Origin of the sequence: Acinetobacter sp. YH12233, assembly GCF_013417725.1 — a bacterium.
GTDB lineage: Bacteria > Pseudomonadota > Gammaproteobacteria > Pseudomonadales > Moraxellaceae > Acinetobacter.
Genome location: NZ_VPDK01000003.1, coordinates 1 through 57,671, shown reverse-complemented (window position 1 = coordinate 57,671; position 57,671 = coordinate 1). Strand labels below are relative to the sequence as shown.

The window sequence follows — 57,671 nt, the reverse complement described above, 5'->3', positions numbered from 1 at the left end:
GGCTGGCAACAAGTTTGGTGATGCCGGCTCTCGTGTGGTGATTGAAGAATTCCTTGCTGGTGAAGAAGCATCTTTCATTTGCATGATCGATGGTGACAACATCCTGCCAATGGCGACTTCTCAAGATCATAAACGTATTTTTGAAGGCGACCAAGGTCCGAACACTGGCGGTATGGGAGCATACTCTCCTGCTCCTGTTGTGACTGCTGACGTATTCGAAAAAGCCATGAATGAAGTGATGCGTCCGACTGTTGAAGGCATGAAAAAAGATGGTCACGTATACACAGGTTTCTTATACGCAGGCTTGATGATTGACGACAAAGGCCAACCAAAAGTGATTGAGTTCAACTGTCGTTTTGGCGATCCAGAAACTCAACCAATCATGATGCGTTTAAAATCATCTTTGGTTGATTTAGTCCAAGCAGGTCTTGAAGGTAATTTACCTGCAGAAGCTGAATGGGATGAGCGTAAAACTGTCGGGATCGTACTGGCATCTAAAGGCTATCCTGAAACGTCTAGCAATGGTGATGTGATTTCAGGTTTAGATACAGAAATGACTGATGTGAAAGTATTCCATGCGGGTACGAAAGCCAATGAAAATGGTGACATCGTGACTGCGGGTGGTCGTGTACTTTGTGTGACTGCATTGGGTAATACCATTGGTGAAGCACAAGCGAAAGCATTAGAACTTTGTGAGAAAGTGACTTTTGACGGCGTTCAATATCGTAAAGATATTGGTTACCGCGCGATTGCACGTGAAAATGCTTAATTCTTTCTCGTAAAAAATTAAGTAAAAACCCCGCTGAGTGCGGGGTTTTTAAATGCTCTCATTTTAAACAATAGGCTCTAATCCATTGCCAGAGCATCTTGGACATCTACCATTCAGCCCCATCACCACCACATTGTTTACAAAAAATTGTATCTACAGTATTAAATGTTTGTTTGTAAATATCTCTTAAATCTTTTTCTTCTAATTGGTTAGGATTTTTTGTATCTAATAAAATTGATGTATCTTTGTTTGCATTTATAAATCCCTTAATCTATTCCAGACTAACAGAACGTCCTTTATATTTTCTAGTTAAAACTTCAGTTCTATGCTTATATAATTTTAAGCCATTATTTAATTCAATCTCCAACAGCACACACTTTTTATCATTCATACGTGATAATTTCAGAAGTCTTCCATCATCGATACAATAACGATGACTAGAATTTTCTAAAAATATTTTACTTTTCTTGCCAAAAATATAAGCATATAAATTTTTTTCTTGTGCTAAATCCTTTATATTTTCTAATGTTTTTTCTAATAGATCCATTTTTCTACTCTTAATTTGATCTCATACAATTATTACTTCAAATTTACAAATTTCAAGATAAACATGATTGCAATTATAAAAACCCCTCGCCTCATCCTCCGCCAATGGCAAGACGCTGACACTGCCCCATTTATCCAAATGTGTGCAGATAATGAGGTCATGCGTTATTTTCCCGCTCCACTGACATCTAAACAAAGCCTACAGTTTATTGAAAAAGTGACTCGACAGATTGATCAGCATGGTTGGGGTTTATGGGCAGTTGAGCTAAAAGAGACTAAAGAATTTATTGGCTTCATTGGTCTGCAACCACAACCTGATCTGTTTGAGTTTTCGCCCTGTGTTGAAATTGGCTGGCGTCTGGCGAAAAAGTATTGGCATCGAGGTTATGCGACTGAAGGTGCACGTGCAGTCCTAGATTATGCCTTTAATACTTTAAACCTAGATAAAGTTGTGTCGTTTACTGCCAAATCAAATACCCCATCTGAGGCTGTGATGAAAAAGATAGGCATGATAAAGACTCAAGAATTTCAGCATCCAAAGCTGCCGGAAGATCACCCTTTATGTTGGCATGTATTGTATGAAATCAATCAAATTAATTACTCAGCCAAATAAGACACGGCTCAAATCCTCCCTAAACATTTATTAAAAAAGATCTTTCAGTAGCTTAATGAGCTGATGTATTTATCATGTTTATTCATTTTTATGATTTCTATTGGATAAAATCTTATAAAGATCAATCTTTAAACGATATGAAATTCCGCCTTATCTTCAATAAAAATAATATATTGTATTCATTGATATTTTGATCATTTTCATTCAATTTATATTCTATTAAAAAGATAAGTAAATAGTTTTTATCCACTATATTGAATAAATAATAATTGCTATGATTGCGCCCATTCAGAGCACCAAATTTGACTATATCTTTTATAAAACCTCTATTTACTCTCTCCAAATAGGGAATCTCTATAGTGGTTTGGTGAACTCTGACCCGATCGAATTAACGTGAACTGTTGCAGTACATTTGCATTTTCCCTGCCGGAGCCACATGCGACTCGATCTAAGGTCAGCTGAAAGTGTAATAAAACTCCACTTTAACATGACCTTAAAATGCATATACTTTAGGCAACACGAAAATTAGGACATCTTTATGAAAAAGCTACTTGGCGTTTTACTCAGTGCATCTGTACTGACTTTAACTGCATGCGGAAAACAAGAAGCGCCTGCAACGGATGCAGCACAAAACAAAGACTCAGGTGAACTGCAAACTGTTACTATGGCATCGACTGGTTCAGATGCTGACGTATGGCGCTACATTTCAACTTTGCCTGAAACTAAACAAGCCGGCATCAAACTTGATGTGAAAAACTTCACTGACTATGTGGCGATGAATACTGCTGTTGCCAACAAAGAAATTGATGTCAACGCATTCCAGTCTTATGCCTATATGGTGGCTTATAACGACGCCAATACTCAAAAGATCGCTCCGCTTTCTACGACTTATCTTGAGCCAATGGGGATCTACTCAAGCAAAGTAAAAAAAGTAGAAGAGTTTAAAACAGGCGCTACAATTGCGATTCCGAACGACGGCGCAAATGAATCACGTGCATTGTTATTATTACAATCTGCAGGTCTGGTAAAACTTAAACCAAACTTTGACCTAGTAAAAGGTACGCCTGCTGACATTACTGAAAATGCGAAAAAGATTGTGATTAAGCCAATTCAAATGGCGACTGCAGTTCGTGTGAAAGATGAAGTTGATGCGATTGTTCTAGGTAATACTTTGGCAATGGAAGGTGGTCTGAACGTATTGAAAGATGCGATCTATTACGAAGCGATTGATCAAAGTACTAAAATGAATGTTAACATTTTAGCTGTCGCTGCTGACCGTCAAAATGATCCTGTACTTCAAAAAGTTGGCCAGTTGTATCATACTCCTGCTGTGAAAGCCTATGTTGATGAACACTTCGGTGGTACTAAAGTTGCTGTCAATAAACCAGTGACTTATTTAACCGAAGAAAAGTAATACAATAATCAATATTCAGAACAGGCAAGATTTCTTGCCTGTTTTTTTATTCGTGATGCAGTATTTGACACTATGATTGAATTTAAAGACATCTCCAAACAGTATGAGCTCAAGGGTCAAACCTTACGTGCCTTGAATCGGATCAATTTACAGATTCCAACCGGCAGTATCTTTGGCATTATTGGCTATAGTGGTGCTGGTAAAAGTACCCTGATCCGCCTGATTAATCTGCTTGAACGCCCAACGTCTGGTCAGGTGATTATCAATGGCACGAACTTTACTGCTTTGGATGCCAAATCATTGCGTCAGGAACGTACCCAGATCGGCATGATTTTTCAGCATTTTAACTTGATGCAGACTAAAACAGTGGCTGCCAATATTGAAATGCCAATGAAGTTGCTTGGCTGGAGTAAGGCTGAACGGGAAAAACGTCTCGGAGAACTGCTGGATTTTATTGACCTAAAACATAAGCGTCATGCTTTTCCGGACGAGTTATCAGGCGGTCAAAAGCAGCGTGTCGGTATTGCGCGTGCCCTCGCGAATCATCCCAAAATTCTGCTGTGTGATGAAGCAACTTCTGCTTTAGATCCGCAAACCACCAAATCTGTACTGCAATTGCTGAAACGCATTAATCAGGAACAAGGCATTACCATTGTTATGGTCACCCATGAAATGGATGTCATTGAGACCGTATGTGATTATGTGGCTGTCATGGAAAAAGGTGATGTGATTGAAACCGGTTCTACCCTGCAGATCTTTAGTCAACCTCAGCATCCAACAACCAAGAATTTCATTCAAACTGTACTCCAGCAAAACTTGCCAGTGAATATTCTGGCGAATCTGGAAAACCAGAATCATCACAGTATTTATTGTTTAAAATTCCTGGGCAGCTCAGCGCAGGAAACCGTGATTCAAGGTGTGATCAAACAGTTTGATGTCAGTTTAAATATCCTGTTTGCCAATATGACAGAAATTAATGGTTCAGTGATTGGCCAGATGTTTATCCAACTTTTAGGCGATCCAGCGCAAATCACAGCGGCAATGCAATATCTGAGAGATAACGGCGTACAAGTAGATCAAGCAGGAGTACAAGAATGAGAGACTTAATTGTACAGTGGTTGACCACCATTACTGCGCCATTCTGGAAAAGTTCACTATCGATGGATCAGTTTGTTACTGCACTGCAAGAAACCTTTCACATGGTGTTCTTCGCAATGCTGTTTGGCTGTATCTGGGGCTTTATTCAGGCGATCATTTTACTTGTCACTCGCCCAAACGGGATTCTGCCAAACCGTGTGATTTATCATGCTCTAAACCCGATTGTGAATGCACTGCGTTCCCTACCCTTTATTATTCTGCTGATTGCAGTGATTCCACTAACCAAGTTTTTGGTCGGAACATCAATTGGTACTTGGGCAGCGATTGTGCCTCTGACTATTTATGTCGGTCCTTATATTGGTCGTCTAGTCGAGACTTCTCTGCTAGAAGTGAATGAGGGGATTATCGAATCTGCACAAGCCATGGGTGCAACACCAATGCAGATCATCTTTAAGTTTATTCTGCCGGAAGCGCGTAGCTCACTCATTCTTAACCTGACGACTGCAACCATCAGTCTAATTGGTGCAACGGCGATGGCTGGAGCAGTTGGTGCCGGCGGCATTGGTGATCTGGCAATTTCTTATGGTTATCAGCGTTTTGATACCTCTGTGGTGATCATGACTGTGATTGTTTTATTGATCCTGGTACAGATTGTACAAAGTGTCGGTGACTGGTTATCGCGACTTCGTTAAGCTAAATTCCTAAGTAAATAAAGCCCTCTTTTTGAGGGTTTTATTTTCTACCCATAAAAATATCTGCATCTTAAACATCGAAGCGAACATTTGATACATGACTTAGCAGCATGGATGCTGCCGTTGATCTGTGGCACATGGAAGTGCCATCAGATCAACGAGGGGTTTTGTTACTTTTGGCCCGTCAAAAGTAAGGCATAACTACTCAAAATTTAAATTAAAGTAAAAATAATGAAATTCTAATTTTCAAATAACTTTATGAATAAACTTACTGACACTTGAAATTCTTCTTTTACTTTTGAAAGATGAATAGCACTGCTATGCAAGGTAACAAAAATCTTCTGTTAGCTTGATGATACGTCCCTGTATCACAAGCCAACGGCGACATCCATGTCGCCTAATACAAATTCAATTTGGATACGTAGTTCTATTCCGATAAAATGATAAACATGACTTTAAGTCAATTCTAATTCACAATCTAAAAGTTCAGCATTTCCCCTCAATTTCAAACTGAAACAATAAATCCCGTGCTAAACTATCGAGTGGTTTTTGCAGGGACTCATTTATGCACTTTGTTCATCTTGGTATTCATACAGAATTTTCGATTACTGAATCCATCGTACGTATACCTGACTTGGTCAAAGCTGCTGCGAATGACGAGATGCCAGCACTCGCGCTGACTGATTTATCCAATCTACATGCTGCTGTTAAATTCTATAAAAAATGTTTGGATAAAGGCATCAAACCGATTCTTGGCTCTGAAATTCGTCTGAATGATGCTGAGCATCGGGTTACCCTGCTTTCCATGACCAACAAAGGCTGGCGCAACCTGACCGAACTGGTGTCTGAAGGTTATATCAGCGGCCAGCAACTGGATATTCCTTGCGTACAAAAAGATTGGATCTTGAATCAGCACGATGACATGATCGTATTGCTCGGTATGCAGTCCGATGTCGGCAAAATGCTGATTACTTCAAATCCCGATAAAGCTGAACCGCTACTGCAAGAATGGGTAGAGAAATTTGGAAATCGTGTTTATCTCGCCCTCACCCGCACTGGCCGTGCTAATGAAGATACTTTCATTGAAGAAGCGGTAAAGCTCGCAAAGAAATATAATATTGGTGTAGTTGCACATAATGATGTGCATTTTATTGCACGCGAAGACTTTGAAGCACATGAAGCGCGTGTCTGTATCGCAGATGGTTATGTGCTTGGTGATAATCGCCGTCCTAAAACCTATAGCCCTGAGCAATATTTTAAAAGCTCAACAGAAATGGCGGAACTGTTTAGCGATATTCCAACCGCGATTGAAAACACCTTCCATATCGCAAAACGTTGTAATGTCACCCTACGTTTAGGTTTCAACGATCTACCAGATTATCCAATTCCTGAAGGCCATACTATTGACACCTACTTCGCACATTTATGTGAAGAAGGTTTAGAAGAACGCCTGAACTTCCTGTATCCACCAGAAAAACGTGAAGAAGACTGGCCTATAATCCGTCAGCCTTATGATGAACGTCTGGCCTTTGAGATCAAGATTATTCTGGATATGGGCTTCCCAGGGTACTTCTTGATCGTCATGGACTTCATTCAATGGTCCAAAGGAAATGGCGTACCGGTAGGTCCGGGCCGTGGTTCAGGTGCGGGTTCCCTCGTAGCCTATAGTTTGAAAATTACCGATCTTGATCCTCTGCGCTATGACCTGCTGTTCGAACGTTTCTTGAACCCGGAACGTGTTTCGATGCCCGACTTTGACGTCGATTTCTGTATCGCTGGTCGTGACCGCGTAATTGACTATGTGGCACGGACTTATGGTCGTGATGCGGTATCGCAAATTGCGACTTTCGGTACCATGGCAGCGAAAGGTGCGATTCGAGATGTAGCCCGTGTCTTGGGTAAATCTTATGGTCTGGCTGATCGTATTTCCAAACTGATTCCAACCAAGCCTCTGGGTTTAAGCCTTGAAGAATCATTGGAAGCTGAACCTCAACTGAAAGATATCGTCACCAATCCATCAAATCCCGATTATGACGATGCCTCAGAAATCTGGGAAATGGCACTCAAGCTTGAAGGCATTACCCGTAATACCGGTAAACATGCCGGTGGTGTAGTGATTGCACCGACCAAACTGACCGACTATTCAGCCGTGATGTGTGATGCGGATGGTACTGCACGTGTTGCTCAATTCGATAAGGATGATGTCGAAGCTGCTGGCTTGGTCAAATTCGACTTCTTGGGTCTACGTAACCTGACCGTGATTGAAGATGCGATCAAGCATATCAATGCCCGCCCAGACGTGACCGAACCGGTGAATATTTCCTATATTCCGCTGGATGACAAGCCAGCCTATAACATCTTCGCGACGGCGAATACCACCGCGGTATTCCAGTTTGAATCCGTCGGCATGAAGAAAATGCTCAAGGAAGCACGTCCAAGCAAGTTCGAAGAAATTATCGCCTTCGTATCGCTATACCGTCCGGGTCCAATGGACCTGATTCCTGACTTTATCCATCGTATGCATGGTGGCGAGTTTGAATACCTGCATCCATTACTGGAAAAGGTATTAGAGCCGACTTACGGGATCATGGTATACCAAGAACAGGTAATGCAGTCGGCACAGTTCTGTGCCGGCTATAGCTTGGGTGGTGCGGACTTACTTCGTCGTGCGATGGGTAAGAAAAAACCTGAAGAAATGGTCAAGCAGCGTAAGATCTTCATTGAAGGTGCTGCGAAAAAAGATATCGATGAAGCAACGGCGAACCATATCTTCGACTATATGGAAAAATTCGCAGGCTATGGCTTTAACAAATCGCATGCTGCAGCCTATGCACTTGTCGCCTATCAAACAGCTTGGTTGAAAGCGCATTATCCTGCTGAATTCATGTCAGCGGTGATGACCTCGGAAATGCAGAACACTGATAACGTGGTGTTCCTGATTGATGATTGCCGTCATAACGGACTGGAAGTATTACCACCATCGGTGAATATGTCGATTTACCAGTTCCATGCCAGTGATCCAAAAACCATTGTTTATGGTTTAGGTGCGATTAAAGGCGTGGGTGAAGCGGCAATGCAGTCCGTGATTGAATCACGTCAGAAAGAAGGTCCTTATAAAGACCTGTTTGACTTCTGTCACCGTATCGACCTGAAAAAAATCAATAAACGTACGCTCGAAGCCTTGATCCGTGCGGGTGCACTAGATTGTCTAGGCATTGAACGTGCTGACCTAATGGCACAATTGCCTGAAGCGGTACAAGCTGCGGATCAGGCGCGTCAGAACCGTGAAACCGGGATCATGGATCTGTTCGGGGAAGTTGAAGAAGTCCAACGTAAACCTGCCAAACCGGTGAAACCTTGGTCAGATGAAGTTCGTCTGAAAGGTGAAAAAGATACCTTAGGTCTATACCTGACTGGTCACCCAATTGATGTATATCGTAATGAACTAAAAGCTTTTGTACCTTGTCAGATCAATGAATTAACCCCAACCCGTCGTGGTGTAACGACTGTGTTTGCCGGTCTGGTAGTCGATGTCGCTAACTTCCCGAACCGGATGATGGTGACATTAGATGATGGTACGGCACGTATCGAAATTTCCACCAACCATGAACGCTTCCAGCGCTTTAAAGACATCGTTCAGGTCGATAAAGTGGTAGTGATTGAAGGTGAAATCTACGAACGTGAAGGTTTTGACCGTCCACTCGGTCGTTTAACTAAGGCCTTTAGCCTGAATGAAATCCGTCAGAAACGTGCTAACAGCATCAAGATTACCTTGCAAGCTGAACATTACAGCAAAACCCTCAGCCGTGACTTGCAGCAGATTCTAGTGCCATATACCAATGTGGACATGAGCACGCATATTCCAGTGATTCTATATCTGGATTATGGCTATGCCACGGCCGAACTGCATCTGGGTTTAAGCTGGAAAGTTGCGCCGCTGGATGATCTTCTCGCCAAGCTACGTGATTATTTTGGCAAGACTGCGCTCTATATCGAGTATCAGGTGAAGTCTAAAGCTGCACGTGCCGTATCTTATGAAGAAGCTAAGCCAGTTGAGGTTCCACCTCCACCTGCTGACATGAGTATGGACGATGCGCTGGCACAATATGAAGCTGAATCTCAGCCGCAGTATTCATAAATCTCCCATTTTAATATATCCAAACTGGAATCATCATGAGTCAAATTGACAATGCTGCTGTTTCAGCACATCTCTCCCATGTGCGTATTATCATGGTTAATACTACCCTGCCTGCCAATATTGGTAGTGCCTTACGTGCCATGAAAACCATGGGCCTGTGCAAGCTGGTTCTGGTTGCGCCTAAAACCTATCCTCATCCGGATATTGATGCACTTGCTGCAGGTGCAACCGATCTGATCGAGCAGATTGAAATCGTAGAAACGCTAGAAGAAGCCATTAAAGATTGCCAGATCGTCTTTGGTACCAGCGCACGTAGCCGCACTATTCCATGGCCTTTACTAGATGTTCGCCCTGCTGCTGAAAAAGCACTTTCAGCTGTAGTTGAAGATAAACAGGAAATTGCGATTCTGTTTGGCCGTGAAGACCGCGGTCTGACCAATGAAGAACTGGCGATGGCGAATTATCACTTAACCATTCCTGTGAATACTGACTATGGCGTACTCAATGTTGCTCAAGCCATTCAGGTGATCTGCTATGAACTGCGTATGGCAGCACTGGATCAGGTTGAACACCCACGTGATCCCAAAGCCAACATGCAAGTCATTGATGGCATTGAAATGGAGTGGGATGAACCGCTGGTGACCCATGAACAGATGGAACAGTTCTACCCGCATCTGGAAAAAATGCTGGCAGAAATTGAATTTATGGATCCAAAAAACCCACGATTACTTCCTTTACGCTTGCGTCGCCTTTTCGGACGTATACAATTAGATCGTATGGAATATCACTTACTTCGTGGTATTTTCACTCGTGTTCAGGCACTGAATAACGGCACCTGGAAAAAATCTTCCCATACATCACAACAGGATGAGGATCAAAACTAATGCTAAAACAGCTCAAAGAAGATATCCAAGCTGTCTTTGCGCGCGATCCTGCAGCACGCAATACCTTAGAAGTCTTAACCACCTACCCTGGCATCCATGCACTGATTATGCATCGCATGGCACATGAGCTATGGAAAAAAGACTGTAAAGGTTCAGCGCGTGTTTTGTCCTCTTTTAGCCGTTTTGCAACAGGTATCGAAATTCATCCGGGCGCCAAGATTGGTAAACGTTTTTTCATTGATCATGGCATGGGCGTTGTGATTGGCGAAACTGCGGAAATTGGCGATGATGTCACCCTGTATCATGGCGTCACTTTAGGTGGTACCACCTGGAATAAAGGCAAGCGTCACCCGACTCTGGAAGATGGTGTTGTTGTTGGTGCAGGTGCCAAAATTCTGGGCCCATTTACTGTAGGTAAGAATGCCAAGGTTGGTTCCAATGCTGTGGTTACCAAAGCAGTTCCGCCGAATACCACAGCGGTCGGCAATCCTGCCCGATTTATTACCAAAGACCAGCCAAAAGAGGATGCTGAAGCACGTCGTCGTGATTATGCGGAAAGCATTGGTTTCCAGCCTTATGCAACTACACAGGATCAGACCGACCCGATTCTGGAAGGTATGCGTGTTCTACTTGACCGTATTCAACAAAATGAAAAACGCATGAATACACTGTGCAACCGCCTGTCTCTGCTTGACCCGACTTTTAAGAAAAACCAGTTAAATGAACAGCCGTTTAGCAAGGAAGAACTTAAAATTCTGGAAGATGCGCGCCGTGAGTGCGAAGCACAAACCAGTCAGTCCAAGGCCTGACTATAAATCGTAATTCTTTTGTAACACGCATTTGCTTGCATGATCGCAGCACTTTTCATAGACTGACGATCATGCATTTTTTGAATAGATGTTTTAAAAAATAACATGAATGGACGGATATTATGACCTTGAAGCCCTTAGCAATTGCTTGCTTAGCTTTTACCATGACGGCGTGCTCTATGGCACCGACCTCAAGCAAACAAGAACAGAAACCAGCTGATCAGGTAGTTTTTGTTGAACCTGAACTTACTCCGCCATTTTATGCTTTAAATCCATTTAACTATAACGAACCACCTCCATTTGAAGTTCATTTGCAAAAAGCCGCTGCGCAGCCAGTGACGAAAATGGTGGTCACTGATCCTAAAGATCCGTCTAAACAGTTAACCCTAGATGTGAACAAGCTGATCATCCCGATGGTGGATAGCAATACACGCAGTATGCGTTATGCAGCACTTGCCAATGAAAATGAAATCGACATTACCGAAATCGATGATTTCTTGCAGATGGTAGAAGGTAAAGCGCGTCATTATCCACCCCGCTTTAGCGACCGTCAGGAACGCCGTGGTTTTGAAGCAAAACTTCGCGAAGTTTCTCAACAGCTGGATACCTTGGCTTCACGTCCGAATGCTTCCTTTGATGTCTTAATGCGTGCATTTAAGGCCAGCGTGATGGCACGTAATCTTGATTTGGGTTCTATCTATACCACCAAATCAATGACCTATGCACAGCGCATTCTTCGTATTAACCAGGATGATGCTGAAGCAAACTTCTGGTTCGGTTTTGGTCTGTCTGAAGGTGGTGGTCACCGCGAAGCAATTCAGTATCTGGACAAGGCAATGCAGGCAGGTGTTCAAGAAGCTTATTTATCTGCGGCAAATAACTACATTGCCATGGAGAATAAAAAGAACGCTGTTCAGGTTCTGAATAATTACAAAATTAAATATCCGCAAGAAGCTGAAGTCGCTGATCGTCTGATTCAGGAAATTGAAAAACAGGGTCGCTGGAACGTATGGCAAGTCATGCAAACAGCCGCTCCTGCACCAACAACCCCTGCACCTACACCAGCACAATAAGCTATATTTCAGATTCATAATATTACAAATAGACCGCTCCGGCGGTCTATTTTTATGGGAAAAAATTAGTAAAATACAAAGCATTATCAAGCTTTATAATTTTAAATGAGTGTTCAAAGTCTTTATGCACGAGAAAATAAATAAGATAGCATTACTTTGCACTGTACTCATGACAGCTGTACTGAGTGGCTGTCAGGTGGTGAGTGTTAAAGAGCAGGCTATTAATGTCACCATCAATAATGAACGCGATAGCATTCTTACACGCGATAAGTTGAGTGAAGCCAGTCTGAATGTCCTATCCATGACCGGACGTGAAGCACAAGTCTGTGAAAATAATCCAGAAGAATGTGTGAAAGAGCTACAAGAAATTCCACAGATTCTGGATGAGCAATTACTTTCAACATCGAGTGAATTATATCTAGCTAAATCACTCCAGCTTGGTAAATCGGCTGAATGTAAAACCAGTGCTCTGGCTAAGACCCGATCTGAAGAAAAACAGCAACTGCAAACCCAGAACCTGCAAAAATGTCAGGAACAGCAGTTACAAATGCTGGATAAAAGTATCCGCTACAGTTATGCCTATCTGTTTCAGACTGAACGTGCACCACAGGACCGGATCTTCGACAACCGACAAGTTCAGATTCGTGACTTTTATAACCTGGCAATTGCTCATTTAATCCAGATCTACGCAGAACGTTATAAAACCAAAGAAGCCGGTCAACGTCTGCAGGTTGGAAACAGTATCTATACCATTAATCTGGACAATTTCCCCCAGCTCAAGAATCAGCCAATTGAACAGTTAATGTCGACCTATAACATGAACTTCTCTGGTCTGCGCTCGATTACCCGTCGTGACGGTTTCGGCTCTGAGTTTCTGGTGGTCTTGCCAGAAGAAGAAATTTCCAAAAAAGATAAAAAATATCTGGTCGATCCACTAAATCACCAATATCAAAATGGCATAAATCCTTTTATTCATTCAGCACGTTATCTGGCAACCACGATTACCGCCATTCCAGAATCAGCAAACTCTGTAGAACAGATCCTGAATAACAGCAACTTCCATTTAAAACTTTATGACCCGTATAAATATGACAAGATTAAAGTTGCCAATAAGGAATATGCTTTAGCGGCAAACTTTTCAGCGCCTTATGGGCTATGGCTGGCAGAAAACAATCTGGGACGCGCAGCTTATCTGACACTGATCAATCGTGACGATAATCTGGTCATGCCGCATCTGTTTATGCTGGAACCTTACAATCCAAATAAGAAGGTTTTATTGCTGATTCATGGTTTGGCCAGCAGCCCGGAAGCCTGGATTCGTTTAACGAATGATATTATGGGTGATCCGGTCTTAAGAGAAAATTTCCAGGTGTGGCAGGTCTTCTACTCAACCAACATGCCTATTCTGGAAAGCCGTTTCCAGATTAATGCGCTGCTTCAACAAGGTTTCGCGCGTATTAGCAATAATGCACCAGCCAAAAAAGAAGCTGTACTGGTCGGACACAGTATGGGTGGTGTCATTGCCCGTCTATTGGTGAGTGATGCAGATATTACCGAGCCCGCTTTTAATATTGTAAAAGATTCAAAGCTGACCAAGTTCCGGGACAATCCACTCTTTAAAGCGCGTTTCAAAATGCAGCCTGTTCCGAATTTCAGTCGTGCTATTTTCCTGGCAGCACCGCATAAAGGGACCGATTATGCAGATCGCTGGCATACCAAACTGGCACGTAAAATTATTCGTGTGCCAAGTGCCTTTTTGGGTGCATTTGCTGACACTGTCCAAGGTGAAATTGGCTTAAGTGATTTTCTGCATGAAGTTGGTCATGATCTGATTCAGAATGGGCCGAGTGATCTTAGTAAGAAATCAAAATTCACGGCACTGACTAAAGATATTAATCCGGCACCAGGTTTCAAATTTCACTCGATTATTGGCAATAATACAGATAGTGATGATGAAAACATCATGACTGATGATGTCGTTGCTTATCAGAGTGCATATCTTGAAGGAGCGGCTTCCAATAAAATTATCAAAGGTGGACATTCCGTTCAGGAAACGCCTGAGGCTGTACTGGAACTCCGCCGCCTTCTCAGATTACATCTGGTCGACCTGGGATTGTATGACCCTGATTAAATTTTGATGAAAGATATAAAAAAGCTGCCTCTGGGTGGCTTTTTTTATGGGCAACCCATGTATCAATACCCTTTTATGCTTTATATCGACTAAGTCCGTCCAAATACAGATTCCTGCGGATTTATGTTTCTTTCTAAAAATTAAATTTGTTAGACTTGAGACAATTATTTTTGACATTCAAACCAGTCTTTACAGGATTTTAGCTTAGGCTATTTTCCAGGTTTTCCGAGGATAGTGTTTCGGAAAAAGATTCAGGTTTTGCTTTATATATTTAAAGGATTTTTTCTTAATGACCAGTTCAGAACTTGTGGCTGATCTCTCTAGCTTAACGCCCATGATGCAGCAGTACATGTCGGTCAAAATGCAGCATCCACACTCATTGATGTTTTATCGCATGGGTGATTTCTATGAACTGTTCTTTGAAGATGCCCATAAGGCCGCCAAAATTTTAGGCATTACCCTGACCCATCGCGGTAAAGCCAATGGCCAGCCAATTCCCATGGCCGGTGTACCTTTCCATGCTGCTGAAGGCTATCTGGCTCGTCTGGTGAAAAAAGGCGAAACGGTGGTGATCTGCGAGCAGATCGGTGAAGTGACTGGTAAAGGTCCAGTTGAACGTGGGGTCGTCCGGATTATCACTCCCGGGACTTTAACTGATGATGCCTTATTAGGTGCGCATCAAACCTCCAACCTGGTGGCTCTGTGTGTTCACCAGCAACAAATCGGAATTGCACTTCTCGACCTGAGTGCGGGTTTATTTAAAGTCCAGCAAATCGATTATGACTTAAGTCAGTTAGCCATTGAATTGGCACGCCTCATGCCTAGCGAAATTGTGATTGATGAAAATCTGCAAGATCAAGCACTGGTAGAACACTTAAAACAACAGCTAGATGTTCCAATCAGTAAACGTCCGAATGTCGACTTCAACCAGAACAATGCCCAGAAGACCTTATGCGACCAGTTTGCAGTAAGTACACTTTCAGGTTTCGGAATTGATCATCTGCCTTTGGCCAAAGCTGCTGCGGCTGCATTGATTCACTATGCCAAAGAAACCCAGAAAACGGCTTTACCGCATATCCGAACCATTCAACTGGAACAAAGTTCAGACTTTATTGCACTGGATCCAGTCACCCGTCGCAACCTCGAATTGATTGAGCCTTTATTTGAACATGGCACTTCATTGTTTCAGCTGATCAATGACTGTCAGACCGCTATGGGTGGCCGTCTGCTTAGCCGCACCCTGATGCAACCGCTTCGTGATACTGCGATACTGGATGAGCGACTGGATGCGACACAGGCATTGCTTGAAGGTTTCCATGAATCGCCAGTCCGTCTGGTCTTAAAAGAAATCAGTGATATTGAACGTGTACTCAGCCGTATCGCTTTAGGTAGTGCTCGTCCACGCGATCTGGTTCAATTACGTCAAGCCTGTGCACAGATTCCATTTTTACGCCATGCGTTACAACCGCTGTTAAGTCAGCAGAATTCGAAATTATTGCAACAGCTGAATGAAGAACTGGGCGATTTTCATGGCCTGCATCAGCGCCTGATGTCCGCCATTGTTGAAAATCCACCGGTATTGCTACGTGATGGCAATGTCATTGCAGAAGGTTTCGATAGCGAGCTGGATGAGCTGCGTAAAATCCGTGATCATGCCGGACAGTTCCTGATTGATCTGGAGATTAAGGAACGTGAGCAAAGCGGCATTCCTACCCTGAAAATCGGCTATAACCGTGTCAGTGGTTATTATATCGAACTGACTCGTGCACAAGCTGAACAGGCACCTGAACATTATATCCGTCGCCAAACGCTGAAAAATGCTGAGCGTTATATCACGCATGAACTAAAAGCTTTTGAAGATAAAGTATTGTCTAGCGAATCCCGTGCACTTGCTCGCGAGAAAATGCTATTCGAAATGTTGCTGGATGAACTGCGTCAGGATATTGGCAATCTACAGATGATGAGCAGTGCGATTGCCCAGATCGATCTGTTGGCAAACTTTGCCCATCAGGCACGTTTACGCAATTGGGCACGACCAAAATTCAGCCCTGAAATTGGTGTGAAAATCGTTGCCGGCCGTCATCCTGTGGTTGAAGCCTTAAGCAAGGCAGCCTTTACTCCAAATGATACCCAGCTGGATTATCAGCACCGTATGGCCATTATCACCGGTCCAAATATGGGTGGTAAATCCACCTTTATGCGCCAGACTGCCCTGATTGCCCTACTGGCTTATTGCGGTAGTTATGTGCCAGCGCAATCGACAACACTGGGTCCAATTGACCGAATCTTTACCCGGATTGGCTCTGCAGATGATTTGTCGACTGGCAAATCAACCTTTATGGTGGAAATGACGGAAACTTCGCAAATTCTGCATCATGCTACCAGTCAATCTCTGGTTCTGATGGATGAAGTGGGTCGTGGAACCAGTACTTATGACGGGCTGTCCCTGGCTTGGGCTTGTGTGCTGGATCTGACTAAACGGATTCAATGTCTATGTCTGTTCGCAACGCATTATTTTGAGCTAACCGAACTGGACAAAGAAGCAGGAATTGATAACTATCATGTCACAGCCAAAGAACTAAATGGCAACCTTATTCTGCTGCATAAAGTCCAACATGGCCCAGCTAGCCAGAGTCATGGTTTACAAGTGGCTAAACTGGCAGGTATTCCTGCGGCTGTAATTAAAGAAGCTCAGCATCGCTTGAAGATTCTGGAAAAGCAGCATCAGGCCAAACCACAGAGTCCGCAGCATGATCTGTTTGCGATGCCTGAAATCATCGAAAAAGTCATCGAGATTGAAAAGCCTTCAGCAGCGCTTGAATTATTAGAAGACATTGATGTCGACAATCTGAGCCCACGTGAAGCATTACAGCAACTTTATGCTCTTAAAGATCTCATGAAACAGCCAAGTTAAAATCTCTTCTAAGCCCTATCCCGCATAGGGCTTAGCTGATGATGATTCTCATTCCCTAAGCCTTTCATCCAATCATCGCAGTTTTTTCAAATTTAACAGCCCTATATATAACAAATATCAATAAAAGGAATTGTTTGTTCCCTCTATTTTTGCCTAAAATACGGTATTCGTCATTAGAACCATATTTTTTAGGTAGCTGTCGCCATGACCTTCGTTGTCACTGAAAATTGTATTAAATGTAAATATCAAGACTGTGTTGAAGTTTGCCCAGTAGACTGTTTCTATGAAGGTCCTAACTTCCTTGTGATTAACCCGGACGAGTGTATCGACTGCGCGTTATGTGAGCCTGAATGTCCTGCGAATGCAATTTTCTCTGAAGATGAATTACCGGAAGGCCAAGAAGTCTTTATCGAGCTAAATGCTGAACTGTCTCAAAAATGGCCGAACATCACACAAATTGGTGAGCAACCTGCTGACCGTGAAGAGTGGAATGGTAAAACTGATAAATTACAATATCTTGAAAAATAATTTTTCAAATCTTAAAAAAAGACCAGCATAGACTGGTCTTTTTTTATACCCCATCCACACATTTCATTGCAATTTATCCTGATTTTCTCCGTAAAAGTGGACTAAAATAGCGCTATTTTAAAATATCTGAATTGCTATCAATGAAGCATTTAATAAAGGGGTTATTGAGTGTTTGTATAATCCCGCTTGTCTTTGTAGGATGTGCTACCACCACAAAACAGTCTGGTAAAGTAACTCCAGATAAAAGGATTTACATCCCAGAAGAACGAGTCCAGTACAACCATAAACCACAGCCTAAACCGGTTCCTTATGTCTATACTCACTGGGTATCGGCACTAAATAACCTGTCTCTTGTACGTGAATATGAAAACTTTTTGGCCCAGCAAGGGGTCGGAAATATTATTCCAAGTTTTGAGCTGATGCGTACTGCACGGGATTGGGCTAAATGTGGTCGATCGCAATATATGATTCCAAGCCGTGAGCTCTGGTCAAATCAGGTGCCTACTTTACGTGTCTTCAAATATCTGGTTGCTGCCAATGTACTGACTGATTTTGAAGTCACTTCGGTTTATCGTGACCTGCCTTTAAATCAGTGTGCCGGTGGAGCCAATTCTTCACGTCACCTGTTTAACTCGGCAATTGATTTTCGGATCGGACCTGAGTACCCACAGGCTCAGGATTATGCAGCAATTGAAAATACCAAGTTCAAACTGTGCCAGTTTTGGTTACAGCATGGACAAAGCCTGAATATGGGGCTCGGTTTATATGCCTCTGGCCAAATCCATATTGATACTCAAGGTTATCGCACTTGGGGCCCGGATTTAAGTCGTCGCTCATCAATGTGTAATTACTAAGTCATTTCATTTTCTATACAAAGCCAGCTTTTGGCTTTGTATAGCCTAAAAAATCAGCGAATATAGAACAATAAATTGCGCTGTGCCCGGAAAAGTTTAAAATGCACGCATCACAACAAAGGTGCGAGTACTATGCAACAAATGTGGACAGATATTGACCGCTACATTGATTCACATTTAATTCCTGAAGATCCTATCCTGAATCAGACTCTTGAAAATACTGCTGCACATGGTTTTCCAGATCATCTGGCTGTTGCGCCGAATCAGGGCATGCTGCTGCAAATGCTGATCCAGATGAATAAGTGCAAGCGCGTACTGGAACTAGGAACCTTTGCTGCATATAGCACCATGTGGCTGGCTCGTGCCCTCCCTGAAGACGGTTATATCCTGACAATCGAAGGCCGTGATACACATGCTGCGATGGGACAGGAAAATATTGATCGTGCACAGTTAAAACAGAAAGTTGAGCTGAAATGTGGCCGTGCTGCAGATGTGCTTCGTGCCCTGCCTGAAGATACTGAAGCTTTCGACTTTATTTTTATTGATGCCGATAAGCAAAGCTATCCTGAATATCTGGAGCTGAGCTTAAACTTTTCTCACTCCGGTACCATTATCTTCCTGGACAATGTGATTCGTGCCGGTGATATCATCAATCCGGATAATAAAAAACCAAGTATTGAAGGCATTCGTGACATGTTTAAAGCGCTGGAAAATCATCCACGTATCTTATCTTGTACTGCTTTACAGACCGTTGGCAGTAAAGGACATGATGGTTTTGCACTCGCAATTGTCAAATAATACAACTAGAACAAAAATCAGCCAATAAAGTATTCTCGATAAATAACATCATCTTACAGAATGTAACCACAGAGTTATCCACAATATATGAGGATAACTCTGGTTATTTTTAATTCAAGCTGTAACAATTTATCAAAAAATACATTTCTGTAGGTTTTATCACCCTCTTTCTACTTCGCTACCAATAATGGCACTTTAGAATTTCGGAAAATCGTTGTCGCAATACTGCCCAAGAAGAACTGGTGGATCTTGCTGTGACTGAATGCCCCCAAGACAATTAACTGAATCCCATGTTCCTGCTGATAAGACAGGATATTTTCAGCCACTTCTCCGTAGCGGTATTCTGGAACGACCTCTAGTCCTGCTTCTGTCAAATATTGCAGAGGCTCATTCAGGATTTCCACATGATCCCCGATATAAAGCAGATGACATTGTAATTGTCTTAATAAATCACTTTCTGCAATACGTTTCATCATCTTCACACAGGTTGGTGAATATTCATAAGCAAAGATAAAACGTGTCGGTGGTCTGAAGTGTTCCCCTACAGTCATCACTGTACAGTTAGCACCACGGATAAAGTTTTCTACATTGGTGCCGATTGGCTTATTTTTCTCGGCAGAACGCTCACCGAGTAGTCCAATGACTGCAATATCATCAGGTTTTAGAATCTGAAAACTTTGTTCCAGAAAATCACCCTTTTCCTGAATATGGGTGGTGCGGATGCCATAATCTTTAAAGATACGGTCCGAAATATGCTGGAGCAGATTATTGCTATAACTAAGCGCAATTTCACTTTGCTTTTGCTCCAGCTCAGCCAGCTCTTTAAGCAACATGGCATTGCTTTCAAAGCCAATCACACCGCTAATTTCCCCAAGATGATAACTGGCCGGGTAATAATCCAGAACCTGTAATAAAACCAGTTCACGGCCGGTCTGTTTGGCAATCCATGCAGCCGCATCTGCAAGTGCGTTCGTGCATGGTGAGGAGTCTATGCAGGCAATGACACGTTTCATGTTCAGCCTCTCTTTTATAATAAAAATTTCTTAGTTATTTTTAACTTAGCACAAGCATTAGTAAATGTGCACTGAAATCTGTAAGGCTTGAATTGAAATATGTTAACTTTTATGTGATGTGATAAGACCTTTACCGAATATTAAGCACCTGATATAAATCCTTTTTCCAAGAACTTCTTTCACTATTTTAATCCCGATATCGAATCAATTTTGCCGGATTTCCGGCGACAATTGCACGCGCTTCAATATCTTTCGTGACCATGCTATTCATCCCTATAATCGCCTGATCGGCAATTTTCACCCCATCTTTTATGCCGACGTGGGCACCTAGCCAAACATCCCGACCAATCTCAATCCCTTTGGACCTGACTGGCTGCTGATAAATCGGCTGCTCCAGTTCCATCCCATGATCAAAGGCATAAAGATGACAATAGGCTGCGATGCGTACCTGATCATGCAGTTTAATCCCAACCCGACCACCATCCAGAATACAGTGATGATTGATTGCAACTTCGCTCCCTATCTCCAAAGGACCATGTAGCGTACAATCTGCCGCAATAAAGGTATTATCTCCGATACTAATTTTACGACCCGGCTCAGCAAAGATATGCGCCAACGGCGAAATAAAACAGTTTTCGCCAATTTCGACTGTTTCCATCTCCATCAGATAGGTCTGATATTCTTTCTGCCAAGCTTCAGCCCAACCACGATTCTTGGGTTTTAAGGACCAATATAGCCAAGGCATATAATTCAGGCGGTGTTTATGCTGCTCACGATATTTCAGTAATGGATCTGGTTCAGTCATCTGTGGCTTCTTCTATGATTTTTAATTGTTCACGTCCGCGAGTAACATCCTGAATCTTCAGAGCAAAAGGTTCAATCTGATGTTTCTGAAATTGTGCCTGAACCTGTACGCCTTCAGCCGAATATTCTTCCTGATAGTCAATCTGCTGCTGATTCAACTCATACTGAAAAATCGCCCACTCATTAAACTGGCAAGCAAATTCGACCTTTTTCTTTTCAATCAGCTCAATTTTTTCAGCTAATAACAAACATTGTCCAGCACAGCCGCCATAGGCACGGACCAGTCCGCCGGTGCCTAATTTAATACCGCCATACCAGCGATTCACCAGTACCAGTACATTGGTTAGCTCATTGCCTTCAATAGTCGCGAGGATCGGCCGGCCGGCGGTACCCGATGGCTCACCATCATCATTAAAGCGTACATGATGACCGATTTTCCAGGCCCAGCATTGATGAGTGGTGGTCGGATCACGATAGACCTCCAGAAAATCCTTCACATCCTGCTCATTTTCTACAGGTGTGGCAAAGGCCTGAAATCGGCTTTTTTTGATGTCTTCCTCAAAACTGACAAGGCTGGCAATGGTAAATGGCATAACTTCAGGCATTCAAATTTCACCTGTGCAGTATACCTGTTTTGATGGGGCAAAGAAAAAGCCTCTCTAAACGAGAGGCTTGATTCAATTTAATTTTATTAATTACTTTTAAATTTAACGTTCACGCAATGCTTCTTTAGCCTTGTTGAATGGCTTGATCAGATAGTCCATTACCGTTTTTGCGCCGGTACGAATGTCAACAGAGGCCACCATACCTGGTGTGATATTAAACTCCTGCCCGGCGGCATTTCTCAATTTGTCACTATCGGTACGGATATACACACGATAGTAGAACTGATCCTGTTTGACTTCATCCCGCAAGGTATCTGGCGAAATCACAGTCACTTTGCCTTTTAGACCGCCATAAATCGAGTAATCATAGGCAGTAATCTTAACCAGTGCTTCCTGATCAGGACGGATAAAAGCAATATCACGTGGTGAAATCCGAGCTTCAACCAGTAATTTTTCATCCAGAGGCACGATGGTCATCAGCTTGCCATTTTGTGGTACCACGCCACCCAAAGTCATGACATCAATTTCTTTGACCACGCCACGAACTGGGGATTTAAAAATGGTCCGGTTCAAGGTATCTGACTTGCCGCGTACCACCTGTTGCTGAGTTTCCACATCAGTATTGGCTTTGGAAAGTTCTTCCCGTGCTTTAACATAGTACTGGTTACGAATATCATTCATCTGGTTACGCAGGTCATTGGCTTCTCGCTTCAACCGTAAAACTTCAACTTCACTGGCTGCCCCTTTAGCCACCAATGGCGCGGTCATTTCCAGTTCCTGTTGTACCAGTACCAATGCCTGTTGCAAGCCGGCAAGAGATTCTTCCAGATTGGCACGACGTGACTGATACAGTGCGGTTTCTTCTTTAACCAGTTTCGGATATTTCAGCACTTCTTCAGGGAAAGACAATGGCGTACCACTCACTTCTGCACGTAAACGGGCGGAAGTCGCACGTGAAGCGATTAGTAAGGATTCTGATTCACCGACATTTGATTCAAAGCGGGTTGGATCAAGCTGAGCCAAGACTTGGCCACGTTCTACAATCTCGCCTTCTTTAACATTTAACTTGGTTAGAATGCCGCCCTCCAGAGACTGAATCACCTGTTCTTTGGAAGATGGAATGACTTTACCCGTACCGGTCGAGACCTCTTCCAGTTTAAATAGCCAGGCCCATGTCAATAGAATTAACAAGCCAATGCCCACAATCCAGATAATCAGACTAGATTTAGGTAATGGCGGTTCCTGAAAGCTCACTTTGTTTGAACGCGTTAATGTTTGTGGTTCACTCATGCGCTTGCTCCCACGACCCGTTTAGTTCCTACCTGTGACTGATTTAATATTTGGTCTCGTGGACCATCCATGACAATTTTGCCATCATTGACCACGAGAATACGGTCAACTAACTCCAGTACGGCGCGACGATGCGTTGCCACTACCAGTGTACGATGGGACAGATACCCTTTCAGATGATCAATTAACTGCTTTTCTGAAACGTCATCAATCGCTGCGGTTGGTTCATCTAGCAACAAAATTTTAGGCTGGCGGATCAGGAGCCGTGCCAGTAACAAGGCTTGACGCTGTCCACCCGAGAAGCCCACTCCACCTTCCAGAATGATATGATCCAGACCTTCTTTTTTCTCCTGAACAAAGTTAAGTGCACCAGTGATTTGCAAGGCTTCCAGAATCTGTTGATCTGTAGCGAGCGGTGCACCCAAAGTCAGGTTTTCACGGATACTGCCGTAAAAGAGTTGTGAATTCTGATTGAGCAGGCCCATATCACGGCGTACATCTGAAGGATCGATCAGAGTCAGATCAATACCATCCAGTTTGACCTTACCCTGTGCTGGGGTTTGCATGCCCGACAACAGTTGTAACAGCGTCGATTTACCTGCACCGTTACGGCCCAGAATTGCAATTTTTTCACCTGGCTTAATTTCCAGTTTTGGAATGACCAGACTCGGTTTGGGATCATCATCGCCGTATTTGAATACCACGCCACTCAGCTCATAATGACCATCCAATACAGGACGGTGAATCAGATGTGAATAATCCGGCTGATCCACCGGTTTTTTCATTAACTCATCCAGACCGCCTTTAGCAACTTTGGCTTGCTGTAAACGGCCCAAGACACCGGTAATTTGTGAAATAGGTGCCAGCATCCGTGATGATAAAATCGAACAGGCAACTAAAGCACCCGTGGTCATCTCACCATCCATCACCGCAAATGCACCGACCAAGACCACAATGGCAAAGGTGAGTCCCTGAATTTTTTGGGTCCATGCTGTCATTAAGCCAACAATTTTACGTTGTTGCATGCTGACATCAGCAGAGACTTCATTCATGTGATTCCATTGGTTCTGGAAGCGGGTTTCAGCTCTTAACAGCTTGATATCTTCAATCCCTTGTACGGCTTCCACTAATAAAGCATTACGGATCGCAGATTCACGCATTCCTAACTGTGCCAACTTAGCCAGTTTTTTCTGCGCCAGAATCCCTGGAAGAATCATGAGTGGTACTACCAGTAGCATGACCCAGAACAGGTTGCCGCCAATAATCCAGAAGATCCCCAGGAACAGGAAGAAGAATGGCAGATCTGCAATAGCCGTCACGGTAGTTGAAGTGACCAGTTCACGCACACCTTCGAGTTCACGAATCTGCGAAATAAACGTTCCGGTCGATTTGGAACGCTCACTGTTTTTAATTCTTAAGGAATGCCCAAATACCCGGTCAGATATTTTCAGGTCAGCCCGTTTACCAATAATGTCTGAAAGATAAATACGGGATACCCGCAATACAAACTCGAAAATCGCCGCAATCAGTACACCACCGGCCAACACCCATAAAGTAGGAATCGATTGTGAAGGAATGACACGGTCATAAACGTTCATCGAGAAGACAATCGTTGCCAAAGCCAGAATATTGGCGATTAAAGAGGCAAACATCACATCGATATAGCGTTTCCAGTCTTTCAATACAATTGACCAGAACCAGTTTTTCTCAAAGGGCTTGATATATTCGTCGACACGCGCATCCGGTACAGAAGACTCTGGTCGCAGGATATAAACATGCTTCGCACCAGCCTCTAACTGCTCGATGGTAAAACTTTGCGATAAACCGGCATCTCCACTCAGTTGTACACTGACATTGCCTTGTGTGTCGATACGTTCAATAACACCGACATCTCCGCTATCAAATTCAACCAATAAGGGCAAACGCCAGGGATTCAGCAGACTGCTATCAAATTTATTTTTACGGACATTCAATCCCATCTGACGGCTGACAATCTTGAGCATTTCATCAATGTCATGATGCTGGTTCCAGTCCAGTTGCAGACGAATCCGTTCCTCAGATGGTTCAATCCGATAATGCTTGGCAATATTCAAAACTGCCTGAAGCCACGGCTGATAATTTATTATAGTACTCATGGCTGAACTTCAAACCCCTGAATAGAAATACGGTTAAGCGCGTAAATATCCCGTGTACGACCTGTCACCTGAATGTATTGCACAATTGCCGAATAGATGTCATAGCGCGCTGATTCAATTTCCTGTGCTGCGCTGTGAATAGCCTGTTCTGCGTTTAATAAATCCACTACAGTCCGTGTGCCCAATTTATATTGTTCTTGATATAGCTCTTTGGTTCGTACCGTGGTTTCACGGCGCTGAGCCAGGACATCCATTTGTCTTTGTTTATTTTCAATCTGTTCCCGGATTAAGCGAACCTGATCCAGCACATCCAGATAAACGGTATTGACCTGTGCGCGTGCCGCTTCTTCGGCATAACTGGCAGCACGTGCCTGAGACCGAACAGCGCCCCCCTGATAAAAATTACTGCTAGCTTCAATCATAATTGAATTATAAAAGCCATCATCTTCATTATTATTTGGATTTCGACCATTGACTGCCTGACTTAAGCTACCTTTCAGATTAATGGTCGGATAACGGCTTAAACGTGCCTGATCTTTTTGCAATCGAGCTACATCTACCCCTGAATGTGCCAAGATCATGCTTGGAATCTGGGTAAATTCAGGATCCTGATAAAGATCAGCCTGGGTCACGATACGATCTGAAATTTCCCATTGGATTGCAGAGACATCAAATCCCAATAAAGTTCGTAGACGTTGCTGATATTGTCTTAACTGGGTCTGTTGCACGATCAGGTTAGATTGTGCAGCTTCCAGATTCGACTGCGCCTGAACCGGATCGGCCTGTGTGCTAATCCCGGCGCGGGCACGTAAATTGGCAATTTCTGCAATGCGTGCGATGCCCTGAATCTGCTGTTCGGCAATCTTGGTAATTTCCTGATAGCGCTTAATATTGACGATGGCATCCGCTACTTCCAGTGCCACCTGATCCAGACTCACCAATACTCTTGCCTGTTCTTCTGCCAATCTCGCCTCTTCAACACTGACATTGGTTTTAATCTTGCCAAAGTCATATAGCATCTGGGTTGCATTCAGAGAAACCACCTGACGTCCACGTTCACCTGAGGTCAAATCTCCGGTACCTACACCGCCAGATAACTGCGGATAATAGGCTGCTTTGGCCACATCAATATTGGCGGCCTGTGCAGATAAAGACGAAATACTCTGGGCAATTTCCGGACGACGCTGAACTGCTGTATGAACCGCCTCAATCAGACTCATTTTTGCAGGAATACCAGCATTTATAGGTCGAATTGAAGATTGTCCCTGCTACGGCCGACTAATCTGTGGCAGTTCGGCTACTTTTGAGGTATCCAGTGAGTACTGACTCAGTGAGCTAATATCAATCGTCTGCGCTGATCGCGTTGGCTCTGGAGCAATCAGTTTTCCTAACCCACTTTTAATATTATTAAAATAATTCTGTGAATTTTCTGCATGTACGAATGGCACAGATAAAGGTAAAAGAAGAATGATCCATATCCCCTTATTTTTATCTATTATCCCCTGAACATTTTTTAAGTGCTGCACCCTAAATTGCATAATAATGAGTGTTTCGTGTTTTAGCCTAACAATATATCAAATCATACGAAAAGATAGCTTTTTCGTCTTAAGTTAAGTAAAAAAACCCGCATTTGACGACTAAAGTCTTAATGCGGGTTTTTTCTAATAATGAAAATTTTCTATACAGTAAAGTCATCACCCAGATAAACTTTACGTACCGTTTCATTGGCCAGAATTTCTTGTGCCGTGCCTTCAGCAATGACTGAACCTTCGCTGACAATATAGGCATGTTCACAGATGGCCAAAGTTTCACGAACGTTATGATCGGTAATCAATACCCCAATTCCACGATCTTTCAGCGTCGTAATAATATCTTTAATATCACCCACTGAAATCGGGTCAACCCCGGCAAAAGGTTCATCCAATAACATGAATTTTGGGTCGGCCGCCAACGCACGGGCAATTTCAGCACGACGACGTTCACCACCCGAAACACTCATACCCAATGAATCTTTAATATGGGTAATTTTAAAGTCTGCTAGTAATTCGGCTAAACGTTGTTGACGCTGAGCTTTGCTTAAATCCTTACGGGTTTCCAGAATCGCCATAATATTTTCAGAAATGGTTAGTTTTCTAAAAATAGAAGCTTCCTGAGGTAAATAGCCAATCCCTTTTCGCGCACGTTCATGCATTGCCAAGTCCGACAAATCCAGATCATCCAGATGGATTTCACCTTTGTCCATACGCACCAGACCCACCACCATATAGAAGCTGGTGGTTTTACCTGCACCATTAGGCCCTAAAAGCCCAACAATCTGCCCACTTTCCATACTGAAGGAAACGTCCTTGACTACCCAGCGTTTACTATAATTTTTCGCCAGATGCTTAATGGTTAAAGTCTGAACCTGATGCGTCTGTGCCATTAATCACGTGCTCCCGGGAAGGATTTCGAAGAAGAAGGCGGAATCACGATTTGTACACGACCTGCAGCTGAACCGGTTTTATTTGGTGTACCTGTTGCTTCAATATCGCCTTTATTCATGCTGTATTTCAGTGTATTACCACGGATACTAGCGCCATCTTGCTGCAAGTAGGCATTTCCAGACAATGTAATAATCCCGGTTTCCGCATTATATACAATTTTCTGTGCCTGACCTTTGGCCAAACCTTTGGCAGGATCAACTTTCTGCTGAAATTGAGCCGGGCTACCTGTTGCCGTAATCAGGCTAATCTGTTTTTTATTATTCAGATTCGCCACAATTGAATTGGCCTGCAATTTCATGGTGCCCTGTTCAATGATGACATTACCCGAATAAGTGGTGACTCCAGTACGCTCATTAAAAGTCGCACGGTCAGCTAATAAGGTAATCGGCTGGTTACGATCAGATTGCAATGCAAACGCAGTGGCTGAACCCAATGCAACCAGACTTAACAACGCAGCGCGCTTAAGGAAAGTTTTCATCATTTTAGCTCTAGGAATTTGGTTCATACTTTCCTCGAATATTAAAGAATTCGTATTGACCATCATTAAGATTGGCTTTTAGGCCCTGACTGATAAATTCAGCCTGTGGAGATTCAACAATGACAGTTTTATCGGTTTCAATTTCACGTGTTTTCGGAAAAGCCGTCAGCTCCTCGGTGCGGAACTGCATTTTTCCATTTTGCATGATCTTGGTCGCCAGCACTTCTTGAGAAAGTACAACTTTTGTATTGTCATCATAACCGTTGCCCTGTTTGGCAAAGAATGTCGCATCAACCTGACCGCCTTTATAGGTCGTTGCCTGCAGATTTTTAAGACTTGAAGTCTCTAGCTGCAGATTTTGTTCAAGCTGGTCGACCTGGGCACGAACAGACAACATGCCCTTTTCATCAGTTTGGGTTAAGTTAATATTATTCGCAGAATAGGTCATGCTACGTGCAGAATCAGTCTGCAACTTGTTGCCTTTACCGCTGTAATAGTAATAACCACCACTTATTGCGGCAATGATAATAGCCGTAAGATATAAAACTCTAGTGTCCATAAGCGGTGTACTTAATCTAGGATATATGACTTATTAATAAGGCGCACGAGTATATTTTTCAAGTAACTCTTGGTACTTACCTTTGGACATCAGTAACATGTCACAAATCTCGCGTACCGCACCACGACCACCATAGGCCTGCGTTACCAGATCAGCACGACGACGTACTTCAACATGGCCGTTTGGAACAGTCACTTTCATGCCTGCAATTGCAAAGGCAGAAAGATCAGGCCAGTCATCGCCCATGTATAAACAGTCTTCAGGGTCGATATTGAGCTGAGTACAAGCTTCACGCAAAGCAGTTCCTTTATCTTCGCGGCCCTGATAAACCATATCTACGCCCAAATCCGACATACGTTTTTGTACGATATTGCTTTGACGTCCAGTGATAATGATCACTTTGATTCCGGCTTGCTGTACCAGTTTCATACCCAGCCCATCACGGATATCAAAAGACTTGATCTCATCACCCGTATTGGTCAATGTGACAAAACCGTCGCTTAAAATACCATCTACATCAAGTACCAGTGCCTCAATATGACGTGCCTGCTCTAATAATACATAAGATGCCATCTATTAATTTACCCCAGCCTGAATCAGGTCATGCATACTAATTACACCAATGACTTTATTGGCATCATCAACCACAACAAATTGATTAATTTTACGTTCGTTCATTTTTTCCAGTGCAACGACAGCACGCGCTTCCTGAGAAATCGTCAGCGGATTTTTGGTCATTACTTCCTGAATCGGTAAATTGACATCAAAACCTTGCTGTTTGTCGATCAGGCGGCGCAAGTCACCATCAGTGAAAATACCCAGTAATAGGTCATTTTGATCCACAATTGTGGTTAAACCTAGGCGTTTATTTGAAATCTCGTATAAAACTTGATTCATCGGTGTATCTGGTGACACTTTTGGTAGCTCGGAACCTGTATGCATGAGATGTTTTACATGCAGCAATAAGCGTTTACCCAAGGCACCTGCTGGATGTGACAAGGCAAAATCGTCAGCAGTAAAACCACGTGCATCTAAAAGAGCGACAGCCAGTGCATCACCCAGCGCTAAAGTTGCTGTTGTACTCGAAGTCGGTGCCAGGCCAAGTGGACAGGCTTCCTGAAGATGACCCAGAGTTAAAGCCACATCAGCATTTTGTGGCATTGGGCCTTTGGCATCCCCACTAATGGTAATTAAAGGAATTTCCAGACGCTTGATCAGAGGCATCAGCATCATGATTTCATCGCTTTTGCCTGAGTTTGAAATGGCGATCAGTACATCACCCGGTACCAGCATACCGAGATCCCCATGCCCTGCCTCGCCCGGGTGCATGAAGAATGAAGGCGTACCCGTAGACGCAAAAGTTGCCGCCATCTTACGGCCAATATGCCCGGATTTCCCCATCCCGGTAATCACCAGACGACCTTTGCACTGCAGGATAATTTCACATGCCTGACTAAAACGCTCATCGATCTGCGTGGCTAAAATCTGTAATGCTTGTTCTTCGATACGCAAGGTTTCAAGTGCAACTTTCTGGAAGTCTATTTGATTTGGCATATTTGGTGGGTTCAAAGTAGGTTTACCTTAACTCTATACAGAGTTGACTCATTCTAGCAAAAAATAATTTTCGCAATTTTATCATATCTATGCAAATAGCAGGTTTCAAAATGTAGAGCTTTTCATAAAACTTAAACAGAATGTTTTAAAATTTCCCTGACTGAAAGCTCTTCCATATTCAGAATTTCATTATGTTAATCAGCCCTCATTGTCCTTTTTATTTTGCGTAGGCAATAAAAAACCCCAATCTTTCGATCAGGGTTTTTTGAATTTTGGAGCGGGAAACGAGACTCGAACTCGCGACCCCAACCTTGGCAAGGTTGTGCTCTACCAACTGAGCTATTCCCGCAATATGGGAGTGAATTATAGAGAGTTTCTGCTAACTGTCAACTCTCTATTGATTCAACTGTCGAATTAATCAGCACGACGCCATACAGTTCCTTGACGGGTATCTTCCAGCACCACTCCTTGGTCTAATAAAGACTGGCGGATTTCATCGGCACGAGCAAAGTTTTTCTCTTTTTTGGCATCTTTACGTTGCTGGATCAGATCTTCAATCTGCTCTTCAGACAAGCCTAAAGCTTCCTGACCAATATCAGACTTTAAGAATTCGTCGACATTGTGCTGTACCAGACCCAGAATATTAGTCAGGTGACGCAGAGTAGAATAATAAACTGTAGCCTGTTCCTGATTCTGATCTTTTACTGCACGGTTCAGCTCTTTATTCAGTTCAAACAATACAGCAACGGCTTCTGGTGTATTGAAGTCATCACACATGGCTGTATTGAAACGCTCAACAAAGCCTTGATCTAACGTATCAACCAGCTGTTCGCCATACACTGCCTGATAAGCTTTAAAAGAATGATAGAAACGCATCAGCGTATTTTTCGCTTCTTTTAAAGCTACATCTGAATAGTTCACCGGGCTGCGGTAGTGTGAGGATACGATAAAGTAACGCACCACTTCTGGATGGAATTTTTCAATCACATCACGGATGGTAAAGAAGTTACCCAAAGACTTCGACATCTTTTCACCATCAACATTGATGAAGCCGGCATGCATCCAGTAGTTCACATACTGCTCACCTGTCGCTGCTTCAGATTGTGCAATCTCGTTTTCATGATGCGGGAAGCTTAAGTCAGCACCACCGCCATGAATATCAAAATGATTGCCCAAGCAGCAGGTAGACATGGCTGAACATTCAATATGCCATCCTGGACGACCATTGCCCCATGGTGAAGCCCAAGAAGGTTCATTTTCTTTTGCATGTTTCCACAGCACAAAGTCAAACGGGTGTTTTTTCTCAACTTCGACATCGACACGCTCAGAAGCACCCGCCTGCATATCTTCCAGTTTACGACCTGAAAGACGACCGTATTTGGTAAATTTTTCAACTTCGAAATAGACATCGCCATTATTTGCCGGATATGCAGTCCCTTTTTCCACTAGCGTACCAATCATGTTTTGCATTTGATTGATGTAATCGGTGGCTTTTGGTGCTTCATCCGGTGCAAGACAGCCTAACTTGGCGAAGTCTTCATTCATGGCATCAATAAAACGGCTGGTCAGTGATGAAATGCTTTCCCCATTTTCATTAGCACGTTTAATAATCTTGTCGTCAATGTCAGTGATATTACGGACATATTTTACTTTCCAGCCCTGACTGCGCAGAAAACGGATAATATAGTCAAATGCAACCACGGTACGTGCATGTCCGATATGACAGTAGTCATAGACCGTCATCCCACAGACATACAGATCAATCTGACCTTCTTTACGAGGCACAAATTCTACTTTTTTACGTTGCTCTGAGTTATATAGAACAAATGGTTGCATAGGTCTTCTAGAATGCTTTTACAAATGATGGCTCATCTTAACCTAAGCATTATTTTTCATAAAGTTTTAAGAAAAGTTTTCAAGACTTTTTCTGCTGTTATTTTTTATTACATAGACAGATCATGCATGGAACGTAAGAGCCTTAAATTGCAATTTGCAGTATGAGTAAAGAAATTAAGGACTTTCAGAAATAAAGTCCATAATGATCTACTAAATACCACCTGTAAAACCATCAGCATGATCCGTGAAAGCTACACCTGATTATTGAAAAATCATAATTCAGTAATTAAAAAAAGCCCTCTATCTTAAGAGGGCTTTTTCATTTCAGGACTTAGAAGTGGTATTTCAAGCCTAACTGAATCAGGTAATCGCTTGATTTAGATGCATTACCTGTCAACTCGCCAAACCAGTTCCATTTATTGCCACTGGTATAGTTCAAACCGACACCATATAAGAAGTAATCCTTGTCAAAGGGCGGAGCCTGATAACCATACTGGATTGTATTATCTACATTGGACGAGATTGTGACCATGCCATTATCACGATCAAAGGCATCGGTATACTCACCATAACCAGTCAGGTAAAGATTCTGGTTTAGCTCATAGTCAAAACGCACACTCACATGCGCTTTAGTTTCAGCCACATCTACATCACTTACAGTCAGACCAATAACAGTATCTTCTTTGACCGCATCCAGTTTTGCAGCGTTATAGCTTAAAGCCATGTATGGTGAAACAGTCAGACGGTCAGCGAAGAAGTCATAACCCAGTTCAGCATAAGCACCGTATTTAAACAGATCAGCTTTATTGGATTCTTTCACCGAATCAAGCCCATCAGTCACAGTACGGTTAAACTCAACATCACCGAAACCAAGCTGCACATTACCTGAAACATATACACCCTTGTCAGATTGCCATTTTGCATAAGCGCCCAGACCAGTTACATCAGTTTCAGTTGAAGCATCAGCCAAAATGTTGGTGACGGATCTTGAATTGCGATCCCCGCATTGGTCAGGTCTTCAGCCGTGATCGTACCATTCTGATAATCCTGAATGTATTTAAATATCTTTTGGACAGAATGTTGCAGATATGCATTCTTTTGAACATCAAGATCAGCAATCTCGATCCTTACCTGTTTAGTAGGCGCAGCGTTATCCACAACATTAAATTTAGCTTTGTCATAGGTATAAGCAAGCGTAGTCGGTGTAGTACCGCCATTAGTCGGGGGTGTATTCACTGTTGTAGAGGATTTTGCACCACCACATGCAGTCACCATTATAACAACTACCGCCAAAGAAAGAGCTGTTGTAATTGTCTTCATCTTAGTTTTCATACCCCTTATCATCTTTAGTTATCAAGCTATTTTTAATTTAAATTAAGGTCTTATGAGTGATAAAAACACTCATGAATTACCATAGAGGAATTAATTAAGTATTTGTAAAATAATGATAAATTATTATCAGGTAAAAGAATTATTATTTTCAATGAATTTTATAGATATTTTATAGCAGGTATTTAATTGAAATACCTACTATTTTCTAAAATTAATCAATTGAGAAATGTATTATCCCAATTCATTTCTAATATTGTTCACCATATGTAATAAACGTGGTGCAATATCATTTTTGATTTTCTCTTCATTGAGCAGAAAACTTGGACCGCCGCAGTTAAACACCAGTAGACCATGCTGTTCATGGACAAAAGGAACTGCAACCGAATTCACATCCTTATGCCATTCACCGATTGAAAAGCAGAAACCATATTCCTGATAGTCTTTAAATGACTTCTCCAGATTTTTTTGGATCTGTGGCCATTCTTCAGCATGTTTACGGCGAATCGCATCAAGCAGAAAATCACGCTCATCTTCTGGCATTGCAGCCAGACAGGCGCGTCCCATAGAGCTTAAATGAATCGGCAAATGGGTTCCTACCTGACGACGCATGGTAACATTCCCCTTACCCTGCACTACATCCAGATAAATCATGTTCAGACGGTCGCGGGTTGCCATCGCCACAGCAGCTTCAGCATAGTCCGCCAGATTTTTCATTAATGGATGAGCAACCGATCGCAAGGATAAATTCGACAGCATCGAATAACCAAAAGACAGTACGCCGACTGAGAGCTGAAACTTGCTCGAATTCGGAACCTGCTTTAAATATCCTAAACGGGACAAAGTATGGGTCAAACGGGTAATCGTCGGTTTAGGTAAACCTGTCATTTGTGACAGTTCCTGATTGCCCAGATGCTGATGTTTTGGACTAAAGCAGCGCAGTAACTCCAGACCACGTGCTAAAGCTGTAATAAATTGACGGTCATTTTCATCCTGCATATCTTCGATCGGATGCAATAACTCATGGCGCAAAGGCGCAATTAATTTTTCTTCCGACTGATCGGTTTCAGGTACATCATCAGACATGTCTTCACCGTCCTTCAAATTCATAATAAGTGTTTCGCATTGCGAAATTATAAATAATTATCTTGTATATAGCAAAGAAGCAACTTTGATTAAGTTGCTTCTTTATTGGACTTATGGGTTTTCTTGTTTATTAACCAACAATACCTTGAGCTTTTAGGGCCTCCAGTTTTTCCTCATCCACGACACGTGAAAGAATTTCATTCGTATGCTCACCTAACATTGGTGGTGCTTTACGATATTCCACTGGTGTACGCGATAATTTAATTGGTGAGCCAATCACCGTTAATTTTTCTTTTAACGGATGGGGGATCTCAACCAGCATATTACGCGCTTGCACTTGTGGTTCCTGGAAAGCTTGTTCAAGGTTATTAATCAGGCCTACCGGAACTTTCACTGCATGAATTGCTTCTACCCAATGCTTCGCAGTATTGCTTAAGAAATGTTTGGCTAGCAGCTCTGTGATTTCTGCACGATGCTGAATACGCAGTGCATTGGTCACAAAACGTGGATCTTGCGGTAAATCTGGCAAACCAATTGCAGCGCTCAAGGCTATAAACTGTTTGTCATTACCACAGGCGATGATGAAATCCTGATCCGCAGCACGGAATACTTGGTAAGGGACAATATTGGCATGTGCATTACCATAACGACCCGGGATTTTTCCCGAAGCCAGGTAATTCATACCCTGGTTTGCGAGTAACGCCACTTGTACATCCAGCAATGCCATATCAATATGCTGACCGAGACCAGTCACATGGCGGTTTAACAAAGCCGCCTGAATGGCAATGGTCGAGTACAAACCCGTGGTCAAATCCGCAAAAGCCACACCGACTTTTTGTGGTCCGCCCCCCGGTAAGTCATCTTTCTCACCAGTGACAGACATTAAACCGCCCATCCCCTGGATAATGAAGTCATAACCTGGTTCAGGTGCACGAGGGCCAGTTTGACCAAAGCCAGTAATTGAGCAATACACCAGTTTCGGATTAATCGCGCTCAGGCTTTCATAATCCAGACCGTATTTTTTCAAAGAACCCGCTTTGTAATTTTCAATGACCACGTCAGAATCTACAGCCAGTGCTTTGACCAGTTCCTGACCTTCAGGCGTTGAAATATCAATCGCAACTGACATTTTATTACGGTTGGCTGACTGGTAGTACGCCGCTTCACGTGTATTTTCACCATGGTCATTTTTCATCCAAGGTGGTCCCCACATACGGGTATCATCACCCGTTTTAGGACGTTCAACTTTAATCACTTCAGCGCCTAAATCCGCGAGGATTTGACCACACCAAGGACCTGCAAGTACGCGACTTAAATCCAGTACGCGAATACCCTCTAATGCACCCATGTGTTTTTCCTTTGTTATACGCGTTCGATGACCAGTGCCAGGCCTTGACCTACACCGATACACAGACTAATCACAGCATATTTTTTGCCGCTACGCTGCAATTCACGAGCAGTGCTGAGCACTAAACGAGCACCTGATGCACCTAATGGATGACCAACTGCAATTGCACCACCATTTGGATTGACACGTGCATCGTCAAATGCCACATCTAAACCTTTTAGACATGCTAAAACTTGAGATGCAAATGCTTCATTGATTTCAATGATATCCATGTCATCCAAAGTCAGGTTGGCACGTTTTAATGCTAGTTTGATCGCATCAACCGGACCGGCGCCCATAATACGTGGTTCAATACCCGCAGCCGCTGAAGCGATGATTTTCGCCATTGGCTGGATGCCCAGTTTTTCCTGAGCGGCTTCAGAACCAATGATTAGCGCTGCTGCACCATCATTGACACCAGAAGCATTACCCGCAGTCACTACACCGCCTTCAAACAGTGGACGTAGTTTCTGTAGCGCTTCCAAGTTAGAAGATGGACGTGGATGTTCGTCTTGATCGACCAGTTTTGGAGGCAATTTACGGCCTTGTGGCACTTCAACACCCACGATCTCGTCAGCAAAGAAACCTGCCTGTTTAGCTGCTTCATATTTGGCTTGTGATGCTGCAGCAAACTGGTCTGCATCTTCACGGGTTACACCGTATTCTACTGCTACATTATCGCCAGTTTGCGGCATGGTGTCATTGCCGAACTGTTTTTCAATGGCAGGGTTCGGAAAACGTGCGCCGATGGTTGAATCGAATACTTTAAAATCACGGCTAAATGGTGTTTCAGATTTGGCAAAGACAAACGGTGCACGAGACATCGACTCGACACCACCTGCAAGGAAGATATCCCCTTCATTACAAGTAATTGCACGAGCAGCATCAATCACCGCAGCCAAGCCAGAAGCACATAGACGGTTCACAGTTTGTGCTGGCGTTTTCACATCCAGACCCGCTAATAACGTTGCATGACGTGCAATGTTACGACTGTCTTCACCCGCCTGATTGGTATTACCCAGAATTACATCATCAAAAATATCAGCAGCTAAATTATGCTTCTCTACCAGTGCCTTAATCACATGTGCAGCAAGATCATCTGGACGAACCTTTGCCAGGCTACCTGCATGACGACCAAATGGCGTACGTAATCCATCATAAATATATGCATTTAACATGAGTTTGATTCCTTAAACTGCTGCAGTGTGAAGAAGAGAAAGTTTTAAACGGGCACGGCGTTGTACCCATGGACTTGGACGGTAACGCTGGTCACCGGTATTTGTCAGGATACGTTCCAGGATCAACAGGATACGTTCTGCGCCCAAAACATCACCCCATGAAATTGGTCCATGTGGGTAGCCCAGACCAAGTTTTACTGCTTTATCGATATCGGCTGCAGTTGCGATTTGTTGTTGGGCAATATCACAAGCCAGATTCACGACCATTGCCAATACGCGCTGTGCGACAAAGCCAATACTTTCAGCAATTACCGATACGCCATGACCATTTTTAGCAAACAATGCATGTGCCTGGTCGATATAGGCTTTTTGAGTTGCAATCGAAGGCATGATGGTACGGTGCTTGGCAAAATCAGTCAGCATATCGATGCTGATTGCACGAGTCGCATCGACATCAAAACGAAGCGCTGCAGTCGTGGTGTCTTCACCATAAGTGGCCAATAGAATCAGACTGTCAGCTGCCGGAGTTTCTGCACTGTCGATAACCAGACCTTGCTCACGGATATAGTCACGCAAGATACTGGCATCCTGTTCAAGATCTGCTTTGATCCAGACCGGGCTGAATTCAGTTACTTCAGGCGCAATCTGAGCCGGAGCTTCATTGGTCTTTTGACCATCCTGATACTTATAGAAACCTTCACCGACTTTACGACCGACTTTTTTACCAGCCAGCATTTGACGGGTTAAAGCGCTTGGACGATAACGATCTTCCTGATAATACTGGTTGAAAATCGATTCCATCACTGGATGAGAAACATCCAGTGCAGTCAGGTCAAACAATTCCAGTGGTCCCATACGGAAACCGGCACCTTCACGCAGAATACGGTCGATTTCAGAAACAGAAGCTACACCTTCACCCAGGATTTTTAGTGCTTCAGTACCATAAGCACGGCCGGCATGGTTAACAATAAACCCAGGCGTGTCTTTGGTACGCACACCGAAGTGCCCCATACGTTGTGCCAGTTCGAGTAGATCTGCAACGACCTGTTCATCTGTTGCTAGGCCAGCAATCACTTCGACAATTTTCATCAAGGGCGCTGGATTAAAGAAATGGAATCCAGCCATGCGACCTTGATGCTCAAGGTTGGATGCAATAGCAGTCACTGAAAGTGATGAGGTATTGGTTGCCAGAATGGTTTCTGGAGATACGATACTTTCCAGCTGTTTAAATAAACCTTGCTTGATGTCCAGATTTTCGATGATGGCTTCAACCACCAGATCAACACCAGCCACTTCTTCAATGCTATTCAGGATTTTGAAACGTGCCAGAGTTGCATTCAGAACTTCTTCAGTAAATTTACCTTTGGCTTGCAGCTTTTCAAGCGTAGCTTTAAGTTTAGCCAAACCTGCTTCTGCCGCACCTGCTTTGGCATCGAATAAGCGCACTTCCAGACCTGCCTGGGCTGCGATTTGCGCGATACCCATGCCCATTACACCAGTACCAATGAGCGCCATAGATTGAATGGTCATGTCTTATTCTCCAGTGTATTGTGCAGGACGTTTTTCAAAGAACGCATTCACGCCTTCTTTCTGATCTTTGGTATCAAATAAAATCTGGAAAGCTTTACGTTCCAATGCCAAAGCACCTTGTAAAGATTGATCTTGGCCAAGATTGGTCACTTCTTTAATTTGCTGCACTGCAATTGGAGAGAAAGATGCAATGGTTTGAGCAATTTCAATGGCATGCGTAATAGTGTTTTCATCTTCCACGACTTCAGAAACCAAGCCCATACGCTCAGCTTCAGCAGCTTTCACCAGTTTACCGGTGAGTACCCAAAGCATGGTTTGATATTTACCAATCGCACGCAGTAAACGTTGTGTTCCACCTGCACCCGGCATCAAGCCCAGTTTTACTTCAGGCTGACCAAATTTGGCATTTTCACCGGCAATGATGATGTCGGCATGCATGGCCAGTTCACAGCCACCACCGAGTGCATAACCATTCACAGCCGCAATAATCGGTTTCGGACAGTCAGTAATACTTTGCCAGTACTGTTCAGTATGGCGTAAATACATTTGTGCTGTGGTTGCAGTAGTGAAATCTTTAATGTCTGCTCCCGCAGCAAAAACCTTTTCACCGCCGGTCAAAACAATGGCTTTTACAGCATCTAATTTTGAAAGGTATTGAAATGCTTCAGAGAGTTGCTGACGTAATTCCAGGTTCAAGGCATTACGTGCTTCCGGGCGATGGATTTGAACAATCGCGACGCCATCTTCCTGTACAGTCAATTTTAAAATTTCAGTGCTTTCCATAATCTTCTCATTTCGCACAGCGGTATTTAATTAACAATATACATAAATTTCATTCAAAGTAAACTATTCAAATTTGAACAAAAAATATTTTATAACGCCTTAAAAATAGCATTAATCAAACTAAATCAATTATTTAAATCTAATTTTAAAGCAAAACATATATATCGCACAGCGAAATATACTTTCGTATATATTGATCCTTGTTTTAATTTTAATTAGTATCCGCATAAATTTAGCTTAGTGATGAGTTTTTATTCACATTGGACAAGATGTGGACAGAACGAAATCCTAGATACGGAGTTAGGACATGATTCGTGATCAGGAAACCTTAGACCAGTTGGTAGATATGATTCGCCAATTTGTAGAAGGCGTATTAATCCCAAATGAAGAAATTGTTGCAGAAACGGATGAAATTCCTGCAGAAATCGTGCAACAAATGAAAGAGTTGGGCTTATTTGGTTTAACCATTCCTGAAGAATATGACGGTCTTGGCCTGACCATGGAAGAAGAAGTCTATATCGCTTTTGAACTGGGCCGTACTTCCCCTGCTTTCCGCTCATTGATTGGTACGAATAACGGTATCGGCGCATCTGGCCTGATCATCGACGGTACTGAAGAGCAAAAACAGCACTTCCTGCCAAAACTGGCTAGCGGTGAAATCATTGGCTCGTTCTGTTTGACTGAACCGGATTCAGGTTCTGATGCAGCATCTTTGAAAACCACTGCTGTGAAAGATGGCGATGAGTACATCCTGAATGGTACCAAGCGCTTTATTACCAATGCCCCACATGCGGGTGTGTTCACGGTAATGGCTCGTACCAACCCAGAATTGAAAGGCGCTGCTGCCATTTCAGCGTTCATCGTTGATAGCAAATTACCAGGTATTTCACTGGGTAAACGTGACAAGAAAATGGGCCAAAAAGGCGCACATACCTGTGACGTGATCTTTGAAAACTGCCGTATCCCTGCATCAGCTTTGATTGGCGGTGTAGAAGGCGTTGGCTTTAAAACTGCGATGAAGGTTCTGGATAAAGGCCGTATCCACATTGCCGCACTAAGCGTGGGTGCTGCAACCCGTATGCTGGAAGATTCATTGCAATATGCCGTTGAACGTAAGCAGTTCGGTCAGGCGATTGCCAACTTCCAGTTGATCCAAGGCATGCTGGCAGATTCTAAAGCTGAAATTTATGCAGCGAAATGTATGGTGCTTGATGCAGCGCGTCGTCGTGATGCCGGCCAGAACGTAAGTACTGAAGCATCTTGCGCAAAAATGTTTGCAACAGAAATGTGTGGCCGTGTCGCTGACCGTGGTGTGCAAATCCATGGTGGCGCGGGCTACATCAGTGAATATGCAATTGAGCGCTTCTACCGCGATGTGCGTTTATTCCGTCTTTATGAAGGAACCACGCAGATCCAGCAAGTCATTATTGCTCGCAATATGATTCGCGAGGCGACTCAGTAACAAGTTTGGCCTGATCAACTCTCCTTGCGATCAGGCCTTTTTTATAGGTAATGGATGATGGCTATAACGAATACAATTTCAAAAATTGGCCCAAATACCTGGAAAATCGCATTTATCTTTGCATTCCTCGCCCTGCTGGTCGATGGTGCGGATTTAATGCTGCTTTCCTACAGCTTAAACAGTATTAAAGCTGAATTTGGCCTAACCTCTGTGGAAGCTGGGATGCTCGGAAGCTTTACCCTTGCAGGTATGGCAGTTGGAGGTATATTCGGAGGGTGGGCTTGTGATAAATTCGGTCGTGTACGTACCGTCGTTGTCTCAATCCTTTTATTTTCGGCATTGACTTGTGGTCTTGGTTTTACCCAAAGCTTTGCTCAATTTGGTGCATTACGTTTCTTCGCTTCTCTTGGATTGGGTTCTTTGTATATTGCATCGAATACTTTAATGGCTGAGTACGTACCAACTAAATATCGTACAACTGTTTTAGGTACATTACAGGCTGGCTGGACAGTTGGCTATATCGTTGCGACCTTGCTTGCGGGCTGGTTAATTCCAGATCACGGCTGGCGCATGCTGTTCTATGTGGCTGCAATTCCAATCGTAATGGCGATCCTGATGCACATCATGGTTCCAGAACCAGCTGCATGGCAAGAAAACCGCTTCAAAAAAGTTGAAGTGACTGACAAACCTGCTGAGTCGACCTGGAAGCTGATTTTCCAGGATAAGAAAAACCGCAACATGTTTATCTTATGGGCTTTAACTGCTGGTTTCCTTCAGTTTGGTTACTATGGCGTTAATAACTGGATGCCGACATACCTTGAAAGTGAACTCGGTATGAAGTTCAAGGAAATGACTGCCTACATGGTCGGTACTTATACCGCGATGATTCTCGGTAAAATCCTTGCAGGCTTAATGGCAGATAAATTCGGACGTCGTTTTACTTATGCCTTCGGTGCAATTGGTACAGCGATCTTCCTGCCATTGATCGTATTCTATAATTCACCAGACAACATTCTATACTTATTGGTGATCTTCGGTTTCCTATATGGTATTCCATATGGTGTGAATGCAACATATATGACTGAAAGCTTCCCAACCAATGTACGTGGTACAGCAATTGGTGGTGCATATAACGTCGGTCGCTTGGGTGCAGCGATTGCGCCAGCTACGATTGGTTATCTGGCAACTGGCGGTTCGATCGGTTTAGGCTTCCTGGTCATGGGTGCAGCATACTTTATCTGTGGTCTGCTCCCTGCACTGTTCATCAAAGAAAAACTCTACGATCCTCAAAAATCTTAATCCGTTTTAGAAAAAGCCTCCTAGGAGGCTTTTTTCATAATCAATTCCCAACTTTCTATTTAAAAACTTTTTCACTGTGGTAAAATACCGCTAAGCGAAACAGGATTTCTTATTATGGAAGATATTTCTAGAGAATCGATGGAGTTTGACGTTGTGATCGTAGGTGCGGGTCCTGCCGGCCTGTCTGCTGCAATCAAGATCCGTCAACTTGCAATTGAAAACAATTTAAATGATCTGTCCGTTTGTGTCGTAGAAAAAGGCTCCGAAGTCGGTGCACATATTCTTTCGGGTGCTGTGCTTGAACCACGTGCCATGAACGAACTATTCCCGAACTGGAAAGAAGAAGGTGCACCTTTAAATGTACCAGTGACAGAAGACAAAACTTTCTTCCTTCTTTCAGATGAAAAATCACAAGAAGCACCGCACTGGATGGTGCCTAAAACTATGCATAACGATGGTAACTACGTGATCTCACTGGGTAACGTGGTGCGCTGGTTAGGCCAGAAAGCCGAAGAGCTGGAAGTATCGATCTTCCCGGGCTTTGCTGCTTCTGAAATTCTGTATCATGAAGATGGTACGGTGAAAGGTATCCAAACCGGTGACATGGGTATTGGTAAAGATGGCGAACCGACGCATAACTTTGCGCCGGGTTATGAGCTGCATGCCAAATACACCATCTTTGCTGAAGGCTGCCGCGGTCATTTAGGTAAACGCCTGATCCAAAAATTCAATCTGGATAAAGATGCTGATCCACAGCACTACGGGATCGGCATTAAAGAACTTTGGGAAATTGATCCTGCCAAGCATAAACCAGGTCTGGTAATGCATGGTGCAGGCTGGCCTTTATCTGAAACCGGTTCTTCAGGTGGCTGGTGGTTATACCATGCTGAAAATAACCAGGTGACATTAGGCATGATCGTGGATCTTTCTTATGAAAATCCACACATGTATCCATTCATGGAAATGCAGCGCTGGAAAACCCATCCACTGATCAAACAGTATCTGGAAGGCGGTAAACGTATTTCTTATGGTGCGCGTGCCGTAACCAAAGGTGGTTTTAACTCCCTGCCGAAATTCACCTTCCCGGGTGGTTCTTTAATCGGTGATGATGCCGGCTTCCTGAACTTTGCCAAGATCAAAGGCTCACACACTGCCATGAAATCCGGCATGTTGTGTGGTGAAGCGGTATTTGAAGCGATTGCTGCCGGTGTAAAAAAAGGCGGTGACCTTGCCGTTGCACGTGTAACTGAAGGCGAAGACTTCTTCGTAAAAGAGCTAACTGCTTATACAGACAAGTTCAACAACAGCTGGTTAAAAGAAGAGCTGTACAGCGCGCGTAACTTTGGCCCGGCAATGCACAAGTTTGGTCAATGGATGGGTGGTGCATTCAACTTCATCGACCAGAACGTATTCAAAGTGCCATTCACCCTGCATGACCTGGTTCCTGACTTCAGCACGCTAAAAACGGTTGATGCAGTGAACTTCAAGCCGAACTATCCAAAACCGGATGGTAAGCTGACGTTTGACCGTCTGTCTTCTGTGTTTGTATCGAACACGGTGCATGAAGAAAACCAGCCTGCGCATTTAAAACTGACCGATGCTTCGATTCCAGTAGATGTCAACTTACCAAAATGGGATGAGCCTGCACAGCGCTACTGCCCGGCGGGTGTTTACGAAATCATGGAAAATGATGACGGTTCAAAACGCTTCCAGATCAATGCAGCGAACTGTGTACACTGCAAGACCTGTGACATCAAAGATCCATCTCAGAATATCACCTGGGTAACACCGGAAGGTGGCGGTGGTCCGAATTACCCGAATATGTAGGGTAATTTGTGTGAGTAAGAAATCTTTTTCTTGTTCATATACCCAATTTTGAAGCAGTTATAACTAACACTTCACTTTAATTTTTTAGGTAATCCCAGTTCCCTAGGGAGCTGGGATTAAAAATAATCAAGAATAAAAACAGATTCACGTCTTTTTCGCTGACTTGCTGCTTAGACCAGCTTATTGACTGTGAAATACTGTGCCTCAGTAGAAAACCAACACCTTATCTAGTCATTTTTATCCATATACGTTGTCTTTAATTAAAATTAATTGCCTGAATATACAAACACTTTAGTCGTATTCCTCTTTGGTTCTTCCTATTCAAAATGCTATTGTACAAAAAGTTTCCAATTTCTCATTTTCTAATCACGATCTAGTTTCATGACTTATAAACTGAATGCCCGACATCTGGTGCTAGACCTGCTCTATGCCTCACATAACTCTACTGTTAGCATCAAACAGATGTTATGTGCAGCAGATTTATTAGGAATCTCTGACAACAGCTTGCGGGTTGCAGTCGCACGACTCAATCAGGATCAGATCATTCAGTCAGTAGAACGCGGCATTTATCAGTTAATTGAAAAAAAATTTGATACTTCTTTTATCAGCCTGAACAAACATCCCAATATGCAGACCGCTACGGCTTGGGATGGTAAGTACATTCTGGTTTATACCGGTGCTTTGGGGCGAGTAGATCGTACGGCCTTATCTAAACGGGAAAAAGCCCTGCGTTATTATGGATTTCAGGAACTGGAACAGAATGTGTTTATCCGCCCGGATAATTTACAACTTGGTTTGAATGAGCTTAAATCAGCAGCCGTCAAGTTTGGTCTGGATCAAGGCGCACGATTTTTTCAGGTCAGCGAGATCGATCAGCACACTCATGTATCTGCACTTTGGGATATTCATGGCCTGCATCAAACTTATTTGAATATCAGTCAGGAAATTGAACAATGGTTTGAAAACCATCAACAGTTATCCTTGGCTGAATCAGCTAAAACTGCCTTTTATCTGGCAAAATCTGCTGTATTTAGTCTGCGTGCAGATCCGCTATTGCCTGAAGAATGGCTAGACGCTCCAGCCCGACAAAAGTTTGAACTGGCTGTACGGCGTATGGAAGAACAAGGCCAGCAGTTATGGCAGCAATATTTTCAGCAGCAAGGCGTATAATTTATTTCCTATACAATCACAAAAATAAATTGACTGTAATATTTTAATTCAAATATAGTGACAAGAAATACAAGAACTAGATCAAGGCAGAATAATGAACAGTAAAGTGAGTGTCACAGAGCTATTTAGCCGTGAAGAAATCAAAGAGCTGACCACCCCATCCGACTTACAGGGGGCTCTGGCAGTAGGCTCAACTTGGGCTGTGATTGTTTTGACCTTTGGCACAGTCGCTTATAGCTGGGAATATTTACCAGTCTGGGGAAAAATATTGATATGTGCCTTGGCATTAGCCATTCTGGCAGGTCGTCAGCTGGCTATGGCCATTTTAATGCACGATGCCTCACACCACAGTCTGTTTAAAACCAAGTGGCTAAACACACACTTCACTGACTGGTTGTGCGCCCGTCCGATCTGGAATGAGGTCGGTAAATATCGTCCTTATCATTTGAAACATCATGCCCGCACCTCTCAACCTGATGATCCAGATTTAGGTTTGGTGAAAAACTTTCCAATTACTAAACAATCATTATTTAGAAAATTCTTTAGAGATTTAAATGGTCAATCCGGCCTAAAATTTCTGGCTGGCCGAGTCTTGATGGATTTAGAACTTCTGGAATGGAGTGTTTCCAATGATCCGAAACCAATTCCTCGTGGTAATCGCAGTAACTTGGAACTGGCAAAGAATCTGTTAAAAAATAGCTCGGGCATGCTGATTTCTAATGCTGCCCTATTTTCTGCACTTTGGGCCAGCGGTCATCCGAAACTTTATTTATTGTGGCCGTTAGCTTATATCACTCCTTTCCCACTCTTTATTCGTATCCGGGCAATGGCTGAGCATGCTGGTCTGGAAACTAGCCATTCTGCTTTAACTAATACCCGTACCACCCGTGCAGGATGGCTAGCGCGTGCTTTCGTTGCACCGATTCATGTAAATTATCATATTGAACATCATTTAATGGCCTCTGTTCCACATCAAAATCTGCCCAAAATGCATCAGATGCTGCGAGAGCGCGATTACGTGAAAGCGCCACCCAGTTATAAAGATGTAATTGTGTCATTATTAAAAGGCTAAAATTAAAAGATCGAAGTTTAAAAATACATTATAGGTGATAGCAAAATTCCTCAAACTTTATGTTGATGGCTTTCTTTATGCCTAGAATGCTCATGAGAGTGGGCTGATTGCCGATGCTGTTCCGGGGGACAATCTTCTGCTTCAATTTGTAATGTCATCTCGGTAATGTGATGTTCATGGTGCAACATCTCGAATGCCTCCTGATGCAACTTTTTATAGTCAACGTCTGGCGCAACCAAATGCACGGTTAGCATGACTTTCTTGGAAGTAATCGCCCAGACTTTTAGCTGATGAATATCTTTAACACCGTCTAGCGCCAGTAGGTCATGGCGCAGTTTTTCAATATCGATTTCATCGGGAACTCCTTCCAGCAGAATATTGATGCTCTGTTTCAATAAAATCCATGTCCGTGGAATGACCCAGAATCCGATCATGACCGCAATCACGGTGTCAATCCACATCCAACCGCTGAAATAGATGATGATTGCGCCAATAATGACACCCACCGAACCTAGTGCATCACTCAGTACTTCCAGATAAGCCCCTTTAATATTCAAGCTTTCCTGACTGCTAGAAACCAGAATTTTCATGGAGATCAGGTTAATGACCAGTCCAAGTATGGCGACAATCAACATGCCCAGACTTTCAATTTCAGGGGGATGGCTCAGGCGCTGGTAAGCTTCGAACAAGATATACATCGCCACCAGAAATAGCATAATCGCATTAAACAAAGCTGCCAGAATTTCAAATCGCTGGTAGCCAAAGGTACGTTTATCATCTGCGGGTTTTTGCCCGATCTTAATCGCAGCCAGTGCAATCGCCAATGCAGCGGCATCGGTAAACATATGTGCTGCATCAGAAAGCAAGGCCAGACTCTGAGTCATAAAACCGGCAATAACTTCTACAATTAAAAAGGCTGTCGTTAGGGCTAAGGCGATGGACAGTTTTTTGGCATTCTTGGCACTAACTTCTACATGACTATGATCATGATGATGTGATCCACCCACCTTATACTCCTTTTCATTTGAATCTGATTCTAAGTTTTAGCTACTTCTTATTACCTATACTTTCTATACTACGCTTGCTCTGCTGATATTTAAGCAATTTTTTGTATAACTTGGCTCTCTTTTAAAATATCCATGTCTATTCATTAAGCAAACTTAGTACTTAAATTATTAAATTAACCTCTCTACCGGACATAGAATCAAAACTCAGCATGAGTCCTCAATTTTTCATTTTCCAAAATCCAGGACTGCACTGAAGATCGCTGAAAATTACGCTGGATATAGGCCTGAATCTTTTCGGGAAGCTCAACATCATGACTAAGCAGACGATGCAGCATAAAGGCTAGATCAAAGTCTGCAATTGACCATTGTTCGGTGAGCCACAACTCTTCAACTAAAATTTCTGTGATTGCCAGTAAGCGCTGAATATCCTGCATGGTTTCAGCCGATGCGATTAAAGGCCTTTTAGGTGGAACAAAGATCGAAGTTGAAAGCATATCCTGCCGGATAGAGGAAAAATCAGTTTTAATCAAAGCCTGAACGGCGCGACATTTTGCTCTGGCTTTCATCTCTGCAGGATATAAAGCACGATAATCCGGTGCCGGAAAAGCATCTTCCAGGTATTCAGTAATCGCCCACGATTCAAATAAATGAAAATCATCAATGATCAGACAAGGGACTTTGCCACTCGGACAAATTTTACGATAAGCTAAAGATTGCTGTTCCAGCAGATCCAGATCGATCATTTTTTCCTGAAAGTTGAGTCCTTTCTCTTTTAGAGCCACATAAACCGACATGGTATAAGGACTGATACGTTTTTTATCGACATATAAGCAGATATTGTGCATTTTTTATCCTGCCTCTTATGATTATCCACTGCTTTCTACTCTAACGCCTTTTTTATAGAAAAGGAAAATATCGCTGCATATTGATACAAAGCGGAGTTATAGTCTTACATAGGATTGCCGATTCGGATGAATCACCTACCTAAGGCTAAATCACCGGATTAAAAAGACTTCTAATTTTTTGCAGAATAACGTTAAATAAATATTTTCCATTTAGACCTGACTGCTATGCTGAACCTTGATCACTTCCCCGATACCGTATATGCCATTCAACATCTGGCTTTTGAAGACCTAGGTGCCTGGGAAGATGTATTTTATCAGTTGGGATTACGTGTTCGCTATTTTGAAGCCGGTATTGATGACCTGCGTAAAGCGTATGAATATAAAGGTCTGACAATTATTTTAGGGGGTCCAATTGGTGTTTATGAAACGGAGGACTACCCTTTCTTACAACAAGAAATAGACTTACTTAAAGTGCGTTTAGAAAAGAATTTACCCACTTTAGGTATTTGTCTGGGTGCTCAACTCATGGCTCATGCACTCGGTGCTAAAGTCTATGCAGGACATAGCAAAGAAATTGGCTGGTCTAAACTTAGTCTTCCAGCCACTGAGAATAATCCACTACAAGCCTTGGAAAATATTGAAGTGCTACATTGGCATGGCGATACTTTTGATCTGCCTAAACAGGCTGAATTATTAGCCAGTTCCAATCTCTATCCAAATCAGGCTTTCCGGATAGGATCAAATATTCTGGCTCTGCAATTTCATCCTGAAGTCGCTGGCGATAGCCTGGAAAAGTGGCTAGTTGGTCATACCTCTGAATTACGTCAAGCTAAAATTAATATCCCAGTTCTTCGGGCAGCCAATCTTCAATTTGCACCTGTACTGGAAGGCACTTCTAAAGCTGTCCTAGAGCAATATCTGACTCAGTTAAAAATAGTATCTTGAGCAAAGGTACTGGATAAATATTTATAATTAAAAGTTTGCAAAATAGATTAATGGAATCATAGCTAAGATTTTTTAGTTTAGATAGATGCCGATTCTGTTTCATAATTCATCTATTGGCCCAATAAAAAAGCACCTTTATAAAGGTGCTTTTTTATTTTTATGCAGAATGGAAATAAATCTTATTTCTTTGCAGGTTCTGTAGGAATGGTCGCTTCAGTGGTGATCTGAACAGTAATCTTGTCACTCACATGCGGAACATTCGCGCCTAAGCCGAATGCAGAACGGTCAAATGATGTTGTGGCATTGAAACCAATTGCCGGAACTTTTGCCATTGGATGTTCACCCTGTTTATTTAACACGGCATCCAATACCACTGGTTTGGACACGCCTTTAACGGTTAAATTACCGGTAATCTTGAAGTTCTTTTTGTCCTTGGTTTCTACCTTAGTACTTTTGAACGTAATATTTGGATATTTGGCTGCATCAAAGAAATCTTCTTTCTTTAAATGGTCATCCAGTGCAGTTACGTTGGTATTAATACTAGAAACTGGAATGGTCACATCTACAGAAGATTTTGCTGGCTGTTCATTGTCGACCACAATTTTACCCTGAATATCAGAGAAATTGCCTGATGGCGTAGAAAACCCAAAATGGTTCCAGCTAAATACCGTCGCAGTATGACTCGGATCAATTGTATAAGTCACCGGTTTTGCAAAGCTAAAAGTTGCAATAGATGCGGCTACCAAGCCTAAAGTTAATGTTTTCAAATTCATGTTGTTATCTCTCGTCTGAATTAACTTCAGTTTATAGAATCTTGAACCGTTTACATCCCTAAAGATAAAACGTTTTGTTGCAACTATGAAACGATAAAATTGTAAATTCTCGTGTAAATCTAAGCATTTAAGACATACGATACTGGATAAATCCGGTTTTTTTGGCCACTTTATCATAGAGCAATCTGGCTTTATGGTTCGATTCATGGGTCAGCCAGTACACCCGATCACAATTACGCTGCTTTGCTACATCATAGATATGCTGAATCAGTACACGTGCTATGCCCTGCCCGCGATAATCCGGATGAACAAATAAATCCTGCAAATAGGCATAAGGACGCATGGTCCAGCTACTGTCATGCTCAACCACATGAACTAGCCCGACTACTTTTCCATCAATCAGTGCAGCAAAACCATACATATTGTCCTGTCCAGGACTAGTGAGCTTGGCCCAGGTATTTTCACTGATTTTTTCTGAAATTTGCGCCTCATAAAAGGTTTGATAGCCTTTCCATAAAAACAGCCATTCCGGCTGTGATATTTGCTCTAGAGATTTGATCTGGATCTGGGATGATATTTCCATATTGAGTAACTTCTTTGGTTTATGTCTTTAATTATCTTTAAGTCAATTATTTACGATATGAGTCATTAGGTTTTTATGATGGCACGAACTTAGATTTATCTCATCTAATGTTCATAAGCAACTGTCAGAGGAAATCATCCGACATAAAAAAAGCCCCATTCAGGGACTTTTAGTATTTTCTGTTAAAGTTTTTCAACCAGAATACGATCCACCTGTTTCAAACCAGAATGCTTTTCATGGTTCTTACGACGTACTTTAATGATTTTTTCTTCAGCCATTTCCTGAAGTAATAGCTCAACCGCAACCATTGCTTCAAGGGGTAGATCCTGCCCGATCCATTTCTGCTCGCCTGCATCCATTAAAGTAATTTCATCACTAATTTGTTCATACAAGCTCATGTTTATCTCACTCTTTCATTTCAATTATGGGAGAACACTTTTTAGCGGTTGCCACATGAAAACAAGGCTAGAAAGCGGAAAAACAAAAGACGCCCCAAAACTGGGGCGCCCTTAAAAAACGACTTAATCAGTTGATTAAGCAGTAATCTCTTTTACAGCTGCTACAACAGCTTCAGTTGTAATGCCGAAGTGTTTAAACAGGTCTTTAGCAGGTGCAGATTCGCCATAAGTGGTCATGCCGATCACACGACCATCCAGACCTACAAATTTCCACCAGTAATCTACATGTGCAGCTTCAACCGCTACACGTGCACGAATATTTGAAGGAAGAACCGCTTCACGATACGCAGCATCCTGTTTCACGAACTCTTCAGCACATGGCATAGATACCACACGTACACCTTGAAGCTGTGCATAAGCTTCCATTGCAAGAGAAACTTCAGAACCAGTCGCAATGATGATCGCTTTCAATTCGCCTTTTTCTTCAGCCAGAACATAACCACCTTTCGCTACATTCTCAATTTGTGCTTGAGTACGCGTTTGGAATGGCAGGTTTTGACGAGAGAAGATTAACGCTGTTGGGCCTTCTGAACGCATCAAAGCAGATTTCCAGGAAATCGCTGCTTCAACAGTGTCGCATGGACGCCATGTATTCAGGTTTGGTGTACCACGTAAAGATGCGATTTGTTCGATTGGCTGGTGTGTAGGACCATCTTCACCCAGACCGATTGAATCATGAGTGTAGACATGAATCACGCGTTGTTTCATCAGTGCAGACATACGTACTGCATTACGTGCATATTCCATAAACATCAGGAATGTTGCTACGTAAGGAATGAAACCTCCGTGAAGAGCAACACCATTGGCAATCGCAGTCATACCAAATTCACGTACACCGTAGTGAACATAGTTACCTGCTGGATTGTCCTGTACGCCTTGTGCACCTTTCCAAAGTGTCAGGTTAGAACCTGCAAGGTCAGCAGAACCGCCTAGTACTTCTGGTAGTGAAGGCACAAGAGCTTGTAACGTATTTTGGCTCGCTTTACGTGTAGCAATGGTTTCTTCTTTTGCATTTACTTCAGCGATATAAGCATCCGCTTTTGCAACAAAGTCAGCTGGAAGATCACCAGAAAGACGACGTTTTAATTCAGCTGCTTCTGTTGGATATTTTGCTGCATAAGCGGCAAAAGTTTCATTCCATGCTGCTTCAGCTTGTGAACCTTTATCTTTGGCATCCCAAGCTGCGTATACATCCTCAGGAATGACAAATGCTTCGTCTGACCAGCCTAAAGCTTCACGAGTCAATACGATTTCGTCATTACCCAAAGGTGCACCGTGACAGTCTTCTTTACCCTGTTTGTTTGGTGAACCTAAACCGATCACTGTTTTACACATGATGATGGTTGGTTTATTCACTTCAGCTTTTGCTTCAACAGTGGCTTGACGGATTGCATCAGCATCATGACCGTCAACTTTGATCACTTGCCAGCCATAAGACTTGAAGCGTTGTTCTGTATCGTCAGAGAACCAGCCTTCAACTTCACCGTCAATCGAAATACCGTTGTCATCATAGTAAGCAATCAGCTTACCCAGACCTAAAGTACCTGCCAAAGAACATGCTTCGTGAGAAACACCTTCCATCAAGCAGCCATCGCCCAGGAAGCAGTAAGTGTAGTGATCTACAACTTTGATATCTTCCTTGTTGAATTGCGCTGCTAAAGTTTTTTCAGCCAGTGCAAAACCAACAGCATTTGCGATACCTTGGCCTAATGGGCCAGTGGTTGTTTCAATACCCGGTGCATAGCCCAATTCTGGGTGACCTGGAGTTTTAGAATGAAGTTGACGGAATGCTTTAAGATCTTCAATTGAAAGATCATAGCCCGTTAAATGAAGAAGTGCGTATTGAAGCATAGAGCCATGGCCATTCGACAATACGAAACGGTCACGGTTAGCCCAATTCGGATTTGTTGGGTTATGGTTTAAGAATTCGCGCCAAACCACATCAGCGATATCTGCCATCCCCATTGGAGCACCTGGATGTCCTGAGTTTGCTTTTTGCACAGCATCCATTGCCAATACACGAATTGCGTTTGCAATACGACGTTCATTAAGCGGGGTTGTCATAAATCAGCGTCCAAATAAATTCAGAAGAAATAGGAAATGATGAAAAGACTTTCAAAACTGCCGTCTATTGTCTTAAAAAAACAGCGAGGGGTAAAGACTAGCCTACAATATTTATCAATTTATTGATCTTGTATTTACCTATCGGATAAATATTCTGCACTTTTAAGGTGCATTGATTGACTAGAGTCTAAGTTAAATTCTAATAAGATGATAAATCTGGGATTATTCTTAACTATTTTTTATAAATTAAACTTTTACAATATATTGAATTCCTCTTCAGGATACCTCCAGCTAGGAGTCAAAACAGAAGATCCAGACTTAAATAAGTGATCTTTTTCCAGTCCATAAAAATGCATATGTGAATATCTAATGTCTGCCCAAGATCATCAGACATGAAAAGATAAAGGTTGAAGTTCAATCAGGCTAGTCGATACCACGAAAATCATTGTCCTCGGCAATCTTTAGGTAAATAACGCTGACTGATATCGCTCGAAGAACAACTGCCGCCATAGACATCAAAGGCGATGGATTTGCCACGGATTGCCGTATCTATCCCATCCTGCCGTAGCTTAAATTCAATCCGGCAAGCTGCATTGATCACGACTTTTTCAATATATTGGGTTCCGCTGCCAATTTGACGGCCTGCATCACAGTGACCATCAGAGGCAATAAATTGAGTTCGATAGCTACCTGCCTGCTCAAAAACCTCTGCTAGTTGGCTTCGCACGACATAACTGTGATAACTCATGCCTGCTACTGTCGCCAGAATGGCAATAATTGTGAATACAATCATGACTTCAATCAAGGTAAACGCCTTTTGATACATGCTTTTCCATCTCCGTACAGTCTTTTAAACAAGTCCATACCAAAAGATTTCGCCACTTCCTGACAGGCGGTTTCTGAAGGCTTGAAGCTACTATGCAGAGTCGTACTATTTGCAGCAAGGCTGTCTGTCGTATGATCAATACACCCGCCTTAAGTTATTAATAGAATGATCACTTTCCTTAATATTTTAAACACTCTAATTTTTATATTTTTCTTAGTATTTAGTTCTGCAAATTTGTTTGGAAATATCACTGCTTAATTAGCGTCTCTTATCAATTCACAGACTATTTATTAAGTTTATTAAATGAATCTAGCCTGCTGTTTAATTAGGCATATCAGTTTTTTTAATTCCAATAATCAAATAAAAGCACAATAATTTGAAACAATTTCGTGCAATTTTGTCGAGTTGCGCTAGTCCTAGAGCACAAGTCGATGTAACATATCGGGTCTTTAAATTTAACTGTGATAGGACTATGCGCGAGTACGCTGTATTTACTTCGGAATCTGTAAGCGAAGGCCATCCAGATAAAATGGCTGACCAAATCAGTGATGCTATCTTGGATGCAATCTTAAAAGAAGACCCATACGCACGGGTTGCTTGTGAAACGCTTGTAAAAACAGGTGCGGTTGTACTTGCCGGTGAAATCACAACAACTGCGAACATCGATTTTGAAGCGGTTGTCCGCCATACCGTTAACAGTATTGGTTATCATCATTCTGACCTAGGTTTTGATGGTTCGACCTGTGCGATCATCAACATGATCGGTAAGCAGTCTCCTGAAATTGCTCAGGGTGTAGACCGTCAGAAACCTGAAGATCAAGGTGCTGGCGACCAGGGCTTGATGTTTGGTTATGCCAGCCGTGAAACTGATGTACTCATGCCTGCGCCAATTTCTTATGCGCACCGCTTAATGGAAAAACAGGCTGAATTACGCCGTAACGGTACATTGCCTTGGTTACGTCCAGACGCAAAAAGCCAGGTGACTTTCGCTTATGAAAATGGCGTGCCTGTTCGTCTAGATGCTGTTGTGCTTTCAACTCAACACGATCCTGAAATTTCACAAGCTCATTTAAAAGAAGCTGTGATTGAAGAAATCGTGAAAAAAATCATTCCTGCCGACATGTTCCATGCAGACACCAAATTCCACATCAATCCGACCGGGATGTTTGTGATCGGTGGTCCTGTAGGTGACTGTGGTCTGACTGGCCGTAAAATCATTGTAGATACTTACGGCGGTATGGCACGTCACGGCGGTGGTGCATTCTCTGGTAAAGATCCATCAAAAGTTGACCGTTCTGCTGCTTATGCAGGCCGTTATGTTGCGAAAAACATTGTCGCTGCGGGTCTTGCTGATAAATGTGAAATTCAGGTGTCTTATGCAATTGGTGTTGCCGAGCCAACTTCAATTTCAATCAATACTTTCAATACAGGCAAAGTGTCTGATGAATTGATCGTTCAATTGGTTCGTGAGCACTTTGACCTGCGTCCATATGGTATTACCCGTATGTTGAACCTGATCCAGCCAATGTATAAACAGACTGCGGCTTATGGTCACTTTGGTCGTGAAGGTTCAGATACTGCATTTACTTGGGAAAAAACTGACAAAGTCGAAGCACTTAAAGCATCTGCTGGTCTATAAGTTTTCAAGTTTTAAAAGCTCGCTTTATGCGGGCTTTTTTATGGCTTCTACTTTTAGCCTGACAAAAATTGAGCTGGAAATAGTTGTGTTTTGTTACATCTAAAACTCATATTAAAACGGATAAACTTATTCTTTATAAGCAGTGAGAAGCAATCCATATAAGGGTTGTAAGAAAATACATTCAAATAATCAGACGATTTATATTTGGCAAAAATTGTATAAGCCTTTATAAAAATTACATTTAGCGAACAAATTCTGATCTAATTATTAGCATAAATTCAAATAAATACTCGCTAGACTGTTTTCGACCTTACAACTACAAAGGATATGACACGATGAATAAATTACTTGTTGCTTTGGGTTTAGCTGCAACCGTTGCTTTAGTGGGTTGTAATAAGAAAGAAAATCCTGAAACAGGTGCGACAACTGGCGAACATTTAGAAAATGCTGCTACTCAAGCAGGCCATGATATGGAAGATGCCACTCATGAGGCTTCTCAGGAAACTGACCAAGCCATGGATAATGCGGCTGCAAATGCTTCCCGTGCCGCTGATGAAGCCGCCGCTGCGACTTCTCGAGCAGCAGATGCAACTGCTGAAGCCGCTAAAAACGCGACTGCTGCAACTGCCGGTGCTATTGAAGAAGGTGCAGGCAAAGTACGCGAGAAAGCTGAAAATTAATTTTTAAAGCTTTAGATCTTTAAAAGCCTGCTTTGCAGGCTTTTAAACTTTTTATACATTTCACTATTAGGCAGGTGATTGTTCTAATTAAGCTGATATCTTTTGAAATAATCACGACCTTATATCATTTAAATTCATAATTATTATCAGTTATCAGGATGTTTAATTGGCTCTTAGAAATTCTAGATCAGCCCATTTTAGTGAGAAATTGCGTAATATACGCGACTTTATTTTTTAAAGCTTGATCTCCCATGTTTGTTATTGCTGCGTCTTCCCAGCGATCGAATCTCTCGGTCTGGGTGGCTTTTATTTTACTTGTATTAGGAACTGTCGGTGCCTATCACATCGTGGGCCTGAACCAGGCTCTATTATTTCTGGTGGGTGGTGCACTGGGTATGACCTTGTATCATGCCTCGTTTGGTTTCACCTCCAGCTGGCGCGTCTTTATTAAAGAACGTCGTGGTCGTGGCTTACGTGCCCAAATGATCATGCTGGGTCTTGCTGTCTTGCTATTTTTTCCTGCTTTAGGCGCAGGTGAACTGTTCGGTAATCCAGTTCAAGGCTTTGTCAGTCCAGTTTCGCTTTCTGTGGTAATCGGGGCATTTATTTTCGGGATTGGCATGCAGCTCGGTGGCGGTTGTGCATCAGGCACACTTTATACCGTTGGTGGTGGTAGTGCCCGTATGCTGGTAACCCTGTTCTTCTTCTGTGCTGGCTCACTGATTGCGACTTCGCATATTGACTGGTGGTTTAACCTACCCCATTTCGCACCCATCTCCATTGTAGAAAGTTTTGGTGTCATTCCTGCACTTGTTTTGAGCTTTGTCATTTTTGCTGTTATTGCTACTGCAACTATCTTTTTTGAAAAGAAACGTCATGGCAATTTAGAAGTTGAACCTCAAAGCCAGCATCAGGGCTGGAAACGCTTTTTGCGTGGTCCATGGCCATTAATCTGGGGTGGAATCATTTTAACCCTGCTTAACTTTGCTACTTTGGCGCTGGCTGGTCGTCCATGGGGAGTTACTTCTGCCCTTGCTGTCTGGGCCGCGAAATCTGCAAGTTTTGTTGGAATTGATGTAGCCTCTTGGGCGTATTGGCAGCAACCAGCCAATGCCAAAGCCTTATCTGAATCGCTCTGGTTCGATATTACGTCTATGATGAACTTTGGCATCATGCTTGGTGCATTATTGGCTGCCAGTCTGGCAGGTAAATTTGCTCCGAACTTCAATATTCCAAAACGTTCATTGGTTGCTGCGGTTATTGGCGGTTTGATGCTTGGCTACGGCGCTCGTCTGGCTTATGGCTGTAATATTGGTGCCTATTTTAGTGGTATTGCTTCGGGCAGCGTACATGGCTGGTTATGGCTGGTCTTCGCATTCCTTGGAAATGGTCTGGGTGTAAAACTTCGTCCAATTTTCTTCCCCGGTGAGAAACCTCAACCAGAAAAACTGACTGGTTGCTAAATAAAAAAGCCCATCTTTGCGATGTAATGCCAGTCAGTTAAGAGATTGACTGGCATTTTTTTGGGTATTTCTGTGGTTTCCCTTTCACAACTCGTGGGTAGTTTCTACTTCTTTTTTTCGGTAAAACATACCTTTTAGATTTTTCCATTAAACTTTCTAGATGTTTAGGCAAATTACCTGCGGAAGCCAAAGAATCAAACTTCAATAGGTTAAGGATAGCAATAGAGGTAATATGAAAGCTCATTCT

Annotated in this window: 49 protein-coding genes, 1 tRNA gene and 2 pseudogenes (1 of these 52 running past the window's edge); 23 read left to right on the top strand and 29 right to left on the bottom strand. The window is 42.8% G+C overall.

From position 1 onward, the window contains the following. Positions 1-769: the 3' portion of a phosphoribosylamine--glycine ligase gene (gene purD / locus FTV12_RS02445; RefSeq protein WP_180011844.1), read on the top strand. The gene continues 515 nt to the left of window position 1, outside the view; the window shows 769 of its 1,284 coding nt (coding positions 516-1,284); the start codon falls outside the window, past its left edge; it ends in the stop codon at positions 767-769. Between the two features lie 271 nt (positions 770-1,040). Here the strand turns inward: purD and FTV12_RS02440 are convergent, their stop codons facing one another. Then, entirely contained in the window at positions 1,041-1,316 is a 276-nt protein-coding gene (locus FTV12_RS02440) for a hypothetical protein (RefSeq protein WP_159122780.1), read from the bottom strand. Positions 1,317-1,388: 72 nt separating this feature from the next. Here FTV12_RS02440 and FTV12_RS02435 point away from each other — a divergent pair, with 72 nt between their 5' ends. The 13 genes from FTV12_RS02435 (at position 1,389) to FTV12_RS02375 (ending at position 19,261) form a co-directional block, all read left to right on the top strand. After that, positions 1,389-1,928: a GNAT family N-acetyltransferase gene (locus FTV12_RS02435; RefSeq protein ID WP_179992350.1), complete on the top strand. Its 540-nt coding sequence runs from the start codon at positions 1,389-1,391 to the stop codon at positions 1,926-1,928. Positions 1,929-2,466: 538 nt separating this feature from the next. Next, a complete protein-coding gene (locus tag FTV12_RS02430) occupies positions 2,467-3,342 on the top strand; it encodes a MetQ/NlpA family ABC transporter substrate-binding protein (RefSeq protein WP_179992301.1) in 876 nt (291 codons plus the stop codon). 72 nt (positions 3,343-3,414) lie between these two features. Beyond that, positions 3,415-4,440, top strand: coding sequence for a methionine ABC transporter ATP-binding protein (locus FTV12_RS02425; protein WP_179992300.1), 1,026 nt, complete (start codon positions 3,415-3,417; stop codon positions 4,438-4,440). Further along, a complete protein-coding gene (locus FTV12_RS02420; RefSeq protein ID WP_004786199.1) occupies positions 4,437-5,132 on the top strand; it encodes a methionine ABC transporter permease in 696 nt (231 codons plus the stop codon). Before FTV12_RS02425 ends, FTV12_RS02420 begins: the two co-directional genes overlap by 4 nt. 565 nt (positions 5,133-5,697) lie before the next feature. Further along, positions 5,698-9,270 (top strand): DNA polymerase III subunit alpha, encoded by a 3,573-nt coding sequence (gene dnaE / locus FTV12_RS02415; RefSeq protein WP_179992299.1) that lies wholly within the window; start codon positions 5,698-5,700, stop codon positions 9,268-9,270. Between the two features lie 35 nt (positions 9,271-9,305). After that, positions 9,306-10,154: an RNA methyltransferase gene (locus FTV12_RS02410; RefSeq protein ID WP_179992298.1), complete on the top strand. Its 849-nt coding sequence runs from the start codon at positions 9,306-9,308 to the stop codon at positions 10,152-10,154. After that, positions 10,154-10,963, top strand: coding sequence for a serine O-acetyltransferase (gene cysE, locus FTV12_RS02405; protein WP_179992297.1), 810 nt, complete (start codon positions 10,154-10,156; stop codon positions 10,961-10,963). Before FTV12_RS02410 ends, cysE begins: the two co-directional genes overlap by 1 nt. A gap of 122 nt (positions 10,964-11,085) precedes the next feature. Further along, a complete protein-coding gene (locus FTV12_RS02400) occupies positions 11,086-12,036 on the top strand; it encodes an ABUW_2363 family tetratricopeptide repeat lipoprotein (RefSeq protein WP_004786208.1) in 951 nt (316 codons plus the stop codon). 124 nt (positions 12,037-12,160) lie between these two features. After that, positions 12,161-14,167, top strand: coding sequence for a triacylglycerol lipase (locus tag FTV12_RS02395; RefSeq protein ID WP_179992296.1), 2,007 nt, complete (start codon positions 12,161-12,163; stop codon positions 14,165-14,167). 289 nt (positions 14,168-14,456) lie between these two features. Next, the gene (mutS, locus tag FTV12_RS02390) at positions 14,457-17,081 is read left to right on the top strand and encodes a DNA mismatch repair protein MutS (RefSeq protein WP_180033471.1); all 2,625 of its coding nucleotides are present in this window, start codon (positions 14,457-14,459) and stop codon (positions 17,079-17,081) included. Positions 17,082-17,285: 204 nt separating this feature from the next. Next, positions 17,286-17,609, top strand: a complete 324-nt coding sequence (fdxA, locus tag FTV12_RS02385; protein WP_004786212.1) for a ferredoxin FdxA — start codon at positions 17,286-17,288, stop codon at positions 17,607-17,609. Between the two features lie 140 nt (positions 17,610-17,749). Continuing rightward, the gene (locus FTV12_RS02380; protein WP_004786214.1) at positions 17,750-18,463 is read left to right on the top strand and encodes a D-Ala-D-Ala carboxypeptidase family metallohydrolase; all 714 of its coding nucleotides are present in this window, start codon (positions 17,750-17,752) and stop codon (positions 18,461-18,463) included. Between the two features lie 132 nt (positions 18,464-18,595). Continuing rightward, on the top strand, positions 18,596-19,261 hold the full coding sequence (locus FTV12_RS02375) for an O-methyltransferase (RefSeq protein ID WP_179992294.1): 666 nt from the start codon (positions 18,596-18,598) through the stop codon (positions 19,259-19,261). A 170-nt stretch (positions 19,262-19,431) separates the two neighbouring features. Here the strand turns inward: FTV12_RS02375 and FTV12_RS02370 are convergent, their stop codons facing one another. The 20 genes and pseudogenes from FTV12_RS02370 to FTV12_RS02275 all read right to left on the bottom strand — a co-directional run bounded on the left by FTV12_RS02370 (position 19,432) and on the right by FTV12_RS02275 (position 39,311). Beyond that, complete coding sequence (locus FTV12_RS02370) at positions 19,432-20,274, bottom strand: universal stress protein (protein ID WP_034703837.1); 843 nt, start codon at positions 20,272-20,274, stop codon at positions 19,432-19,434. Positions 20,275-20,461: 187 nt separating this feature from the next. Beyond that, the gene (locus FTV12_RS02365) at positions 20,462-21,079 is read right to left on the bottom strand and encodes a DapH/DapD/GlmU-related protein (protein WP_004786220.1); all 618 of its coding nucleotides are present in this window, start codon (positions 21,077-21,079) and stop codon (positions 20,462-20,464) included. Beyond that, entirely contained in the window at positions 21,072-21,671 is a 600-nt protein-coding gene (locus FTV12_RS02360) for a YigZ family protein (protein WP_159122803.1), read from the bottom strand. The genes FTV12_RS02365 and FTV12_RS02360 overlap by 8 nt, the downstream gene beginning before the upstream one ends. Before the next feature lie 114 nt (positions 21,672-21,785). Beyond that, positions 21,786-22,973 (bottom strand): HlyD family efflux transporter periplasmic adaptor subunit, encoded by a 1,188-nt coding sequence (locus FTV12_RS02355; protein WP_004786223.1) that lies wholly within the window; start codon positions 22,971-22,973, stop codon positions 21,786-21,788. Beyond that, on the bottom strand, positions 22,970-25,108 hold the full coding sequence (locus FTV12_RS02350; protein WP_180033470.1) for a type I secretion system permease/ATPase: 2,139 nt from the start codon (positions 25,106-25,108) through the stop codon (positions 22,970-22,972). Before FTV12_RS02350 ends, FTV12_RS02355 begins: the two co-directional genes overlap by 4 nt. Continuing rightward, positions 25,105-26,646: pseudogene (locus FTV12_RS02345) on the bottom strand (TolC family outer membrane protein). The gene FTV12_RS02350 and the pseudogene FTV12_RS02345 overlap by 4 nt, the downstream one beginning before the upstream one ends. A gap of 140 nt (positions 26,647-26,786) precedes the next feature. Next, complete coding sequence (gene lptB, locus FTV12_RS02340; protein ID WP_004786227.1) at positions 26,787-27,530, bottom strand: LPS export ABC transporter ATP-binding protein; 744 nt, start codon at positions 27,528-27,530, stop codon at positions 26,787-26,789. Next, complete coding sequence (lptA, locus tag FTV12_RS02335; RefSeq protein ID WP_180033468.1) at positions 27,530-28,096, bottom strand: lipopolysaccharide transport periplasmic protein LptA; 567 nt, start codon at positions 28,094-28,096, stop codon at positions 27,530-27,532. Before lptA ends, lptB begins: the two co-directional genes overlap by 1 nt. Next, entirely contained in the window at positions 28,080-28,628 is a 549-nt protein-coding gene (gene lptC, locus FTV12_RS02330) for an LPS export ABC transporter periplasmic protein LptC (RefSeq protein ID WP_180033467.1), read from the bottom strand. The genes lptA and lptC overlap by 17 nt, the downstream gene beginning before the upstream one ends. Positions 28,629-28,661: 33 nt before the next feature. Continuing rightward, a complete protein-coding gene (locus tag FTV12_RS02325; RefSeq protein WP_180033466.1) occupies positions 28,662-29,201 on the bottom strand; it encodes an HAD family hydrolase in 540 nt (179 codons plus the stop codon). A gap of 3 nt (positions 29,202-29,204) precedes the next feature. Next, positions 29,205-30,182, bottom strand: a complete 978-nt coding sequence (locus FTV12_RS02320) for a KpsF/GutQ family sugar-phosphate isomerase (RefSeq protein ID WP_004786235.1) — start codon at positions 30,180-30,182, stop codon at positions 29,205-29,207. Positions 30,183-30,455: 273 nt separating this feature from the next. Continuing rightward, positions 30,456-30,531, bottom strand: a tRNA-Gly gene (locus FTV12_RS02315). A gap of 65 nt (positions 30,532-30,596) precedes the next feature. Beyond that, a complete protein-coding gene (gene cysS, locus FTV12_RS02310) occupies positions 30,597-32,018 on the bottom strand; it encodes a cysteine--tRNA ligase (RefSeq protein WP_180033465.1) in 1,422 nt (473 codons plus the stop codon). A 331-nt stretch (positions 32,019-32,349) separates the two neighbouring features. Continuing rightward, positions 32,350-32,988, bottom strand: coding sequence for an autotransporter outer membrane beta-barrel domain-containing protein (locus tag FTV12_RS02305; RefSeq protein ID WP_180033464.1), 639 nt, complete (start codon positions 32,986-32,988; stop codon positions 32,350-32,352). Continuing rightward, entirely contained in the window at positions 32,958-33,338 is a 381-nt protein-coding gene (locus FTV12_RS02300) for a hypothetical protein (RefSeq protein ID WP_125278366.1), read from the bottom strand. The genes FTV12_RS02305 and FTV12_RS02300 overlap by 31 nt, the downstream gene beginning before the upstream one ends. Positions 33,339-33,581: 243 nt before the next feature. Next, on the bottom strand, positions 33,582-34,433 hold the full coding sequence (locus FTV12_RS02295) for an IclR family transcriptional regulator (RefSeq protein ID WP_159122804.1): 852 nt from the start codon (positions 34,431-34,433) through the stop codon (positions 33,582-33,584). Positions 34,434-34,563: 130 nt separating this feature from the next. Beyond that, positions 34,564-35,781, bottom strand: coding sequence for a CaiB/BaiF CoA-transferase family protein (locus FTV12_RS02290; protein WP_179993439.1), 1,218 nt, complete (start codon positions 35,779-35,781; stop codon positions 34,564-34,566). Between the two features lie 14 nt (positions 35,782-35,795). After that, positions 35,796-36,998 (bottom strand): 3-oxoadipyl-CoA thiolase, encoded by a 1,203-nt coding sequence (locus FTV12_RS02285; protein WP_179993440.1) that lies wholly within the window; start codon positions 36,996-36,998, stop codon positions 35,796-35,798. 12 nt (positions 36,999-37,010) lie between these two features. After that, positions 37,011-38,528 (bottom strand): 3-hydroxyacyl-CoA dehydrogenase, encoded by a 1,518-nt coding sequence (locus tag FTV12_RS02280; RefSeq protein WP_180033463.1) that lies wholly within the window; start codon positions 38,526-38,528, stop codon positions 37,011-37,013. A 3-nt stretch (positions 38,529-38,531) separates the two neighbouring features. Beyond that, positions 38,532-39,311: an enoyl-CoA hydratase gene (locus FTV12_RS02275; protein ID WP_004786253.1), complete on the bottom strand. Its 780-nt coding sequence runs from the start codon at positions 39,309-39,311 to the stop codon at positions 38,532-38,534. A gap of 307 nt (positions 39,312-39,618) precedes the next feature. Here FTV12_RS02275 and FTV12_RS02270 point away from each other — a divergent pair, with 307 nt between their 5' ends. The 5 genes from FTV12_RS02270 (at position 39,619) to FTV12_RS02250 (ending at position 46,141) form a co-directional block, all read left to right on the top strand. Then, positions 39,619-40,773, top strand: a complete 1,155-nt coding sequence (locus FTV12_RS02270) for an acyl-CoA dehydrogenase family protein (RefSeq protein WP_166135179.1) — start codon at positions 39,619-39,621, stop codon at positions 40,771-40,773. A gap of 57 nt (positions 40,774-40,830) precedes the next feature. Then, positions 40,831-42,072 carry an MFS transporter gene (locus tag FTV12_RS02265; protein ID WP_004786258.1) on the top strand — a complete coding sequence of 414 codons (1,242 nt, stop codon included), beginning with the start codon at positions 40,831-40,833 and terminating at the stop codon, positions 42,070-42,072. Positions 42,073-42,186: 114 nt separating this feature from the next. Continuing rightward, positions 42,187-43,899 carry an electron transfer flavoprotein-ubiquinone oxidoreductase gene (locus FTV12_RS02260; RefSeq protein ID WP_180012231.1) on the top strand — a complete coding sequence of 571 codons (1,713 nt, stop codon included), beginning with the start codon at positions 42,187-42,189 and terminating at the stop codon, positions 43,897-43,899. Positions 43,900-44,280: 381 nt separating this feature from the next. Next, the gene (locus FTV12_RS02255; protein ID WP_005235191.1) at positions 44,281-45,069 is read left to right on the top strand and encodes a PaaX family transcriptional regulator C-terminal domain-containing protein; all 789 of its coding nucleotides are present in this window, start codon (positions 44,281-44,283) and stop codon (positions 45,067-45,069) included. A 94-nt stretch (positions 45,070-45,163) separates the two neighbouring features. Next, positions 45,164-46,141 (top strand): fatty acid desaturase family protein, encoded by a 978-nt coding sequence (locus FTV12_RS02250; protein WP_180012233.1) that lies wholly within the window; start codon positions 45,164-45,166, stop codon positions 46,139-46,141. 50 nt (positions 46,142-46,191) lie between these two features. Here the strand turns inward: FTV12_RS02250 and FTV12_RS02245 are convergent, their stop codons facing one another. After that, positions 46,192-47,148: a cation diffusion facilitator family transporter gene (locus FTV12_RS02245; protein WP_180012235.1), complete on the bottom strand. Its 957-nt coding sequence runs from the start codon at positions 47,146-47,148 to the stop codon at positions 46,192-46,194. A gap of 197 nt (positions 47,149-47,345) precedes the next feature. Then, complete coding sequence (gene yfcF, locus FTV12_RS02240; protein WP_179993381.1) at positions 47,346-47,993, bottom strand: glutathione transferase; 648 nt, start codon at positions 47,991-47,993, stop codon at positions 47,346-47,348. A 225-nt stretch (positions 47,994-48,218) separates the two neighbouring features. Between yfcF and FTV12_RS02235 the strand changes: the two genes are divergently transcribed. Continuing rightward, the gene (locus FTV12_RS02235) at positions 48,219-48,938 is read left to right on the top strand and encodes a glutamine amidotransferase (RefSeq protein WP_179993380.1); all 720 of its coding nucleotides are present in this window, start codon (positions 48,219-48,221) and stop codon (positions 48,936-48,938) included. A 179-nt stretch (positions 48,939-49,117) separates the two neighbouring features. Here FTV12_RS02235 and FTV12_RS02230 read toward each other — a convergent pair whose 3' ends face one another. From FTV12_RS02230 to FTV12_RS02210, 5 genes are all read right to left on the bottom strand, one after another. Continuing rightward, entirely contained in the window at positions 49,118-49,711 is a 594-nt protein-coding gene (locus FTV12_RS02230; protein WP_179993379.1) for a YceI family protein, read from the bottom strand. 127 nt (positions 49,712-49,838) lie between these two features. Then, positions 49,839-50,294, bottom strand: a complete 456-nt coding sequence (locus FTV12_RS02225; RefSeq protein WP_179993378.1) for a GNAT family N-acetyltransferase — start codon at positions 50,292-50,294, stop codon at positions 49,839-49,841. Positions 50,295-50,476: 182 nt separating this feature from the next. Continuing rightward, entirely contained in the window at positions 50,477-50,692 is a 216-nt protein-coding gene (locus FTV12_RS02220) for a hypothetical protein (protein ID WP_004786275.1), read from the bottom strand. Between the two features lie 135 nt (positions 50,693-50,827). Continuing rightward, complete coding sequence (tkt, locus tag FTV12_RS02215; protein WP_179993377.1) at positions 50,828-52,816, bottom strand: transketolase; 1,989 nt, start codon at positions 52,814-52,816, stop codon at positions 50,828-50,830. A 442-nt stretch (positions 52,817-53,258) separates the two neighbouring features. Further along, a complete protein-coding gene (locus FTV12_RS02210; RefSeq protein ID WP_179993376.1) occupies positions 53,259-53,642 on the bottom strand; it encodes a prepilin-type N-terminal cleavage/methylation domain-containing protein in 384 nt (127 codons plus the stop codon). Positions 53,643-54,114: 472 nt separating this feature from the next. Between FTV12_RS02210 and metK the strand changes: the two genes are divergently transcribed. The 3 genes from metK (at position 54,115) to FTV12_RS02195 (ending at position 57,424) form a co-directional block, all read left to right on the top strand. Continuing rightward, a complete protein-coding gene (gene metK / locus FTV12_RS02205) occupies positions 54,115-55,281 on the top strand; it encodes a methionine adenosyltransferase (protein ID WP_004786281.1) in 1,167 nt (388 codons plus the stop codon). 335 nt (positions 55,282-55,616) lie between these two features. Next, positions 55,617-55,961 carry a hypothetical protein gene (locus FTV12_RS02200; RefSeq protein ID WP_004786283.1) on the top strand — a complete coding sequence of 115 codons (345 nt, stop codon included), beginning with the start codon at positions 55,617-55,619 and terminating at the stop codon, positions 55,959-55,961. A 251-nt stretch (positions 55,962-56,212) separates the two neighbouring features. Further along, the gene (locus FTV12_RS02195; protein WP_034169960.1) at positions 56,213-57,424 is read left to right on the top strand and encodes a YeeE/YedE family protein; all 1,212 of its coding nucleotides are present in this window, start codon (positions 56,213-56,215) and stop codon (positions 57,422-57,424) included. Positions 57,425-57,461: 37 nt separating this feature from the next. Here the strand turns inward: FTV12_RS02195 and FTV12_RS16425 are convergent. Continuing rightward, positions 57,462-57,671, bottom strand: a pseudogene (locus FTV12_RS16425) (DDE transposase); the annotation flags it as partial.

Excerpts from the sequence above, each read along its gene's own strand:
- FTV12_RS02265 (WP_004786258.1), top strand. The coding sequence starts at position 40,831 with ATGGCTATAACGAATACAATTTCAAAAATTGGCCCAAATACCTGGAAA.
- cysS (WP_180033465.1), bottom strand. The coding sequence starts at position 32,018 with ATGCAACCATTTGTTCTATATAACTCAGAGCAACGTAAAAAAGTAGAA.
- FTV12_RS02360 (WP_159122803.1), bottom strand. The coding sequence starts at position 21,671 with ATGCCATTTACCATTGCCAGCCTTGTCAGTTTTGAGGAAGACATCAAA.
- FTV12_RS02300 (WP_125278366.1), bottom strand. The coding sequence starts at position 33,338 with ATGAAGACAATTACAACAGCTCTTTCTTTGGCGGTAGTTGTTATAATG.
- FTV12_RS02295 (WP_159122804.1), bottom strand. The coding sequence starts at position 34,433 with ATGTCTGATGATGTACCTGAAACCGATCAGTCGGAAGAAAAATTAATT.
- FTV12_RS02425 (WP_179992300.1), top strand. The coding sequence starts at position 3,415 with ATGATTGAATTTAAAGACATCTCCAAACAGTATGAGCTCAAGGGTCAA.
- fdxA (WP_004786212.1), top strand. The coding sequence starts at position 17,286 with ATGACCTTCGTTGTCACTGAAAATTGTATTAAATGTAAATATCAAGAC.
- FTV12_RS02255 (WP_005235191.1), top strand. The coding sequence starts at position 44,281 with ATGACTTATAAACTGAATGCCCGACATCTGGTGCTAGACCTGCTCTAT.
- FTV12_RS02410 (WP_179992298.1), top strand. The coding sequence starts at position 9,306 with ATGAGTCAAATTGACAATGCTGCTGTTTCAGCACATCTCTCCCATGTG.
- FTV12_RS02320 (WP_004786235.1), bottom strand. The coding sequence starts at position 30,182 with ATGCCAAATCAAATAGACTTCCAGAAAGTTGCACTTGAAACCTTGCGT.
- FTV12_RS02260 (WP_180012231.1), top strand. The coding sequence starts at position 42,187 with ATGGAAGATATTTCTAGAGAATCGATGGAGTTTGACGTTGTGATCGTA.
- cysE (WP_179992297.1), top strand. The coding sequence starts at position 10,154 with ATGCTAAAACAGCTCAAAGAAGATATCCAAGCTGTCTTTGCGCGCGAT.
- FTV12_RS02285 (WP_179993440.1), bottom strand. The coding sequence starts at position 36,998 with ATGTTAAATGCATATATTTATGATGGATTACGTACGCCATTTGGTCGT.
- FTV12_RS02270 (WP_166135179.1), top strand. The coding sequence starts at position 39,619 with ATGATTCGTGATCAGGAAACCTTAGACCAGTTGGTAGATATGATTCGC.
- FTV12_RS02235 (WP_179993380.1), top strand. The coding sequence starts at position 48,219 with ATGCTGAACCTTGATCACTTCCCCGATACCGTATATGCCATTCAACAT.
- lptA (WP_180033468.1), bottom strand. The coding sequence starts at position 28,096 with ATGAACCAAATTCCTAGAGCTAAAATGATGAAAACTTTCCTTAAGCGC.
- FTV12_RS02380 (WP_004786214.1), top strand. The coding sequence starts at position 17,750 with ATGAAGCATTTAATAAAGGGGTTATTGAGTGTTTGTATAATCCCGCTT.
- FTV12_RS02400 (WP_004786208.1), top strand. The coding sequence starts at position 11,086 with ATGACCTTGAAGCCCTTAGCAATTGCTTGCTTAGCTTTTACCATGACG.
- metK (WP_004786281.1), top strand. The coding sequence starts at position 54,115 with ATGCGCGAGTACGCTGTATTTACTTCGGAATCTGTAAGCGAAGGCCAT.
- FTV12_RS02440 (WP_159122780.1), bottom strand. The coding sequence starts at position 1,316 with ATGGATCTATTAGAAAAAACATTAGAAAATATAAAGGATTTAGCACAA.
- FTV12_RS02430 (WP_179992301.1), top strand. The coding sequence starts at position 2,467 with ATGAAAAAGCTACTTGGCGTTTTACTCAGTGCATCTGTACTGACTTTA.
- FTV12_RS02230 (WP_179993379.1), bottom strand. The coding sequence starts at position 49,711 with ATGAATTTGAAAACATTAACTTTAGGCTTGGTAGCCGCATCTATTGCA.
- lptC (WP_180033467.1), bottom strand. The coding sequence starts at position 28,628 with ATGGACACTAGAGTTTTATATCTTACGGCTATTATCATTGCCGCAATA.
- FTV12_RS02250 (WP_180012233.1), top strand. The coding sequence starts at position 45,164 with ATGAACAGTAAAGTGAGTGTCACAGAGCTATTTAGCCGTGAAGAAATC.
- FTV12_RS02275 (WP_004786253.1), bottom strand. The coding sequence starts at position 39,311 with ATGGAAAGCACTGAAATTTTAAAATTGACTGTACAGGAAGATGGCGTC.
- yfcF (WP_179993381.1), bottom strand. The coding sequence starts at position 47,993 with ATGCACAATATCTGCTTATATGTCGATAAAAAACGTATCAGTCCTTAT.
- dnaE (WP_179992299.1), top strand. The coding sequence starts at position 5,698 with ATGCACTTTGTTCATCTTGGTATTCATACAGAATTTTCGATTACTGAA.
- FTV12_RS02200 (WP_004786283.1), top strand. The coding sequence starts at position 55,617 with ATGAATAAATTACTTGTTGCTTTGGGTTTAGCTGCAACCGTTGCTTTA.
- FTV12_RS02365 (WP_004786220.1), bottom strand. The coding sequence starts at position 21,079 with ATGACTGAACCAGATCCATTACTGAAATATCGTGAGCAGCATAAACAC.
- FTV12_RS02210 (WP_179993376.1), bottom strand. The coding sequence starts at position 53,642 with ATGTATCAAAAGGCGTTTACCTTGATTGAAGTCATGATTGTATTCACA.
- FTV12_RS02375 (WP_179992294.1), top strand. The coding sequence starts at position 18,596 with ATGCAACAAATGTGGACAGATATTGACCGCTACATTGATTCACATTTA.
- tkt (WP_179993377.1), bottom strand. The coding sequence starts at position 52,816 with ATGACAACCCCGCTTAATGAACGTCGTATTGCAAACGCAATTCGTGTA.
- FTV12_RS02195 (WP_034169960.1), top strand. The coding sequence starts at position 56,213 with ATGTTTGTTATTGCTGCGTCTTCCCAGCGATCGAATCTCTCGGTCTGG.
- FTV12_RS02420 (WP_004786199.1), top strand. The coding sequence starts at position 4,437 with ATGAGAGACTTAATTGTACAGTGGTTGACCACCATTACTGCGCCATTC.
- FTV12_RS02325 (WP_180033466.1), bottom strand. The coding sequence starts at position 29,201 with ATGGCATCTTATGTATTATTAGAGCAGGCACGTCATATTGAGGCACTG.
- FTV12_RS02225 (WP_179993378.1), bottom strand. The coding sequence starts at position 50,294 with ATGGAAATATCATCCCAGATCCAGATCAAATCTCTAGAGCAAATATCA.
- FTV12_RS02395 (WP_179992296.1), top strand. The coding sequence starts at position 12,161 with ATGCACGAGAAAATAAATAAGATAGCATTACTTTGCACTGTACTCATG.
- FTV12_RS02370 (WP_034703837.1), bottom strand. The coding sequence starts at position 20,274 with ATGAAACGTGTCATTGCCTGCATAGACTCCTCACCATGCACGAACGCA.
- mutS (WP_180033471.1), top strand. The coding sequence starts at position 14,457 with ATGACCAGTTCAGAACTTGTGGCTGATCTCTCTAGCTTAACGCCCATG.
- FTV12_RS02355 (WP_004786223.1), bottom strand. The coding sequence starts at position 22,973 with ATGAGTGAACCACAAACATTAACGCGTTCAAACAAAGTGAGCTTTCAG.
- FTV12_RS02280 (WP_180033463.1), bottom strand. The coding sequence starts at position 38,528 with ATGACCATTCAATCTATGGCGCTCATTGGTACTGGTGTAATGGGCATG.
- FTV12_RS02290 (WP_179993439.1), bottom strand. The coding sequence starts at position 35,781 with ATGGGTGCATTAGAGGGTATTCGCGTACTGGATTTAAGTCGCGTACTT.
- FTV12_RS02220 (WP_004786275.1), bottom strand. The coding sequence starts at position 50,692 with ATGAGCTTGTATGAACAAATTAGTGATGAAATTACTTTAATGGATGCA.
- FTV12_RS02350 (WP_180033470.1), bottom strand. The coding sequence starts at position 25,108 with ATGAGTACTATAATAAATTATCAGCCGTGGCTTCAGGCAGTTTTGAAT.
- lptB (WP_004786227.1), bottom strand. The coding sequence starts at position 27,530 with ATGGCACAGACGCATCAGGTTCAGACTTTAACCATTAAGCATCTGGCG.